We start from the raw sequence: 57,671 nt of genomic DNA, 5'->3' as shown, positions 1-57,671 counted from the left end.
CACTTGGACGTTCCCATGTAATCTGGTCTGATTTCTGAGCTGACATGGCCACTGCCTACGCAGAAATTTAAAGCACACAATGCAAGGATGCACTGATTGATGTGTTTGGGAGTTGCTGAATCCTTGGTGTTAAGGAATTGTCCCGAAATAATTTCCACATTTTGAACTTGATCTCCGTTCATCCTGAGCTTGTCGAAGGGTGATTGGCACAATACATGAGGCTGGAGTTCACGCCCTTCGACAGGCTCAGGACGAACGTAGTTTTGAAACCCAGAAATGTGGAAATTATTTCAGGACAGCTCCTAAGTGTTTGCTGGAGTGCTTTCAGCTCTTTAAAGAGTGTTCTGGAAATAGCTTCAAAATTCCATATGGCCAGCTACTTATAAATCTGGTCATCGGCTGACACCCAGTAATAGATGATGCGTACACCACCATTTTTGCCCCTTCCTTACAGCCTCCATCTCAGCTTTCTCAGGCCACCAGTGGATTGAATGATAGCGCCAGCAGCGGGCCGATTAACCAGTGATTCCTGCAGCAGCTTATACTCATCATCACTCGTTAATTCTTTGACTTTTCGAGTAAAGATTGTAGTTTCGATAAAGTAGTGGAAATTGACCATTCATAAGGCTAAGTAGTTGGCCAAATGGAATCGTATATTTCTGGCTAAGTGGGCAGTTACTATGCAAGGCGCAACGTAGGGAGCATAGCCGTAGCTATGTGACCGGAGTTGCAACGCCGCAGAGTGACTGCCCACTTAGTCAGAAATATATGATTTCATTTGGTTAACTACTTATAAGTCACCACCCTAACATTGGCCCTGTCTCTAAATGAGCGATTATACAAATGTCCAAAAAACCAACATTGACTGAACTGAAGAAACAGTTAAGGAAAAAGAGCCAGAATGAATTGGTCGAAGAAATTGCCCATCTCTATAAGAAATTTGCCAACGTAAAAGAGTTCTACCAAGCCTCATTCTTTAATGACGATTCTGCCGTGTTGGAAAAATACAAAAAGATCGTCAGGGATGAATACATCCCATCGGGGCGCAGGCAATTCCCCTCCATGAGAGCATCCGTTGCCAGGAAAGCGATCTCAGACTACAAAAAAATATCCTGCTCTAATGCTGGCCTTGCCGACATAATGCTTACCTTTGTCGAATCCGGTGTCTGGTGCACCCAAGAGTATGGCGACATTGATGAACCTTTTTATTGCAGTATGGAAAGCATGTATGAAAGCGCCATCAAATTCATTGTCAAAGAAGATCTCTTTTATGATTTTGATGACCGATTGCGTAGCATCTTAAGAGATACTCATGATATGGGCTGGGGCTTTCATGACACGCTATCAGAAACTTACGACACCTATGCTATCAGCGCTGATTGACGAGTCGCCCTCTTCAATATCAATGTTTTTTACTCGACCAATGTCGCCATTGAACACTTCCTTGTCATAGTTATTAACGGTTTGAATCACCTTATCCCCCGGTGCATAGGTCCAGCCATACCGAGTAACCCGTGGGAGCGTATTTGGGTTCAATGCTTCCTGTAACGCCACATTCAGGCTTCGGGCACCCAGCCCCCACGGTTCATCGGGGCCAGTACCTGAATATCATTGACCGGATCAAATCCAAACTTTTCAGGCAATCGTCGTGTGACCACAGACATCAACTTGGCAAACAGCTCTTCTGGCTCTTCGCCGGTTAAATAGTAGAAGTCCGTCTCTTCCCCTTTTTGCGTGATCCTGGGAGCATGTCCACGGTTAATGGCATGGGAACCGGTAATAATCTGCGAAGTGGCAGCCTGTCGGAAAATTTCCGTCAATCGAACCACCGGCACTTTGCCAGACTCGATCAAATCTTCAGAATGCTGTTAACCACCGTCGTTTTGCCCACACCGGGGCCACCGGTGATAATGCAAAACTTATTCTGAACCGCCAGTCCAATAGCCCCTTTCTGGGAGTCAGACAGTTGGATGTTATTTTTCTCTTCCACCCAAGGGATGGCTTTATCCATAGCAATGCCTGACCAAGCGGAACTTCCCTGAAGCAACCGATTCACATGATTAGCCACTCCCTGCTCGGCACGATAAAGTGGCGTCAGAAACAGACAGGGCACCTCATTAATGGTTTCCGGTGTCAGCCGTTCCTCATTGATCTCACACTGAATCGCTTCCTTGATGGTGTTTTCCGGTATTTCCAGCAGCTTAACGGCATCGCCCACCAGCGTCTGAAAAGGCTGGGCGCAGTGCCCTTCACCAGAACACTCCTGCAATACATGTCGCACGCCTGCCTGAGCACGAATTAACGACACCCGGTCAATCCCCAGCTGCATGGTCAGATTATCTGCCGTTTTAAAACCGATGCCATTGGTCGTTAAACCAGATGCCGGTAGCATCCACAAACTCACCGGGTGTCACTGACGGTGTATTGCCGGTCATGGTCACCAGGTCTCGCTGCCCCTTGCACTTAACCCGAATCACAAAGAATCCGCTGGCTTCACTGTGGAAAGTAACTCGCTCTACCGACCCTTGCAGATGAACCAGAGGCTGATGATCGGTGTAGCATTGATGATTTGAAGCAGTTTCCATTAAGGCGTCGTTTATCCGTCAGAGGAATGAAGGTAATCAACAGGATATTACCAAAGCAGATTTAATCAAACGACTACCGATATATTTACTCAGACAAAGTTCCGGCATTCCCGCAGCAGGAGCTTTATACGGCTATCAGTAAGCACATGCCTGAGTCGCTTCTATGTACCTGGCTCCTGATACTGTAAAAACGGGTAACGGGAAAAAATTCCCTTCCCCGTTCTGCTGAACGAAGGCAATTCAGCAATACGATCTCAGACTGTTTGAGGTTTGTGGTTTCGGAGCTATTTCGAGACTATGGTTACCAACAGGCAACCAAATAATGAAGTAAGGTTTATGAGCTGGAATCAATGGCCAGAATACTCTCGAAGACAGTCAGCCCAGAAGCTCACACAAGAACAGGCAGCTTCGATACTCAAGGCTCTGACCAACGCCATACAAAACTCCATGGTTTTAATGGAGCTGCACCATGCCATGCGGTTTGCCCGGGGGCGTTTTTATCTTGAAAGAACGACTTCTTATGGTGTGAGGATGGAAAAAGAGGTGGTCGCAAGGGTTACTCCATTAAGCGACCCACCTTGTGCATTATTGCTTGAGTCCGGAGACGGTCAGTGTTGGCACGCCATCAAACAAGGCAAGCCAGTGACGATCAGCAGAACCCTGACACAGCAGGGAGCTGAGATCTTTTACGGGTTGGGTGCGCTGGACGCCAAATTGCGGGAAGACCTGAAGTTAAATTTTAAAAACAATAGAGAGATGGATCAGGATAACAATGAATTTCGCTACCGTGAAACAGGCGAAATAGGTAGTGTTCAGGAGGCTCTTTATTACTACTTTGGTCTCCCTGTGGATGTCATTGCCGAGCCCTCCGACTGGTATGCGTATCGCCGCCATCCGGTCATTGTGGAAGTCAGCGATGACGCATTGGCCATACTGGTTCGGTTTTCTGCCACAAGCCTGAATGGTTCGTCATTTGGTGGCACTTGTCTTTATATATTCAGAGAAGAACAGTGGCATGTTTATAAAATCAGGCCTAACCAGAGTGCCACCTTAAGCTCTGCCTTACAGTGGCTTGAAAAAAGAAAATGGCAAGGTTGGTGAATCTGCCTCCATTAATCTGTGCACCATCTTGAGAAAGATGACCAGATTTACTGAAAATATCCTTACTGCAGAATGCCCGTTGAACCAAAAGATTGTAAACGCCAATAAAACCACCGTCATAGCCAGCCCAAACTTTATGACTTATCCTTTTGATGCTTTCACTGACCAGGGCAGAAGCTGCTCCAGTTTCTCAACCGTGTCGGCATAAGGCAGTTCTTTCAAAATGTGACTCAGGTATTCGAACGGTTCCAGCCCATTGGCCTTCGCGCTTTCGATCAGGCTGTAGTAGATTGCACTCGCTTTGGCACCTTTCGGGCTATCAGCAAAGAGCCAGTTACGGCTACCCTCAGTGAAGGGGCGGATAGCGTTCTCAGCCGCTGCATTGCTAATGTTGAGGTGTCCGTCTTCACAGTAAACCAACACTTTTGACCACTGGTTCAGGTCATCAAGCAGTCGCTTACTGTCTTCCTGTCGCCAGACTTTTTTCTCTGGTGCGGTGAGTCCTTTGATCTCTTCTTCAATGGCATACAGCTTGCGGATTTTGCCCAGGGAAGCGGCATCCACTGCACTTGAATATCTCCGATATCTTTCTATAATTTGTCATACAATGTATAACAATGTAAGACAAATTCAACTTATGGAGAGTGAAAAATGAGGCAGGAAATGCTCAGCGCCCGTATCGATCACGATACCAAGGCTGCCTTTACTAATATCTGCGAAGCCGTTGGTTTAAGTACTTCTCAGGCCATTAAGCTCTTTGCCAAAGCGGTCATCAATCACGGTGGCATCCCGTTTGAAGTGCGAGTTCAGCAGCCCAATAAAACCTCGGTGGCGGCAATGAAAGAACTGGATGAAGGCAAAGGCCACAGCGCCGAATCTGTCAGTGCCTTAATGAATGAGCTGACTGATGGCAAGGTAAGTGATGTATAGCCTGGAATATTCCAATCAGTTCAAGAAGGAGTTGTATGGCGTTGGGGCAGAAACCGAATGCGGAGTTTTTTGAAAATACACGCACTACACAATTTCCGAATCAGAAGCTCACCGAATCCGTTGTTTTCTAACAGGCCGCACAATTGCCCAGGCAGAAAACCCAGCCAGTACCGCCTTTAAATCAATGCCAGAGCTTTGGTGCTCCAATGTCGTATCAGACACATCACTTGAATGATTTTCAGGCACCTGAGTCACTCCCATTGGTTTACAGAAGCCTTCAGGGTCATCACCAATAACTTCACAAGCTGGCTCAACAGTTGGCTCACCTTCAACCGGCACCAATTCTTCTTCAGGCACCTGTTGCTCGTTGACGGGTACCTCTTCGACCAGAACTTCCTGCTGCTCCGCCTCAATCTCTGTAGCGGTTACTTCACTGGAAGCCAGAGTTCTTTGCTGGGAAGTCGGCGTCAATCGTGCGAAGGCTTCTTGAGCATCTTCCGTAAACAGTGGTGTTTCCAGAGCCCTGGCTCGTGCTACCTGCCCCAGTCCCGATTCCGCAAAGAACTGCTGGGCAAAATTACTGAACAGGTTAGTCTGCTGGCCCCTGATCAAATCAAGGCCATTCTGTGCCAGAGAAACAACAAATGTCGCCTGCTGCGCTTCGGTATTGGCATTAAAGGTGAAACGACCATATTCCCCGATCATGACGTCCTCACTGAAGTCACCATCAAAGAAGTCACCACCAAAATGCCCCTGCATACGATCCAGGCCAGAGCCACCAATCAAAGTATCAACACCACCAGTGAACAGGTCTACCGCTTCAATAACAATGGTTGATGGGCTGCGAGTCACCTGTGTGCCATCCCCCCCCATCAGATCATCACCAGCCTGTCCATCCAGGAGGTCATCACCAAAGCCACCCATCATGATGTCACGGTTCAGACCTCCTGCAATGCGATCATTACCACCAATGGTTGTGCTTCCGGTCCTAACTGTGAGGTAACGACCTTCTGAGTCATTAACAATACGGCCATCGTCGCCAACCATGATGGTTTCACCAGAGGTATTGTTCATCTGGTCATTACCAACACCGCCAATGGCCTGATCACTGCCATTGCCCAGGTTGATAATGTCATTCCCACCTGTGCTGTTACTGATATCGGTGCTGAAGACTTCGTTGCGAATACCGCCAACAAAATTAACCTGTCCGTTATCACCGATAACGGTATCGTTACCGTCCCCTGCCGTCAGTTCATCGTTACCAAAGCCACCCAGAATGCGATTGTCACCATCGCCTGCCTGGATAGTGTCACGACCACCCAGAGTTGTATCCGTACTGATAATTGTTATAGCAACGCCTGTCTCTGTATACGTCAATGACCCATTGTCGCCCAGCACATCATCGGCACCTGTGCCGGCGGTAATTTGATCGTCACCAAGACCGCCCAAAATCCGGTTCTCACCTTCACCAGCATCGACAATATCATCGCCTGTGCTGTGGCTGTCACCAGAAGCGGTACTCAGCACCTGCTGACCATTACGAAGATCTACTTCACCAAAGTCGGCCAGAATCCAATCATTCCCCTGATTGCCTTTAACATCATCACCACCTGCACCGGCAATAATAACATCATTGTCTTCATTCCCCTGGATGGTATCGCTATCACCCACGTTGGTGTCTGTACTGTATATTCGAACAGCTCGGTTACTAACGAGAGCAATGGCACCAAGATCACCAATGATGATGTCATTATCAGACTCATCGATCATCGCCAGACGATTGACTGAGCCATCACCAAAGAGTGAATCACTGCCGGCACCACCAAAGATAATGTCATCACCGGACTGCCCGGAAATGTGATCATCACCGCCCAGGTCCGCGTCGCTAGTCATAACACTGTCCAGTGTCGTCAGGTCAGTATCACCGTCGACATAATTTAATTGACCACTGTCACCCAGCAGAATGTCATTGCCTGTGCCGCCACGGATAGTGTCGTTACCAAACCCGGCAATCACGACATCATCACCGGCATTGCCATCAACATGGTCATCTCCGCCCTGATCACGTTGGGTACCGTGAATGCTGATTACCAGACCAGTGGTCAGAATCCGATTGCTATCCAGCTGTTGTACGATTTCACCCTTGTCACTCAGAATAATGTCATTGCCCTCACCACCATCAATGGTGTCACTACCCACCGTTAGCTGGTCTGCTGTATCCAGGTTGTCGTTGAGCAAATCGGCATCGTTTACCACGGTCAAAATTTGCGTGGAGAGATCCAGGCGAGTTGCAACGTCCAGATTGAAACCGGAATCACCATAGATATGGTCATCGCCATCAAGACCATAGACCCTGTCATTACCAGAGCCTCCGGCAATATGGTCACTGTATTGGCTGCCAGTCAGCGTATCATTGCCCTGTCCGCCGTAGATCACAACGGAAGCGCCAGCACCTGAAGCATTAATCACATCGTTGCCGGGGTTAGTATACTCTCTGGCCTTTTCGGTCTTCTGGTTCGATGTTGCATTGTAAGTAGAACCGTTCTGAACAGAATCACCCAGGAGGATGAGTGCTCCCTCACTGGCACTATCATTAACGGTCAAGGTGTCATTACCACCACCGCCATGTAGGACGGTGATCACATTGGAAGCGGTATTTTCAATGATGAAGCCATCATCACCACTCCCCAGCAGAACTTCGAGCACTTCTATATCGTGATATTCAATACCCTTACCTGACGTCATACCGAGTCCGGTAATCGTATCCTCAGTCAACATACCGGAGTCATTCTGGATGCTGCCATCGTTAAAGACATTCAGTGTATCGGTCTGCTCATCTTCATTCAGTTCAATGTTAACCAGTGGCAATGGCCCGTCAATCTCTGTTGGCAACATGACGGCCCGTGTCAGTTCACGCTTTTTACCGTCTGGCGTGCCACCTTCGATAATCAGCTTGCCGCGAATATCTGAGAGCGTATGAGGCTGCAATGGTGGGTTCTGAACCGGCTGAGAATCCGTTTCAGGCTGGAAGCCGGTGTTAGCAGCCAAAGTCAGTTCAATTGGTGAATTCCAGTCATCGATACCGAAAGTCACACTGTTGGTACTGGCATCAAATCGTGGATCAGCACTGCTGAACAGTACCTGTCCATCATTCAGCAGATTTACCGTCACTGGTGCAGCAGGTTGTTTACTGAGTGCCATCTGGTAAGCATCCTGTTGCGTCGCACTCACCAGTGTCGAACCATCGGTCTGAGTAATAAGGACCGAACCACTGTCGTTATCCACGACGTCAATATCCAGCGACACACTGTCAGCCGCGTAGTTACCAGATGCAGAGAGCGTGATACCGGCTCGATAGAGATTTTCAACAGATCCATCGTCTGTTGCAATCACCGTAAACTGGCCAGACCAGTTGGTGTGATCAAACGTCAGTGTATCAGTACTCAGAGTCAGCTGACTGCTCCAGTCAGAAGGAATAATCTCAGCCAGGGATACCGTGATAACCTGCCCAATTTCAGGGGTTGTTGCCAGGCGGACATCAAAGGTGATTTCACTGCCACCTTCAACCACCGTCAGGTTGCTGAAGGGGCTGACAATAATGCCACCCATATCATTGTCATTAACGACTACTTCAACATTATCGATATCCAGCTGATCGAAGTCCGGGTTATCACTGCGGACACTATGACTGATCACATACTCCCGATGACCTTCGGCAGCTTGATCATCCACCGCCTTGATGTAGATTCTGGTGGCGTCATCCCAGTTGGTCGCTGAGTCGTAGTCAATGACCAGAGACTCAGAGAACGTCTGACCATCCAGAGAAATCAGAACACTGTCTGCCAACCCATTGGTTTTCTGTTTATCACTGCCAGAGGCCCTGGCAGCAGAAACGGTGACATAAGCAATGGTCGCATCCGACGGTTTTGGTGCATTCAGCTGCAGCTCATAGAAGTCAGTAACACCGCCTTCGCTGACCACAACCTCACCATCATCACGGTCAACACCAATGGCACCGTTTTCTTTACTGGCTACGTTCAGGGAGATGCCTTCCACAAAAATTTCGTTGTAGGACAGGTCATCACTGAACACACTGTGGTTAACAAAGCTACTGCGGCCTTCTACTGAGTAGGAAACAATGGGTTTAGTCACATCACTGGCGATATTGAAGGTATCTGCACCCAAGCCACCAATAATGGTGGTTTCCACATCATCACTGGTGCTGAGCACATAGAAGGTATCATCGCCCTCCAGCCCATCCACTTCCGCCAGTTCCACTCCATCAAAACTGATATTCAGACCGGCACCGAAGATACCATTTTCGGTGATCATAAAGTTGTCATCACCTTCGGTACCCAGAACCACAACGGAGTCCGTGCCGTTACCACCGTCAATTTTCAGCGGTGAATTAATACTGTATTGAATATCGTCGGCACCATCACCGCCGAACAACTCCACATCACCACCACCCGCAGTTTGCAGTGTGTTCTTTTTCAGGAAAGCGCGCACCACAAAACTGTCGTCGCCGTCCTCACCATAAAGTTTGGTAATGCCTTTATTGGAGTAAACTTTGATTTCGTCTTTACCATCACCCCCATAAACAACCATGGGCAGACTATTACCTTTACTGAGGAAGCCCAGAGTCGTTTCGGTGGTTGCAATTTCATCACCTGCAGCAACGGTGCCTTCCGCGGTATTACGATCCAACCCAAACAGCTGGCCAATCTGGAAACGGTCATTGCCAGCGCCGCCATCCAGCGTTGTAATAGTGCTGTTATCATCACTGAAGAAACTGTCATTACCATCAAGGCCATTCAGCGTCAGGCGGGCATTGATATTCCGGTCATAGTTGATTCGTTCGACAGTCGAAGTGTATTCACCCTGACTATCAGTATGCATGGCTGCCACAAAGTTTGCTCGCAGCAGGAAGGTGTCAGCTTCAGAAGTACCATTGATGGTCAGAGTGTCTGCTCCATCGGCTTCAGAACCGGAATCACGGACATTAACAACATAGTCCGCGTTGTTACCAGTGCGATAGATCGTGTAAGTATCCGTGCCGCCTTCACCATCCAGCACAAAGGCATCTTCTGCCGAACGGCTGACCAATTGGTTAATGGTCAGTAGGTCATTACCGGCACCAGTATTGACATCAACATCGCCATCAATATCCTGCACATCAAACAGGACTGCATCATCACCCAATCCAGTGCTCACCTGAATAGTGGCAGCATTCAGGCTGCCGTAGAGATTGATATCACCAGATTCACTGTCCACACTGCCAAGGTCAGTATTAAGGATCAGCGTTTGAGCGGCGTTGAGCAGACCATCCAGATTCAGTACAAATTTATCACCAGCATTCAGAATGAGATTGCCCAACTCAGCATCGATTTCAACAGCATTCACCGTCAGATCATCACCTGTAGCCAGTGAATCCATTGCGGTCAACATGATATCGCCTGCACTGGCGATAACATCTTCATTAATGGTGAGCGGGCTTTGTGCAACCAGTTCGATGGAGCCCTGTACCAGCAGACCTTCCATTTCATCACTGATGCCGCCCACCATCAGGGCTCCGATATTATTAAGAATAAGACTGCCGACCAGTACTTCTGCTTCCAGATGATCAATCAGCGTTCTGAGAGCATCACCAGCAGCACCAATGCCCTGGCCAGCAACAATGCGTAAGCCACTGGCCGTAATCGTGTCACCAGATGCATTACCATTCAGAACACGACCCTCAACGGTAAGGTAGATATTGGCATCACCACCGCCACTGTTATCACTGTCTGCCACCAGGCTGGCGATAGACAAGTCGCCACGCACTTCTCTCAGGTACGAGCTCTTGCCGCTGAGGCTGGTCAGCTGTCCGCCGGTGGTATCAATTTCCACCTGATTACCCAGCTGGCCAATAGTGCCTCTGGCTGACTCAAGGAAAATAGAAGACGCTGTAATATCACTATCACCGGTCAGACTGATCAGATCATTATTATTGTCCTGATCGCCATCCAGAATGGATTGGGCTGACTTCAACATAACATTAGCATCGGAAGTAATCTGGCCAACGCTCAGAGAGCTTTCTATTGCATTCAGATATACGTCGCTGCGAGTATTGGCCGAAACATCACCGGTAAGTTTCAAGTCCAGATAGTTTTCAATCTGGTTCTGTCGGCTGCCAATACCGCCACCAGCAACCAGCATCAAATCCTGAGCACGGATATTGATGATCGCACTGTTGGCATCGTCATAAGCATCGAGAATATCGCCTGCAGCCTGCAGAGTCACCTTGCCTGCCGTTGTGCTGATTTTCTCAACAACAATATCTGCCTGCCCGGCACCGGAAGTGGTTGGAGTAAAGGAAGATAGTAATCCGGCGGTAAAGGTAAGATCACCGGTAGCGGCCACATCATCAAGATACAGATCGCCAATCGACGTATTCTTACCCCCAATGCTGACATTGCCTTCAATCTGCCAGATATCAACAGAACCCACCGTATCGACGCTCAGTTTTGCAGACTCCGCTACCTGAACACGGAACCCTCCATCACTCTGGGAAAGAATATTCCCCTTGGTGATCAGAACAAGGTCACCAGCACTGACCAGAGCAGCAGTGTTGTGCTCACCGCTGTCGATCAATGCCCCGGCAACGTTCAGTCGTACCCAGCTTGCCCCTACAATGCGATCAACGGACAGTGCTCCACTATGTTCGATGGCAATACCCTCTGTGGCTTGTGCCGTCAGGTTAACATTGCCTTGAAGGTTCAAGTCATCCCACAGCTGAATCGTGACTGAGTTCAGCTGCATCACCAGATCGCCAGAGTTCAGGTTAAACACACTGGCAGGCGCAACACTGGTCACACTGACGAGCTGCCATGGAGAGCCAGCGTCGTCAAAGTTTTCCCGGGTAAGTTCAATCGAGTCACTGGTGCCCGTGTATTGATAAAGTACGGGTACTCCATCCTGGTCTACCTGAACATAGTCACCATAAGTTACTGAGGTGAAACCATTAGCGGATGCATCCAGGCTGCTGATTTCTGTCCAGTTGCCATCGTTGTAATTGATATCTAGCTGGGAGATATCACCCGCCGTACCAGTGTATACATAGAAGACATAATCCGTGGCGACGACATCACTGCCTGTCGCCTGGGCGAGGACCTCTTTCTCACTCTCCTCCAGGGCAACAACACCACCGCTCATATCAATGGTGATACGGTCACCGGTCTGGCCTAAACCTCCATAAGCGTTAAGGATAATTGCACTACCACTGACCAGTGCCTGGATATTGGCGGCTTCTGCTGAACCAGTATTTCCTGCGCCACCAATAATCGGGGTATCCGGGTAGAGCTTCGCAACAATACCCGGAGAAAGAATACTTTCAAATACAGGACGATTGGTGTTTACCTTCTCCTGAATACGGCTTTCGAATTCGCTGATAGTGCCAGCTGCAGAACTGACATCCGTCGCTATCCAGACCGCCAGCTGATCAAAGGCCATATCGTATTCAGATGCATCGGTCAGGCTGTTATTCAGTGTCACAATACGACTCTGCACCTCTGCCAGCTCATCACCGGAAAGCTGTTCAAACAGATCATTGTATTTGTCGTAAGCAGTAACATCGGACAGATAGTCCACTGAGCCATTATCACGGAGGATATTCCAGTACTGGTGATACAGTTCGGTCACGGCATCCGCTTCATTGGTCACCTGTGATTCCGCATAAAACTGCTGGGCAGCAGAGGTATCGAGGCTGGAGGCACGCACTTCATCATCATTGCCATCCAGAATATCACCACTGTTGGTGGTCAGCTGTACACCATAAGGTGAACTGCCACCGCCAGCGACTTTTGCGGCAATAATCTGGTTCACATTCATATCACCTGCGTACTCAGTCAATGCAACATTGCCCTGAGCTTCAACAGTGATGTAACCCGCATCATTTCGGGTGGCTGAATCAATGGTCAGGTGACCAATATCACCACCAAGTGACAGAAGCTCAATGACATTGGCTGAAATAGCGACCGTTTCACCGCCACTGGCTTTGAAGATGCCGCCACCGGCATTGATTTCGACAGTGTGGCGAGCAGAGATTTCATCGATGTACAGCTTGTTGGAACTGGTCTTCCCTTCTCCGGGATTATCATCCAGCACAACACCGAGATAGACACTGCCAGTGTTAGACACTACGCGGTGACCTTTATCTGCAGTATTACCCTCCAGAATCACACGGGCAGTGCCTTTCGCTTCAATATCTGCCTGAGAAGTCTGAGCATAAACACCATCACTCATGGTAATAGCACCATGGGTAGACAGAATACTTAAGGTACCTTCGTCAGCCATTTTGATCTTACCGGCCAGGGTAATATCCCCTTTACTGGTGATATTCACATCGGGCTGGCTATTACCACTGAGGAAATCAATGGCAATGTCGTAGTCTGCTTTCAGGGAGTGGGTGTAATAATCTTTCAGCCCCTCAACCACAGTAATCTTGGTGTGTACCGTTTTTTTGCGGAGCCATCCGCCACCTGTCGTCCAGGATTCACGATCAAAGTCATAAACATTCGGATCACCCTCAGTCTGAATATAAGTCACCTTATAATCTGCAGACTCAGCCCCTTCAATTGGTAGCAGCACCGATTCGGATTCAAGCAGTGGTTTCTTATCAGTGAACTCAATGGTTTCCCACTTATAGCTCTTATCCTTAACCAGCCAGTCGCCAAACGAGTTATCACCAAACAGGTTAAAGCTCTTCTTCTCGTACTTGCGAACCGTTGTTTTGGTTTTGCTCTGGCCTTCTGTCCAGACATAGCGGGAGCCGGTGGCGACTTTATAAGCAAAAGAATCCGCAGCGCCATTGCTGGTGCTCTGTTGTTCATAATCGATTCGGGCAATGTCATTGCCGGTGGCTGCAGTTAATTTTCCGGTATATTTAGTATGTCTCGCTCCGGAACCGTTATATTGATATTCATCCTTGGTCAGCTGCTTGCTATCAATAATGGTGATCTTGCCCTCGCGATATTGACGGTTATCGATATCGTTCATCACCAGCTCATAACCGCTGTTATTGTTGATATCGACAGAAGCATAACCACTGGCCGCCACAATACGTCCATTACCTGTGCTGATAATCTGACCGGAAATCACGACTTCGCCACCGGCAGGCACAATGTCTTCAATAATGATTGCCTTTCGTACAGCATCCCAGTAACCATCCACGGGTACTTTGACATTACTGCTGTCATTCGGATTGGCAAAGCTGACACCCGCTATGGCCTGACCTTTCTTATTGGTCAGGTCGACATTTTTAGATCCACCACGGAAGTTCTCATCAATCTCCAGATAAACCGTATTCACCCCACTCTGAATCAGCCCATTGATATTCAGGTAACGGGCGGTCAGAGTGATTTTGCCCATGGAGACAATCTGGGAGTTATCGACATTGATATTGGTGGTCAGTACGTTGTAGTTAGCCTTAAACAGCGTGTAGATCAGCGAGGTATTACTTAAACCAGTCTGATAAGAGCTTGAGTTGCCTTCTTTGTTGTAAACAAAGTTACGCATCAACTGGTAATTAATATACTGGCGTGGATCTTTATTGGTATGGAACCAGGCATCCGAGTTCAGAGAGAAATCACCAGCGGCAAAGATATTGACGGTCTCAGCACGAATCTGGGTAGAGACTTCAATAGAACCTTCCCGGTTATTGATATAGGCACCACCGTTTTCATTCACCACATTACCCTGAATGTACATCCCTTGAGGGACTTCAGGCAGTGTGAAACTACCGTAAGTATCTTTAATAAACTGCGAGTCACTGTCCTGATAAATAATAATTTCATTGAGTGTGTCAGAATTGCGGCCCAGGTCGGTAGACTGAGTACCACCACGGATGGCAATGGAATTAACATCTTTATAATTAATTTGCACGGCGCCCGGCGTATAGGTTTTGAGGGAACCACCCACCACTTCAACCCGCTGGGAGTCTTGAACAATGGCGTCATTCACACGCAAGGCAAATGGTGTGCTATTAACGATCTGAATGGTTGCGCCTTCCCGGGCATGGAGGTTGTCCATATTGTCCAGAGCAGCCAGAGTTTCAGCGTTTTTGCCATCAATCTGCAGATAGACGGAACCGGGAGCTGCATAAACATCCGGCAGGTCTACCATCAGGATATCCAGTGCCTGATTGTAAACTTTACTGGTGGCACGGGCAGTATCGGTATAATCCCAGGCTCCCGACGTTGAGTTGGTTTTCTGCCACAACGTAGTGTCGGAATAGTCCGCTAACTCAAGAATGCTTTCCTGTTTGATTTTGCTCTGATAGTAATTGCCGTCCGGTGCCTTAACAATCTGGCCTGCATCCACAGTATGAACATAATCAGACAGCCCAAGCTCATCAATTTTTTTATTGATCTCTTCCAGTTGAACCTGATAACGGGCAATGGCTTCAGCGTTCGTACTGTGATCACGAATCCAACTCTCTACCTGAGCTTTTTGCTCAAACAGCAGCGTACTTAAATTGGTAAACGTCAGGGTAGGTGAATCCAGCTCTCTGGGTTTAACCACAAAGAACTCACCGGTCATGGCGCTGGCAAGAGCGTCGGTGATAGAGCTTTCGTAAATCGGGTAGCCCAGAGATTCAATCTGCGCCAATGTCAGATTCAACCTGGTCCAGCGATTTTTGTTACTGTAATTTTCCTGCTTCAGGTCTATTTCAGCGCTGTTCTGAGGAGCGTACTGGTAATAACTGCCGTTGTGCTCAATCACTGTATCCTGAGTGACCAGGAAGTTGATGGTGCTGAGCGCAAGCTCCTCCATCAAATACACCACATCCTCTGGCAGTTCTGGAATAACCACTTCACCTTGCGCATTATCTACACCAAACAACAGTTTTTTATCGTCGTCGGTCAGCGCATCGATATTAATGACACCATCAGCACTCACTTTGCTACTGTCGTTAAGAATGCTTTGTATCTCAGCCACCGGACGAATCTGCAGGAAGGATTTATTATTAACGCCGGCTGTCACCTTGGCAGAATCTGCAACCGAGAACTGGTTGTTGGAAGTGACAGAACCCTCACGGTCAATATCCACACCGTAAGGAACTCCGGATATAGACAGTGTCAGCCCCGATTCTTTCGCTCGTTCACTACCACCGATACCTTCACGGGCTTCAATGGTGATATCCGTCATGGACTTGATATCAGCGTTGTTACCCAAAGTGATGGTATTGGTTTCGGTGATGTCGGCATCTGGAACCGGCACTGCTACATTGGCAGAGGTGGAGACTGATGTCAGTTCCACATTGGCACTGCTCTCAAGAATATTCAGCACACCCTGGCTACTCTTACCAGCATAGAGATAGACGTCTCCAGCCTTCATAGTGGCGTTGGCAATGCTGACATTATTTCGAGCATTCGTTGTAGCAATCGCAACACCGGTAGCCGCACTGGACAGTCCGGAAACCGCAAGAATATCGGCACTGGCCCGATTCTCGGAATCCGTTTTCGCGGTCACAAATACTTTGCCCGTGACGTTTTCTATCACCGTACCATCGATATTCACCCTGGCATCAGAATTGGCTTCTACCTTGCTGGTCGCAGCATTGATGCCACCCACTGCACTGACGGTTTCCAGCGTAATACTATCGACAGTAGTGATGTCATTCCGGGCTTCAATACGAAGGGAAGCTTTATCGTCGTAGCTGCCTTCTGCAACCAGTTGCACATCATCGGTCAGGTTTATACGCGCATGATTGTTCAGGATGGTCTGGCTCACCATCACATTGACACCCACAATATTACCAGAACCGGTTCTCAGGGATTTACCGTTACTGAACCGTGATTTATCAAAGCGATTCAAGGCACTAATACTGATATCATGAGCGGTAATGGATGAAGGATTACCAGAACCCGGCAGGCCGGTGCTGGCACCAATATTCACATCCGCGTAACTATTAATAATGATATTCAGTCCGGCACCGGCACCAGAGGCTAACGCCACCGTGAAGGCATCTGCACTGGCATCGACGGTTTGATCGAGCGTACTGCTCAGGTCAAACTGATCCGCCTCAATCACAACACCCTTACCAATATTGGCAACGACAGCCTGGTAACTGGTGACATTGCTCTGTGCACCTGCACCAGCAACATAGCCACCGGAGGCCGCAATGGTTTCTGGCAGAAGGTCATCATTACCGGACGCTTTTACCGTAATACTGGCAGCACCCAGTTGTGAGCCATCACCAATTTCCACCAGCACATCGTCAGAACCATCGTTACCCTGCTCAATATCTGCAATCATGGCACCGGCAGCAACCGCGCCGGCAGCACCACCACTGGCATCGGCACGGGCATAATTGGTGGCATTGGCATTAATAACAATGTCATCAACGGCAGTCAGTTTGGCTGACTCTGTTACGGCTGACACCGTGTTGGTGATATCGACATCGGCACGGTTAGCGCTGGCAGCCGCAAGCGCCGCAGCAAAACCAAAGGCTTGTGTCTTATGGATGTTATTATCCGCCAGGGCATCAATATAAATATTCTGAGCTTCCAGCGAAGTATCTTTGACCTTGCTGGAAATCGAGCTGCGGACATCATTACGAACCAGAGCAATACCAAGAGCGCCACCTATGCTGGCACTGAGTGCCACATTGGTCACATTGATGCTTAAATCGGTCGCTTCACTGGCTTGAAGATTGATAACCCCCATTGAGCCAATCACAGCGCTGCTATTATCACTGCCACTGATGGTTGCATTCACCTGATTATTGACCAGGTTAGTGATATCCACACCACCACCGCTGGCACCGGCCAGACCGGCACTGAAGGTCACCGCTGTCGCATCAACATTTTTCATCAGGGCATTGGCATGGCTGGCAACCTCAATATCGTTGCCGGCAAATACCCGGTAATCCTGCTTAGCAATACTTTGGCTGTCGTCTACATTCAGCCAGGCACTCACGGCCATAGCCATGGTGTTATCGATATCCGTTGCGGAGATAGAAAAAGAGCCACCCAGTCCAATAGCTGCCGATATGGCAGCAGCAACGGCATCCGCTTTAACCACCTGACCATCAGCATCAGCAGTGATGGAAATATCATTACCAGCCACCATGGCGGAATTATTGACATAAGCAGAGGTGCTGCCACCGATGGTATTGTCAAGATCAATGCCAACGCCAGCACCAGCGATCGCAAACTTACCGGCGGCAACGGCAACACCCGCACCATAAACGGTGCTGTCAATAGTCGACAGTGACTGAGCATCAACAACAATGTCGTTGAGTGAAGTTATCTGGGAATCTTCAATGTAGGCGGAGGTAATATGATTGGATCCGATAGTATTTTCGGACAGCGTTACACCGATGGCTGCAGCACCACCACCCTTTCCGACTCCCACAGAGCCACTGGCAGCACCAACAACAGAGGTAATATCAGCATTATTAACCGCGATAACAGCAACATCCTGATCGCCATAATCTGCATTGGCATAAACCAACTCCCAGTCATCTGCAGGTGTTGTACGTTTAACTTCGTCGAGATCTAACAGTGACCAATCCGGTTTGAGTGCTGACACTCCCGCAGCATCCAGCCCCGCCTCTGCAGCGGCACTCTCTGCCAGTGACTGGGCATCATCTGCTGCCGATCTGGCTGATGTAGAGATGGCATTCCAGACATCGGCCTCTTCCTGAAGTTGGTCAGCGATTTCCTGAAGCTTCACTACGTTTTCAAGCTCGACCTGCCATGCAGCAACGGCTAGCTCTGCCGCTTCGGCTTTTGCTACCGCGTTCGATGTACTGGCATTTAATGATGCCTCTACCGCAGTATCAGCAAGGGCAGCCAGTCGATCTGCTTCTGTCTGGGCCGTATCTGCCAATGCCTGGGCAGCATCCGCATTACTCTGAGCTGTGCTGGCAAGACTTTCATATCTACCCGCTTCTGCTGCTAACGCTTCAGCACGCAGCGCAGCGGCTACAGCAATGGCTTTCTCCAGCGAAAGCTCTGTTGCGCCATTATTACGATAAGTACCATCAATAAAGTAGAACTGCTCACCACTCTCTACCGATGTTTCTGCCACGCCCACACGACTGCCATTTTCATCGTACTTGTAGCCGTCTGACTCGAAATCAGGAGAAAGATCAAGATCACTGCCAATATAGCGATAGACGCCATCGGCAAATTCAACCAGGTCACTTTTCAACAGCTCATCAGTCAGGCTTGAACCAGCATAATCAGAACGGGGAACCAGTGTAATTTTTGAATCACTGATCAATGCCTGACTACTGTTGTTTATGGTATTAGTACCTTTTACACCGGCACCGGCGAGTGAGACACCAACTTTACCACCAGCAATGGCAACAGAAGCCGCTTCGGCCTTTAAGTTAACGGTGGTACTTTCATGGGAACCAACGGTCACACCGCCATTTCTGGCTTGAATATCCAGATATTCGACATTTGCGTAAATTTGATTAGCAACAGTGTTAGTGGCTTCTACCGCACCAACGGTCAGCGTACCACCAAATGACTCACCAACCGCTGCCCCTAAAGAAACGCCGACGACCTGGGCATCAATAGTAGACGTATCGGTTGCATTAACAGCCAGGGACTCAGAGAGGAATTTGGGCCTGCCAGTATTTTGACCTGTAGCCTTGGCTCCTGCGATTGAATCAATAGTGTTCTCTGCAACTGAAGCCGCTACAGCAAGCGATACGCTGCCACCACTGGGTGCAAGACCAAAGGCAAGGCTCGCAGAAGCCGCTACGGATGTGATGGACGCTTTGTTAATGGCATTAACTGTTATTTTGCCTGCATTGATATCTCTGCTGTTAGCAATCCAGGCCAACGTCTCACCATAAATCTTATTGCTCGCACCAACTCCGGAGCCACTACCAGCGAGACCCGAGCCATTAGTGCTAACCACAACAGCCGCCGAACCCGCTCCCACTTCAGCATCGACGGTCATGTCATTCGTCGCATCAATATTCAGATCACCATCAATGGTCAGAGCACTATCCTCCAGAAGAGCTTTGACTCTGAGGCGATCATCACTCGTACCAATAGTGTTTTCGGTGATGGCTGCACCAATGGAAATACCGGCACTGCCACTGCCGGAGTCTGCCGCAACAGCCGCAGAAACGGCTACTGTCGTTGAATCTATATCCGACTTATTGGTCGCTTTAATGGAAACGTCGCCATTGCTGAACAGATCACTGCTTTCAACCAGGGCTTCGGTTGAGCCACCAATGGTATTGCCAGCATAGGCTCCACCGCCACTTAATGCTACAGAACCGCCCGATGCAGAGGAGTAGCTGGCTGACAGTGAGGCCGACACTGCAGTGGCGGTGATCTCAGCGTCAGATGACGCATTTAATGAAACAGAACCTGTTTTACGACTCGAAGAACCTATATCAACGTTATCGATAATCGCTTTGGTATTGGTATTCACCTCATTTTCTGCAAGAGAGACACCAATGCTCAATGTGCCAGTACTGGATGTTCCGGAATAGGCACCGGCAATGGTTGCCCCAACAACGGTACTGAGAATGTCTGAGTCATCTTTAGCGTCAATAGTGAGTTTATCGGCCAACAGTGTGTGTCCATCTGCGTTGGCCTTAACAGCCGATTCAATATCAACCTTCACCGTGTTTTTGGCATCAGCGCCTACGCCACTAAGCCCAGCCCCAATACCAGACTCCGATTTGGCAACAGCCACAGAAGCAGCAGTAATTACCGATGCAATATTCTGAGTACTTTCTGCATTCGTACTGACTTCGCCAGTGACGTCTATATCCGAGTTATTAATGACTGCTCGTAAACTGTTGGCTTTGTCGCCATTGTCCGAATCACCACCAATGGTGTTCTCAGCAAGGCTGACGCCAATACCTCCCACTACACCAGCACCGGTCGTGGCACTGGCATAAGCCAGGTTAGCAGCAACAACTACACCCGTAACCGAACCATCGACATCCGCAGACAGAAACACACCGATCGCTTCGTCTGAAGTGTCCTGATTGGAAGTAGCCTGTTTAATGATTGAACCATCAACCAGCGCTTCGGTGTCTCCATAGACTTTGTTGTTCGCCTCAGCACCGGAGCCGGTTAACGTGACGGTTGTATCTGCACCGGTTTGAGACCCAATAGCGGCACCAACCACAACAGCAGTAATATCGGTTTCATTATCAGCGACAATGTCCAGACGAGCGTGATCAAGGTGCCTGGCAGGCAGTGCAATCACACTGTCGCTCATAACGCGGGCACGTGTGTTCATGCGCACCATGTTATTGCTGATGGCCGCACCAACGGCAATCCCTACTTTGGTGTCAAAATCCGGTTTGGAGTCTTTTGCAAACGATGCACCCAGTGCGACAGACACCATATCTGCCTCACTTTTTGCCTGATGCTTAATCTTTCCGGTTTCAACGGTTAGGTCGGTACCGCTGATCAGGGCATCAATGTCGCTATTAATGTTATTTTCAGCAATCGTCGCACTGACAGCACCATTACCAGCATAGGCGACACCCAGGGCAACGGCATAAACCTCTGATTCATCTTTTGCCTCTATACTGACGGCAACACCATCGCCGTTTTTACCGGTGACTGTTAGATCATCGACATCAATAAGATAGGCATCGATATCCGCTGTCACATTGTTGACCGACACGTTTCCTGTCAGGGCTATACTGCTGGAGTTGCTTTCCACTGAAGACTCAGCAATACCGGCGATGGAAGCAGCCACTGAACTGGTAATTACAATACTGTCGTTTTTCGCCAGCACATCCAGCGTTGTCAGATTCACCGATCCAACATTGGCAATACCGGAGCTCACGGTAAATGTCGCATCGTTCATTAAGCCAATGCCAGCAGCAGCCAGGGCAACCTTGTTAGCGCTGGCGCTGGCATAGGTAATTGGGAAGGCAAACACACCGCTGCTTTCCATGGCTTTCAGGGAAAGATGCTGTGCATTGAAACTGGAGAGATTCAGAATACCGGCAGTAGTAGTGCTATTTATCGTGTTAAAAATGAACGCACCTGCAGCACTGAAACCATAAGGTGTGTTTTCTGTCTTAGGCGTTTCTCCACCTGATGGTGTCACTTTACCGGTTGCCCAGGAAGCACTGAGCGCTGTACCAATAATCAGGCCACCACTGTCCGCTGCAATACGCGCGTCACCATTAACGATCACTGAGCCCGCTTCGGTCATATTGTCTGCAGAACCTACCAAAGCCTTAGTTACTTTGGTGATATCACTGACCGCCGCTGACGCACCAACTCCCAGTTTACCTGCACTGCCCATCGCGCCTGCTGCAACAATCAGATCAACCCGGTTATCAGCAACAACCGACAGCCGTTCAACGCCGACATCCCCATCGTCTGCGCCAGCAACCAAAGTGACTCCAGACTGAATCAGGGCAATGGTTGTGCTATCAATGGTGTTCTGCATATAGAGGCCAGCAATACCCAGGCTGGCTGTACCTGAACCGCCGGCATACCCGAGATTCACGGCAAAAACATCGCTATCCGCCTTAACGGAGACCTTATCTGCATAAATGTCAGCACCCGTCTCTATCAGAGCCGTGCTGGTATTGGTGATATTATTCAGGAAGACACTGGCACCGACACCGTTACCACTCTCTGAAGCGCCAAGCAGTTTGTAGAGCTTATTGATTTTTTCAATAGACGACGTTGTAGCAGTTTTATTACCGACCCAATCCACTGATTGATTATTGGTATTTGAGGTAATAGAGAGATTACGTGAAGCAGAAGCATCGGGCGCATCACTGAATGAATCAAAAGCACTGGTAAAGTCAGCTTTCTGATTAATCTTCACCGTCCCTTTAACCAGGGCATTCGCTGTTTGTTTTGAATCCAGATATGAGAAATTCAGTGCAAGAGACGTTTTCGCTCCGGCGGCTTCCGATTTGATATCGTTATCCAGCAAATACAGGTCTGAATCACCGCCAAAGAATTGATAGGGAAGACTACTATATTGATTCCCTAACAATTCCCAGCGGGTTCCATCACTGAAATTCTCTGTAGCCAGAGTCAGAGAGCTGCCATCAAGACCCTTAAACTTGTAAACAGCACCAAAATAACCAATATCTGGTGGTGTACCTGTAGCTCCCCACTGATAATCCGAATTATCAAATCGAATCAGATCACCATTATCAATGCCATAGTTTCCACCGATTTCAGATTTATCAACCAACTTGGGTTTTACGTATTTTATAGTGGTATCCGGCGCAATCAGCCCGGTTAAGTTTTGAGCCGTTGCATTAATATTAATGGCACCCAGTGCATCAAGCTCAGTATTGCCCCTAACCTGTGCCTGGGCATTGTTATCTAATGACGCAATGGTAACCGAGACAGCAGCACCAAACGGAACCTGCTTAAACTCGCCACTGCTGGTATCAGTTCCTGCCGTACCTTCTACCTGACTTAATTGAGATGGTGTGCTGGACGTAGAAGATGTTGCAGTTAACAGACGACTCTCGGCGGTTGCCAGTAAGTCAAGGCTGCCGCCTACATTAATATCACTGTCAGCACTCTCCTGACCAAGATAAGCATGCACCTGGTTACTGTCTTCTGCATACACAAAAGCAATACCGACGGTGGCTTTTGTCGGCTTGAGACGATCGCTGGGCTTAACCTTTTTCTGCAACCACTTACCTAAAGGTACTTTTTTATTAAAGGCAACCTTCTGTTTGGCGGCATCTTCATACTTATCGAGAACACTGGGCACTCGATCAACAATGGCTTCAGAACTGGTCGGATTCAGCTCCGCCTGTTGCTGGGCCGCTTCTACAATCACATCCCCATTAACCAGAACATCACCGGCAAGCACAGCTTCGGTATGACCACTTTCAACCTGGACCGCGACACTGGCTGCGGCCTTGCCTGAATTACCCGCCTCACTGGCAGCAGACACCAGGCTGTAATCCACTGTTGCCGCCTTAACTGTCAAGTTTCCACCTGCGGTAATGCTACTGCCGCTGTTCACTATCACCTGGGAGTTTGAATTCAGCACACCCACAGCAACACTGCCGGCAAAGCCCTTCAGGCCAAACAATGGCTCAGCGTCAATATTCAGGTAATTATCTGTCTGACCGGTAATACTGATATTACCTTCCGCATCCAGTGTCCCCTGAATATCGATCACGGCGTCGGTATCCAGCACCCCAACAGCCACCGCAAGACCGATGGAAATGGGTGAAGCATTGACTCTGGCGATGGAGTTGGCATGGATGGTGATGTTATCACCCTTGAGGGTGGCACCACTGGAGATGGTAATTTTGCTGGTCACATCGGAGCGACTGACACCAGCAATCAGCTTGAAATCTTCCACTTCGTTTGCCAGATCATCGATGATGGGAATATTTTCACCAAAAACCCCATCATCGTTATTCATATCCCTATCAGGGTTCGACTCCGCGCGGGCAAGAATATTGATATCTTTACCCTGAATCTTCACATCACCAATGGTTACCGTGGCTGATTGCAGGTCGACGTTATAGTACACGGGCAGTGCCGCCAATATCGATGCAGCACCCTGTTCTAGGCTACCGTATATCAGGTTACGACCATCAATGGCTTCAATGGTGATATCACCGCTGCTTGCCGTGTTTTGGCCAACCGCTGTAACATTGTTGTTTATCTCAACAATGCGGGCAGCAAAGGTAATATTACCGGCACGATCTGTCGAACTACTGTTATCAGTTTGAATGCTGCCATTAACAGTAATCTTGCCATTCAATGCACGGAATTTAAGATCCCCTCCCGTCCAGATCAGATCACTATTAATGGTGAGATCACCGCTGCTCTCTTTAACCGCAACGTAGTTACCGCTGGTAATGGTTGCCCAGCCAAAATCACTGACTGTAAAGTCAGCACTACTGCCGTAAAAGACAACCTCATTCGAATTGGTATTATCAATAAGTTCAACGGTGACTTTGTCAGTGTTTACATCAGACCGGCCATCCACACTGAGGCGAATTTCATTATCACCCGAGCTGCCTTTTAAAGAGGCTGTTGAAGTGGCAGCATCCAGAACCAGATCCAGTGTGGCACTGCTGCCATCCAGCAACTCTGCTCCGTCTATAGCAAGCAGTTCAGCAGCTTCCAGATTACCTAGCGTAACGGAGGATGAAACATCAATGGTTTGAGTGGAATCGGTTGGGTCAACATCCTGACCTGACCAGGTCAGTTTATCGTCTTCTATCACCAGTGTTGTATATAAGCTGGTCGTTTCAGCAGACAGAATATCCCGACCATCCTTCCCATCCACTTCAAGGTCTTCGGAATCAATGATAAAGAAATCCGTCCCCTTAGAGCCGGTATATTTATCCTGACCTCCATTCCCCTTCTGACTGGTCAGTTGAAGAGATGCCAGCAGGCTTAAACTCACGCCTTTAATAACCGTACCAGAAGTGCCAGAAGCAAAGCCTAAAACCGTAAGGATACTGGTGTCAGTGCCAGCCACACCCAGGGTTGACAGCCCATTAAAAGTCAGTTCTGCAGAAGCCTGATCAAAACTGATTAAGGGATTATCACTACCTCTGTCGTCTGCTGCATTGATGAGATCAATGAGTTCTTGCAAGGTTGAAGAGGAGCTGACATCGACATCAAGAATTGTGCTGCCATCTTCCAGAGTCAGCCTCAGAGTATGTTCAGAAAGCGCATTCCATCCGGCAATACTGTCAAGGCTGGTACTGGCCGATACTCCATGAAAGCCATCTGCATCCAGCACATCATTTCCAGCACCACCAATCAGCGCCGACGATTCAAAGCCCTGATGCGAAAGAATCGTTGCCCCCAACATTAACTGACTATTGTCAAGATCAAGGATATAGCCACTGACCGCATCAGCCACATTACTCACATCAGCGACAATCGTGTCGTAACCTTCGCCACCATCAATGGAGTCGGCGCTGATTGAGGTAACAAAAATAGAGTCATTGCCTTTACCGGCATTGATGATGTTTATGCCCTGGGTGCCGGTAATGATATCGTTACCACCAAACGTGGTGATTTCCGACTTTCCTGCAAAAGCAGATAGATCGACATGGTCTACTAATTCACTGCCTGACAGTTTCAATGTGTCATTACTGTCAAAGCTATTCAGGGTATCAACCGATTTGTTACCGTTCGTTGTAATCGAAACGATATTGGCACTTTCACTGTCAGAGATTGACGAGGCTATTCCAGTTCCTGCATACAAACCGGTGAATTCAAGCTGCCACTTGCCATCAACGGTCTTACTGACAGCAATCTGGCCAAACGGTATGTTCAGTGCTTTTTCAATAGATCGAACAATATCCCAACCGTCTGCATCCCAGGCAATGGTGTCAGTGTTAAAAGTACCATCAGATGTTGAAATAGATAACGTAAAACCAGTACTGGTTTTGCCGGCAGGAATATCAAATACCCAAACCTCAGAAGCCCCCTGAGCCAGATCAAGCTCATAACTCCCGGATGCATCTGATATCGAAGCTCGTCCGGCAAAATCTTCCTCGAGGGTATCCTGACCAGAACCACCGGTGATGGTATCTGCACCACCAAGGCCGCTCAGAGTATCGCCATAGGAGGATGCATAAAGTTCATCATCCAGCTCGGTACCGACCAGGGTAATGTCGTACTCTCGATGTGCGGCTGCATCATAATCTGCATGAGTAGGATCCAAATCTGCTTCGTGCTTCGCATTCCCTGCATCCAGTCTATAACCTGAAACATCTCCCGCTTTGGCGATCGCTTTAAGGTAAACGGATTCAATACCCTCCAGAGTATCTAAACCGTCATTACCAATCGTCAGCGTGTTATTTTCCAGCGTGAAGTCAGCAGCCCGGACTTCAATCAGCTGATCGTAACCATCACCCCCTGTAATCTGATCAGCACCTGCTCCGCCGATCAACAGGTCATTTTTGCTGCCGCCAATCAGCGTATCATCACCACTGCCACCATCGAGATAGACATCAACCGTCGCTGCGGAAAAATCAAAGCGGTTATTACTGTCATCACCTCTCGCCGCCAGCAGATCTACATCCTTTGCTTCCAGCTTGCCACTGGATGTAAACGACCAGTCACTGCCATCATTCGCCCAGGTTCCTGTTTCGTATTCAAAAACGTTGACTGCATCTCCCGCATCCCCCTTTGTGGATGCATTAAGTTTCAGGTCACCATCGACCTGATCAAAGAGCACCGTATCAAAACCACCATTCCCCTCGACCTTATCGCCAGCCCCGACAATGAACAGGTTGTCGTTGCCATCGCCTGTCAACGTATCGCTGGCTTGGGAGCCAATAACGGTATTAAACCCGGTAATGCCATCAAAACCAGCAGCTGTTTCCAGATCCAGGTTAACATCCACACCGGTCTCTCTCTGACTGTAATCCAGATAATCTGAACCACTGCCACCCAGAATATCAAAACCGGAAAAGGTGATCTTGGTATTCGACGGTGTCTGTGTAATGCTGCCTTCAACACCTTCAAGGGTCGACAGAACACCTTTACCATCTTGGTCTTTATCAATCAGCCAGTGATAATCATCATTAATGGCAGCCAGTACGTGCCTGGATTCATCGGCCTGATTTGTCTGTAGCGCTTCGACATCCAGAAATTCGACAATGCCATTAGCGCCCATGGAGCCTTCATTTGCGCCGTTAATCTGCCAGGCACTGTCTGTGACATCATTACCTGCAGCGACAGTATCATGACCGCCCCGTCCATCAAACTGAACCACAAAAGACTGCTCACCCAGATCAAGGAACGATTGATCAATTGTTAAACTGTCCGCACCTTCTGACCCTGTCACAGTGATAGTGCTCCCCGCCGCAATATCACTGATTTTCTTCTGACCCAACACTGTGTTATTTTCGTCGACCAAACGAAGATATTGTTGCTGATCAGTTTCATTAATAACGACCTGAAGTGTAACCTTGGCATCCTGCTCTAATTGGAGTGCGTTATCCTGCAGTGCAGCAATGGGGTCGGCTGAAAGCAGCAGTCGGGGCTCCAACTGCTCTAGAGTGAAGAAGTCTTCCAGCCTTTTACGACGCTCCTGCAGCCGTTCCTGCCGGAACATTTTCTCAAACAACCGGTTTAATTTAGGAAATAAGCCCTTACGAGCCGATGCAGCAATATCTGACGGGTATGATTTGCTGTTATGGGTTTGCTTATCCATTAGCCGGTCCGCTTGTTATTGTTCTGAATCCAATGGTTTCCAGGCTCAGGTGGTCAGGTCAAAGACTGGAGACCTTTTTCGATTAAAGACATCAACAACACCCTTACAGCAAAACGCACGACATAAGCCGTGCTATTAATAGAGCCCTATCAACATCAACACTAAAGCCACATTAGCCTTAGTGAATACCTGCTGCTTCTGCACTTTCAGCATCGGCCATCTCAGAGGATGAGATAACCCGCTTTGGCAGTCGCTCAATCACTTTATTCAGGTTATTCAGTGACTGAAGGTGCAGGTAAATCAGCTCCAGACCATCATTGGCCATCAGGGCTGACAGTTCTTCAGCAGGAATACCTTTCAGCTTTTCACGATTAATGGTTTTAAACCCGGTCAGGGTCCGCTCTTCCTGGCCTGGCAGGGTGAATTTCGCCCCCATTTCTTCCAACAGACCCAGTTCGTTCAATTTTTTGCAAAACAACTGGGTACGTTGATACTGAGCCTGATAGTCCTGCAGAAAGCTCAAAACTTTCTCAAGGTACTGGGTTTGTTCACCTTCTGCATCAAACAGGCGCTCTCCTCGCCCGTCCTGATTACAACCGGCATAAGCTTCATCCAGACACAGCGTCAGCGTTTTTCCATCATCAGAGGTCGCAAAAACAAACGGATAGCGACGAATAAACGCAGGCACATAGGAGGCTTTCCATTGCCCCTCTTCGTCAACATAGGCGTTTTCACCTGCACGAACGCCCATCACAACCACTGGAACCACATCGTCGTCTTTGCCAGCAAAGACAATCGCGTATTCCTGAGACGCTTTTGGAAACTCTACCGCCATCAAAGGTACTGAGTTAACCTCTTTGGCAAAGTCATAATTGTTTTCAGCCTTGATAGACCAGTCAGAATGACGTTTTTTATTGACGGCTTCTACCTGTCCATAAATCAACAGTTGAACACTCATTTATTATTACCTCATTCCCTTACATTAGAATTCAGCCACCAAAGGCCAGCAACGCATTTGTGTCCGTTGATAAACTGACACCATTCAACAACCGGTTTATACCCACAATATCCGCTTCAGAGAGGCTACCCGCCGCACGTTTGAGGCGCAGATGATTCATCAGATAATCGTAACGGGCAGCAGAGAAGTCACTTCTGGCAATAAACAGCTCCCGTTCACCATCCAGCACACTGCCACTGGAGATCACGCCAGATTCAAATGCCGTGCGTTTACCCTCTGCCGCCTTCTCATAGGTTTCCACGGATTTTTGTAATGCATTGACCTTACTGATGGAACTGACAATCCCCGTATAGGCTGCCTGAGCTTCTCGGGCCACCTGACGAAGAGCCAACTCTAATTCATCCTGAGCTTGGTAATGACGATTAATGGACTCACGCACTTTTGATGAAACTGCACCACCAGAATAAATTGGCAAGGTCATTTGCAAGAGGACCTCCCGGGCATCCACTTCACTCCCGCCACCAAACAGTGAGCCGCCGGTTTCCTTGGTGCTCTGGGTGACCACAAGATCAAAAGTTGGATAATGACCGCCTTTCTGGCGGCGCACTTCCTGCCAGGCGACGTCGACAGCACTCTGTCTGGACAAAACCGCCGGGTTATTTGCCTGAGCATTATCCACCCAGCTTTTCATCGTAGCAGGGTCAGGGCGTTGCAAAGCCAGATTCTGGCCAAGAGCATTCAAGTTATCTGGCAACTTGCCAGAAATCTCCTTTAAGCCCTGGAGCGCATCATGGAGATTGTTCGCTATTTCAATCTGACGGGCCTGAGCCTGCATGTAACGTGCTTCGGCATCCAGTAAATCGGTGCTATTAGCAAGGCCATTGGCAAATTCTCGATCCACCAGCTGGAAATGTTTCTCAAGCGCCTTTACTTCAGCTTCAATTGCCTGATAACTGTCGCTTTCTCGCAATACCGTAAAATAAGCGGCTGCTACTCTCATCACCAGATCCTGGCGCACATTCTCCAGGTCAGCAGCAACCTTCCTCACTTCGGCCTTTGCCTGTTTGAAGTAGGCCCAATTGCTGTAGCTGTAGATAGATTGGGTCAGTGAAAGGTTTTGCTCATCGGTGGGAAACGAAGTACTGCCTTTTGCATAAACCGTATTGTCTGAACTGACAATATCCTGTTTTGATTTTGTTTTGCTGTACTCAAACTGGAGGCTTGGTAATAAAACCGCACGAGCCTGTGTGTATATTTCTTTGGAAGCTTCGTGCTCAAACATCCCTGCCCGATACACTGGATCATGATCAAGCGCCTGTTTATAAACATCAAGCAAATCAGCAGCCTGAGAATACAAAGGCACTATCGTTAACCATGACACTGTAAGGATAAACCTTTTCAGAGACGCAGCCTTGATACCGGGTGACATGTTCACGAACCCCTCCTTGAGCGGTGACATTTCGACGAACACCCTGAAAGGGTATATACGTACTTGCTTTTTATTGATATTTTATTCACCCATTGATTAAAAAATAAATGACAGGCACTTTCAAGAAGAAGTGTGCAAAGGTTAACAAAACAATACCCTTAGTTTCACCATGGGTTTCTAAAAAAAATCAGCCGTATAGAAGCGAATACCAATGGATGAACAAGCAGTTTCTGACTCCGAAAAAATACCACAAGACAATAGCCAGCTGAGTCACCAGACATCGGCTGACTATTATAAGGAATGGCTGCTTGGTCAGAACTATATGATTGACGGACTGCATTGCAGCCTGATCATGGTTCAAACTGATAACGTGCTCTTCAACGTGGCCTCCTGCCAAAAGAGCTCAACTTACTTCCCTAGGCTGGAAGCACTGGCCAGCCAACTCTCCCATTGGGATCAACCACAAATCAGTACACTGCATAGTGATGGGAGCAGTAGCGAAACATTTGCTCTCCTCTACCCGGTACAATCCAATGATCTATCTCTTCCTAACCAGCGCCCTATAGCCTTGGTCGCCATTGCACTGCAAGCCAACTCTCAGGAAGCATTGCAAAAAGCGATGGCGTCGCTTCAATGGAGTACTGCGGGGCTTGAGATTATTGATTATCAGCACCGCTTTGACGCGCTGAATTTTGAACAGAAATGCACTTCTGACCGGGTCAATATTCTCGCCAGAGTGCTATCGGAACCAAATTATTCTGCAGCAGCCATAGGGCTGGTCACAGAGCTGGCCACTCTTTTTAATTGTGATCGAGTCAGTCTGGGTGAATACCATAACCATCACACGACGTTGAAGTACCTGTCCCACAACACACAATTTGGCAAAAAAATGAACCTGGTTCGTGCCATTGAACAGGTCATGGATGAATCTATCGATCAGGATCGCCCTATTCGATTCCCCCAAACAGAAAACAATAAGTCAGCACTGACGCTGGCCCATAAAGCACTGTCCGGGCTACAGGGCGATGCCTGCATATTATCAATACCTGTATATTCCGACCATAAAGTGACTGGTGCCATTGTTCTTGAAACCAGCCCTGCCTGCCCTTTTACCGATGAACAGGTAGCACTTTGCCAGAGTATTATCAGTCTCATCAGCCCTTCACTGAACGACAAACGTCAGAATGATCTTTCACTGTGGCAAAAAGCGGTAGACTCCTGGAAAACCCAGTTTAAACGACTTACAGGGCCAAATTATCCGGGAAGAAAACTGGCCGCTCTGTTGTTAGTCGTCCTTTCTCTATTCTTTACCTTTGCAACCGGCACCTATCGCTTATCAACCCAGGCCAGAATTGAAAGCTCAGCTCAGCGAGCTATTGTGGCACCTTATGATGGCTATATAGAGAGCACCCATGCGCGCGCTGGTGATACAGTCAACTCCGGAGATACGCTCATCAGCCTTGATGATCGGGATCTGCGGCTGGAAAAACTGAAATGGCTATCAGAACAGGCAAAGCTTAATCGCCAGTATCAGGAAGCTCTGGCATTCAGGGACCGGGCAAAAATCAATATCATCACGGCACAGCTTCAACAGGCTGAAGCGCAACTGGAGCTGGTCAATAGCCAGTTAATGAGAGCCAACCTGACCGCCCCCTTTGATGGTCTGGTCATCAGCGGTGACCTTGATCAGCGACTTGGCAGCTCAGTCACCAAAGGAGAGGTTTTATTATCGGTATCTGAACTGGATGAATACCGCATAAAAATGTTGGTACCGGAAAATAGAATTGCTGATATTCAGCCTGGACAAGAAGGCACTGTTCATCTTTCAGCGCTGCCGGAAACACCTTTTAATTTTACCCTTAGCAAAATCACACCATTAACCGAAGCACTGGATGGTTCTACCTACTTTATCGTTGAGGGTGAGATTTTATCCGACACCAGTCTTATACAACCCGGAATGGAAGGCATTGGCAAAATCATTGTTGATGAGCGGAATCTTCTGGGCATCTGGCTAAGGGAAACCCGGGAGTGGCTTCAGCTTAAACTATGGGCCTGGTGGGGTTGAGGTAACGGATGTCAGGATCACTGTTCAGCAGCTCATGGTATAAGGTGGCAGACCTTAAAGTCCGGCTTAGAAAGCATGCCCATATCCACCGCCATGTGTATCGGGACAACCTCTGGTATGTACTTCAGGATCATGTGACAGGCCAGTTCCACCGGTTCAAGCCTGCGGCCTATCAGATAATCGCCCTGATGGATGGCACTCGTACTCTTCAACAGATTTGGGAAATAGCCTGTGAAGAGCTGGGGGACAATCTACCCACTCAGGATGAGGTTATCCAGCTGGTGGGCCAGCTCAACAAAGCTAACGTCATTCAAACGGACAAACTGCCCGATATTGATCAATTACAAAAACAACGGTCAGAAGTTATCCGTAACAAGTGGCTGCAACAGATTAAATCTCCCTTGAGCATACGAATACCATTGGTAGACCCGGAAGCATTTCTTTCTGCAACATCATCTATTGCCATAGCCATCTTCAGCCGTTTAGGCGCTATTGCCTTTTTATTCATTATTTTACTGGGTGGCGTACTGGCCATCACTCACTGGGAACCCCTGACAGAAAATCTCAGCGACCGCTTACTGGCTACAGAAAACCTGCTGATGATGGCTCTTGTCTACCCCTTTGTAAAACTCATTCATGAGTTAGGGCATGCCTACGCCGTTAAGCGTTGGGGCGGCGAAGTACACGAGATGGGGGTTATGCTACTGGTCATGTTTCCTGTGCCTTATGTTGATGCATCCGCAGCGTCTTCTTTTCATAACAAATATCAACGAATGTTCGTGGGTGCCGTTGGTATTCTTGGCGAACTGCTGATGTCAGCTATTGCCATGATAATCTGGGTCAGTGTTGAACCGGGTGTCGTGCGCGCACTGGCTTTCAATGTGATGTTGATTGGCGGTTTCTCTACCCTGCTCTTCAATGGCAACCCATTGCTGCGCTTTGATGCCTATTATGTTCTGGCTGATTACCTTGAAATACCCAACCTTGCCGCCAGAGGGAATGCTCAGGTGGGTTATCTGGTGAAGCAATACCTGTTGAAGGTTCAGGGCTTAAAATCCGTCACCCAAAGTCGTTCAGAATCCATCTGGCTGGTCGGTTATGCTGTTTTATCCTACATATACCGATTGTTCGTGATCGTGGCTATTTCGCTACTGGTTGCTTCCAAGTATTTTTTTATTGGTGTTTTACTGGCCTGCTGGTCTATCTGGAGCAGCTTGTTAGCGCCCATTATCAAGATGATTGCCAAACCAGTCTCTGACCCTCAGCTCTGGCATAAAAGAAAAACCATTTACCTATATTCCTGCATCTGCGTTGGCCTGGTTTTATCACTATTGCTGATGATCCCGATGCCCTATCAAACCTATAGCCAAGGTGTCGTTTATATCCCCCAGGAAGCCATCATTCGGGCTCCGGCTAACGGCTTTATTGAAAGGCAGTGGGCAGAAACGGGTTCTGAAGTATCTGTCGGCGATTCCATTTTCACTATGAACGCCCCTGAGCTTAAGGCCCAAGAGAAAGTGTTAACCGCCCAGGCCAGTGAAGCCAGGTTGAGATACCAGGCCGCGATTGATGACCGGACTCAGTCCGACATCCTCTCCCAGGAAGTGCAATTTATTAATAATGAACTCCTGGAAGCCAGAGAACGTATCCGCGCACTGACTATTTACGGAGTGACCGATGGTGAGTTAGTGGTTATTGATCGTTCAGGCATTGATGGCAAGTACTTTCAACGTGGTGATGTACTGGGTTACATTGTCAATTACGACCACTTACCTTTAACTACGGTGATTTCTGAGAGTGATATCGACCAGGTCAGGAATCACACCAAACAGGTTTCCCTGAAGTTTAGCTCTTCTCCAAATCAGGAATACCACGCCGAGATTATCAGGCAACATCCTTCATCAACCCACATTCTTCCAAGTCATACATTATCAACGGAAGGTGGTGGCCTCATCGCTCTTGCTCCAGATCGAGAATATGAACTGCAGAGTTATCAGGGTTACTTCCGGGTCGATATTGAAGCTGAAAATGCCCCTCGCCAGCGCTTTGATGAGCGCCTGCATGTGCTTTTTGAACATGACCCTGAGCCACTATTCTGGCGGTGGTATCGAGATATAAGAAGGCTATTCCTGAGGCAATTTGATGTTTAAGCTTCCACAACGACGACCGGCTTCAACACTAGACCGCCCTCAGAAAGCCATTCCCGGGCAGCAGATGTCAGCACGAATCTGGCGCTGGATAACGTCAATGGTTCTGCGCCCTGTTCAGGCTCAGGTTTGGATGTACTACCCTCTCCTCTGGAAAATAAAAAGCTATCACTCTGGTTTATCTGCGCTTTCTGATTCAGAACTGGACAACGAAATCCATAGTCTTAAATCAGCATTGCAGAAGAAAGGACTCACTCACACTTCAGTAACCAAAGCATTTGCAGTTATACGAGAAGTGTCTCGTCGTGAGTTGGGCATGTATCATTTTGATTCCCAGTTGCTGGGGGGGCTTGCCATTATCTATGGCAACATTGGCCAGATGCAGACAGGTGAAGGCAAAACACTGACCGCCACATTACCCGTTGCTGCAGCAGCTCTTGCAGGCATTCCATCCTGTCTTGTAACGGTTAACGATTACTTAACACAGCGTGATGCTGAACTGATGATGCCGGTGTATCAACGGCTGGGGCTTAGTGTTGGTGTTATTATTCAGGGGCTGCAAACCAGTGAACGACAGTCGCAATATGCCTGCAATATTGTTTATTGCACTAACAATGAACTGGCTTTTGATTATTTGAAAGACAGCATCATCCTGAAAGGCAAGAACAGCTCGCTTAATCTTCACGCGCAGAAACTGCTTAACCCTTCCAGTAAACATAAAACCACTGATATAGACGAACTGATGCTGCGCGGCCTCCACTTCGCCGTGGTGGATGAAGCGGACAGCGTTTTACTGGATGAAGCCCGCACACCACTGATTATCTCAGGAAAAGAAGCTCCCATCGCTGCCCAGCAGGAAGTCTATGCTCAAGCCATGATGATCGTTACTGAACTGTGTGAAGGTAAAGACTACAACATCTGGAAAGATCGACGCCATATCGAAATCACTCCTTCCGGTGAAGAGCAAATAGCCCATCTCACTAAAAACCTCGGGGCGCTCTGGAAAGGACGGGTACGCCGATTAGAACTTATCAGACAGGCCTTAACGGCCTGGCATCTCTTCGAACGCGATAAACAGTATTTGATTGACGACTCAATGGAACAACGAAAGGTCGTTATTATCGATGAGCACACAGGCAGGATGATGCCGGATCGCACCTGGGAGCAAGGGCTGCATCAGCTGATCGAAATAAAAGAAAACTGCCCTTTATCGGCACCCAGAGAAACCTTGGCGAGCATCAGCTTTCAAAACTTTTTCCGTCACTTTCATCACCTGTCGGGTATGACCGGAACCACCAGTCATGTACGCAGTGAACTATGGCGGGTTTATAATCTGCCAGTAGTCGATATTCCCACCCACAAAACCAGTCGGAGACAATTTCTCCACTATAGAATCTTTCAGAAAGAGCGCCAAAAATGGCAGGCGGTGCTGTCCCGGGTGAGAACCTTGAGTGCAAAAAATCGCCCCGTATTGATTGGCACCTTATCTCTGGCCGACTCTGAGCAGCTGAGTCAGTTCATGGACGAAGCGGACATTGATCATCAGGTTCTCAATGCCCGACAGGATAAATTTGAAGCGGATATCGTTGCCAAAGCCGGTGCGCCCGGCACGATCACTATTGCCACCAGCATGGCTGGGCGGGGCACTGATATTAAAATCGACGAAGTAACAGACGACAACGGAGGCCTTCATGTCATTATTACCGGCTTGCACGAATCATCCCGTATCGACCGGCAGCTGATTGGCCGTTGTGCACGCCAGGGTGACCGGGGAAGTTATGAACTCCTGTTATCCCTTGAAGACTCTCTTTTGAGTTCAAAATTGTCTGGGATACTGCAACAACTGTTCAATCTTCCACTCCCAATATTTCTGAAAAACTGGTGTGCATTAATAACTTTCCGTTATTGCCAGAGCCAGTTTGAACACAAGCATGAACGAGCTCGTAAGCACTTACTTCGCAGTGACGAGCACCAACGGGAACTTCTTTCATTTGCCAATTCGCGGGTATGAATTCCATGACCAGCACTAAACGTCAAATCTCCACCATTATTTTTGCACTGCTTTTATCCTCGTGCGCTCAGGTCATATTCGCACAGACCAGCACAACCGATTTCGGTCAGCTTAGCTGCCTTCTGGAGCCCAGTAAAAGTTCAGATTTGAGCAGCGAAGTGCCCGGTATCATTCGTGACCTGAAGGTGCAACGGGGCGACACCGTCAAAAAAGGTCAGGTGCTTATGGTTTTGAATTCAGATGTCGAACAGGCAACCCTGAAAACGGCGAGAGCTCGAATGGATTTTGCTGAGCGCAAACTGCAACGTAATGAAGCTCTCTACAAAGATAAGCTGATCTCTGACCACGAGCAGGATGAACTGTTGACCGAAAAAAGGCTTGCCATGCTGCAGGCCGAGGAAGCACTTGTCCGACTGCGCCAGCGGGAAGTCCGCAGTCCTTTTTCCGGCGTCATTACCGATGTTGTTAAAGAGCCGGGGGAATATATCGATGACTCTCATTTTCTACAGGTGGTAAGTCTCGACCCACTGCATGCCCAGGTCATTTTTCAGGCAGATCTTTACGGACACATCAAAAAAGATACCCCCATAACGTTGTTTACCAAAGGTTCTGAGCAAGGATTCACAGCGCGGATAAAAACTCTTGACCCTATTATTGATGCGGCCAGTGATACCTTTGGCATCACCGTTGAGGTCAACAATGATCAACAGCAACTCATTGCAGGTTCACGGTGTCGTATAGAAATTTCAGCAATACCGAGTGATATTCAATGATTCTTCGCTTTGATAGAAAATCGAAATGCATCGGTATCCTAATGATCAATACTATCATGGCCATGAGAACCACTTATGCTATCTGCTAATTCAACCCCAAAAAAATTCGATGATTTATTCCAGCGACTCGACACAAAGAAATTTTTTCATGGCTGTTGCAGTATCCAGTCTGTATTCCAGAAAGAACGATCTATTAAGCTGAAGCCCGGCCAAGTCATAGACCGCAGAATACTGATGGGTTTTGCAAAAGAGCAGAAAACCATTGAGGAGTGGTCTCTATTTTTAAAATTTCTCAATGTCCCGCAGGAGGTCATACGTCAAATCCTCAACAATATTCAAAATGCAGACACACTTTTATTTGGAATAGAGGAGATGGATGATAAAGCAACATTAAAAGTATACTTGGAATACTGGAACTTTCTTGTTTCCCTCATTCAACAAGGTAAACATGATCGTCAGCCTTTTGCCCTGAATCGTGGATATAAATGGGAAGCTGACAGTCCAGAACATTGGAAGGAAGATATTTACTGGTGTTACCCGCTTTTAACACTGACTGAAATACATAACCGCATAAAATCGCTCACAATTATTAATGATGCGATTTTCAAATACTTCCTGAGCCCTGTACTTTTTCAAAACCGATCTTTGACAGGGTCACAGCTCATTTATCTTGAAGTTATCGGGAAAGACAATGCAAGACAATCCTTTGATATCAATTGCTATAAGGGACAGTTATCAGTGGCAGATGCATTACCCTTCCTTCTGGAACTGGCTCAGCAATGGCATATTAGAAATGACTTGTTAAAGCTGCCCAAATACAGTACACGCTCTCTCGGGCATATTTCTGGAGGAGTGGGGCGAGATAATCAGCCTTTTCTCTCCATATATGTCGAAGATTGATTACTTTACTCCTCACATCTTGATATGTGCCAAAACCTTCCACATCAAATTTGAGTAGACTGTCGCCACTTTCAGGGGGCGCGGTTTATGAGCAGAGTTGATGGACGCAAACTAAGTCACACAGTTCGCGAATCTATTGCTACCGGATAAAATCGGGGTAACTGTTCAGCACCCCCTCACATAAATCTGGCATTTTCTGATTTTGTTACTGTTCAGCACCCCTCAAAATTTTCTGGAAATTCCTGAATTATCTGCCAGCCTGAGATGCAATAAATCTCAGGTTCATATCCAGCATGGGTTCTGAAACGTCGTCAACACCTTCAAGCTACCAACTCCTGGCAGAGGAAGTTGTACAACTACGCATGAAGGTTGCCTACCTTGAAGAACGGTGTCGTGAGCTTGAGGGGATGGTCAGTAAAAACAGTCAGAACAGCAGTAAACCTCCATCGTCCGATGGCTATCAGAAACCCAATGAAAGCGACAGTCCCCAAGATGATTCCACTAATGGAAAAAACTCCGATTCACAGCAGGAGTCTCCAACTCCCAAAAGCCTGAGGCAATCGTCTGATAATAAAGCCGGTGGTCAAAAGGGGCATAAAGGTAACTGCCTTAAGTCAGTTGATAATCCTGATTATGTTGTCTATCACACACTTCTGGAATGTCATGATTACCATACTTCCCTTCTTGATGTTGAGCCACTCAAGCATATTGAGCGTTAGGTGTTTGAATGGGGAAAGCCCGGTTGCCCCGAGGTAACCGCTCACAGGGCAGAGGTGAAGGTTTGTTCCTGTGGTCACCATAATCAGGCAGATTTTCCCGAGGGAGTGACCGCTGCCGTTCAATATGGGCCGTCAACAAGGGCCATGGCCGTCTACCTGAACCAGTATCACTTTATTCCTTACAAGAGAGTGTCAGAATATTTTCATACCGTTCATAACATGAGCCTCAGTGCAGGCAGTGTTGCCAACTTCGTTGCAGCAACTTACGAAAACCTCGCCTCTACTGAACAGGTCATCAAGGATGCTCTGAAGGAGACGCCTGTTGCTGGCTCCGATGAAACGGGTATGAGGGTGGACGGTGATCTCTGGTGGCTACATATCCTGCGGGATGATCAGTGGGCACTCTACCATCTTGCACAAAAGCGTGGCTGCGAAGGCATGGATGCCATGGGTATATTGCTCACGTTTACCGGCGTGCTGGTTCATGACCACTGGAAACCCTACTTTACCTATGCGGCAGTACACGTATTGTGCAACGCCCATCATCTGCGCGAGCTTCAGGGTGTGGTAGACAGGGATGCCAACCAGCTGGCTCTGCGCTTAATGAAACTGCTGCGGCTCAGCTGGCATTATTGTAAAGGGTTTAACACTATTGGAATGCTACAGATGCCGTCTGTTCTGCAAGAGCGCATAGAAGATATTTATGATCGTATACTCAAGCGCGCACTGGCGAAAGAAGCCGCTTATATGGAGATGCAGCGGCAAGAGCTGGGACGAAAGAAGGTAAAGAGAACCAAGGCTTATAACCTGTTCAAGAGGCTCATTGATTACAAGGAAGAGACACTGCGTTTCATGACGGACTTCACAATCCCTTTCGATAACAACGGCAGCGAAAGGGATGCCGGGATGGCAAAGCTGAAGCAGAAAATCTCAGGCTGCTTCAGGAATGATGACGGTGGTTCCATGTTTACACGGATCCGCAGCTACGTGTCGTCTGCGAAAAAGCAAGGAAAGAATATATTCCACTCCATTTATAGAGCTGTAGAGAATTACGGCAATCTTCCGCTTCTTGGGGCTGAATAGTTACGATGATTTTTTGAGATCCTCAGGCGCTAACCCGAGTACCGGGATGATATGAAATTTATCAGTAGTAATATAACGCTTTGGAAGTGACATTTATCTTTCCTATCAGTGTACGACTCCCAGTCAACAATGCTGGAGTATCTTGAGCCAGATAAGGAGAACAGATAAGTGTCCGAAGGGGTTCAATGAAGAAACTTGATACGCTGTGGGCTTTGTTTGATGAAGATACTAACACCAACCGCTGGCTACCCAATGCACGACTCTAAGGTTGTCAGAGTGCGGATTGTTTGTAAAGCCTATATTCAGCAAAGGTACTATTTTAGCCATCTTATAAAAGTCATCTGCAAAATCCACTAAATACAAGCCCTTCCATATTCTGTACGATATACCAAATAAACATTCTGACAGCGCTCTCCCTCCCTGGGTTAAACCATTTAGCACAAGCAGCCCTATTACTATGTACCTGATAAACAAACAGGCCAATGCCATCAGCCAGCTTACCCAACGAAGCTTTTCAGAACTGGGCTTCCGTGAACGGGATCATCTCCAGGAATGGATAGCAAAAGAACCATCAACACTTGGGGAAGACTTGCTGATCATCCAGAAAGAGTTCGATGGATTTGACGATACTCGGGAACGTCTTGACCTGCTCGCACTGGATAAAAGTGGTAACCTTGTTGTCATCGAAAACAAGCTGGATGATACAGGGCGTGATGTTATCTGGCAGGCACTGAAGTATGCTTCATACTGCTCAAATCTCTCCAAAACCCAGATCGTCAACATCTACCAAGCTTATCTTGACCGTTACCATGCCGGTGGCAATGCTCGGGAAAACCTGTCAGAGTTTTTTGAGCAGCAGGATTTTGAAGAGCTGGTCTTCAACCCTGGTAACCAGCAGCGGATTATTTTTATTGCTGCTAACTTCCGAAAAGAAGTCACATCCACAGCCTTATGGCTTCTCAGCCATAAAATTCGGATTCAGTGTTTCAAAGCGACTCCCTACTCCATGGGTGATCAGCTATTTCTAAGCATTGACCAGATTATCCCTGTTAAAGAAGCAGAAGATTATATGGTCGGCATTGCAGAGAAAGAGCAGGAAGAAAAAAGCACCCAGGTAGAACTGCAGAACCGACATCACATACGGCTAGCGTACTGGGAGCAGTTCCTTGATGCTATAAAAGGGAGCGACTGTAACCTCTACAACAACGTAAACCCTGTAAAAGACCACTGGTTATCATCAGGCTCTGGCTGTAGTGGTGTTCCTTACCAATGTATCTTCATGAAAAACGGAGCCAGAGTTCAGCTCTCTATCTCTCGGAGCAGTCAGGAAGAAAATAAATATATATTTGACCGACTGCTAAAGAAAAAAGATGACATTGAGGCAATATTTGGAGAAGAGCTCCGCTGGAGTCGGATGGATGATAAAAAAACCTCCTACATTACCCTGGAACGTGATTTTGATGGTTATAACAAAGCCGTATGGCCAGAGATGATCAACTGGATGGTTCAACATATCCACCAGCTTGAGAAAGCTATTAGCCAACCGCTCAAAGAGAGTAATCAGACATTAAAAACCTTCTCTGCACTACCCTCGTCCCCAGAGGCTTAACCAGATAACCTCATTAAAAGCCCTGCCCCAGAATTTCTGAGGGGGCTTTCACACAGTCCCACAACTCAATCTACCAATATTCCAGATAGAATCATGTCCATGAAACCTCGTATTTCTTATCACTTCGCAAATACACAACTATCGCCTTCAGCCTAACAGTCGTACAATAATGACCTTTCCACAAACCTGACTTTGAGCTACCTGGTCCCATGCTCCCCAATGTCGATAAAAGACGGCGGTAAAATCCACGTGCGGTAGCGTGAGTGCGACCAGCAAATCAAGCTAACCACTTGATTTATAAGGGTAATCTTGAGGTGCTGACACTATATGTGATTCAGTCATCTGTACATCCAGATGCTCCTACCCGGACATGCTGCGGAGTAATCCAAGGTGTGAAGCTCCGGGGACAAAGCCTCTAAGCTGGTAGTCTCAACCGGCGGCGGGCCAGGAGCGAACCGGACGGGTGAACGTAAGTGAAGAGTTATAAGCTTCGTCACCGCCAATCTGCCAAAGAGACTGACAGGCAGAGCCCAAAAGGGATGCAGGCAGGATCAGAGCTTCTGCGCGCTAAATCTGACGATGTCATTATGCCTGCCGGAGTAAAGGCTCCACCCTCCCCGGTTCATTTGACTCAAGCTTATCAACTGGGTAAGCCCTACTCACCCCTTCATATATAGAAGGTATCCTGACCGTAAGGAAAGGGGATGGTGGAGAGGGTAGAGGATGTCGGACAAAGCGAATGCTGTCTTGTAATGAGACAGATAGGGTTTCGAACTTTGACCCAATCCGAAAGGATGCCCACTTCCGACTGGTCTCAACGACAGACAAGTAGTGCCAAGTCGTTTGCTTCCGGGGAGGGTTAGACAGTGCTTTTGCACTGAACCGACCGGAAGACGTTCATCCAGCTACCAAATAACCTCACGGTTAAACGATAGCAGTGAATGATCGGCAGCGGCAAGACCGTATCTGACGTGTGATGAGTCTGACTGATCACGGAGGCTTGAGCCGTATGCGATGAAAGTCGCACGTACGGTTCTTAGGGGGCTGGGTGGCAGTAATGCCAACCCGGCTACCCGACCTTCCCCCCATATTGACAGTACGTTTCGATTGACGTAATACCAAAATAAAGGTTTGCCCGCCACCGATTTGGCCCCGTTTCTTCTATCTATTTCCCGGTGACTTTCTGATGACTACCAAGCTAACGCTCTCATCTCTGGAAACATTGCTCTTAAGCGCATGCGATACTTTGCGAGGGCATATGGATGTCAATGAGTTCAAGGAATATGTTCTCGCCATGCTGTTTCTAAAACGTACAAATGATTTATTTGATCAGCGACGAGATGAGCTATTACAGCAATACAAGGCTCTTGGCGTAAGTGATAGTGATATTGACTTGCATCTTGAAAACAGTGAAAACTACATAGGAAAATATTTGTATGTTCCCCATGAATCTCGCTGGGAAAGTATCAAGTGCTGTAAAAACGCTGTCGGTAGCAAACTAAATGAAGCGTTGATAAATTTAGAGACTCATAACCCTGACGCTCTGAGTAGTGTTTTTTCCGAAGTTGTCGATTTTAATCGGAAAGTTGGACACCAATGCATACCAAATAATACCCTGATTGATTTTGTTAAAAGCTTTGACCAAATTAGCTTGAAAGATAAAGAGTTCGAATTTCCAGATTTACTTGGAGAAGTCTATGGTACCTTCTTATGTATTTTGCCGACTCTTCTGGCTAAAAGTCTGGCGGATTTTATACGCCTCGCTCGGTTGTAAGATTGATGGGATTATTGCTTGATCCACAAGAAGGAGATAGCATTTACGACCCTGCCTGCGGTACTGGCGGCATGTTAATTGAGTGCCTTAATCATGTGAAACGCAATAGTGGGCACATTGAAACATTAAAATTATATGGTCAGGAAAAAAATCCTTCGTCCAGTATGATTGCCAGATTGAACATGATATTTCATGATATCAGTGACTTTAAGATAGTTTGTGCTGATACCTTGATGGCTCCAGCATATCAGGAAAATAAAACGCTAAAAGAATTTGATTGCGTCATTTCTAATCCTCCCTACAGTCTTAGAAATTGGGGTTCAGAGCTTTGGGAAAATGATATCTATGGCCGTAATGTAACCGGATTACCACCAAAAAACTGTGCAGATATGGCATGGGTGCAACATATGATCAAGTCCATGGGACATAACGGTCGAATGGCTATAATTGTACCACATGGCATTTTGTTCCGGGGTGGGAGTGAACAAAAAATAAGTGCTGTTTATTGATGCATCATCGAACTATGAGAAAAAGAAGACAAGAAATATAATAAGAAATGAAGATATAGATTCAATAATTGAGACTTACAGATCTTACCACTCAAAATCCCCTTACTGCAAAGTTGTCAACATCGAAGAAATAAAAGAAAACAACTTTAATATAAACATACGAAAATACGCAGACAATTCACCAGAAGCACACCAATTAAGAAAGCTAAAAGAACAGTTTAAAGATTATGAAATGGATTATTTATCGAATAGTGATATTGTATTAAATATCACCAGATTGACAAAGGATAGTCAGGATTGCATCTATGATAAGTAGTTGGCCAAATGGAATCGTATATTTCTGGCTAAGTGGGCAGTTACTATGCAAGGCGCAACGTAGGGAGCATAGCCGTAGCTATGTGACCGGAGTTGCAACGCCGCAGAGTGACTGCCCACTTAGTCAGAAATATATGATTTCATTTGGTTAACTACTTAATAGTGTTCTCATACCTGAAATCCCACATATGCCTGTGTATGCCAACCGGCTTGGAGATAGTGCAAAGAAGGAACGGCATTATAAAATAGAGCTTAACCCAAACAGGCTTTTTAGTGAGTTTGCTTGCCGGTTTTATTAATTCCGATGGAGGTATTCTGCTAATAGGTGTAAGTGATGACGGCACCATTAGTGGTCTGGATGATGAAATAAAAAAATTCCATAAAGATAGTGACGATAAATTATTATTGCATTTCAAAAACATCACGGCCTCACGAATTGGAGAGGCATTTTATCCCTGTTTCAACTCTAAGCTAATCAAAGTAAAGGACAAAAAAATTCTTGCAGTTCACTGTCTAAAATCTGACAAACCATGCTTTGTTGATAATGAACAATTCTTTGTAAGAACAAACCCTGCCACAGATAATCTCACTGGCAGAAAAATGTATGATTATATTGAAACACACTTCAAAAACTCCTGAGCTGAATTTCTAAGACATATACACCGGATTCCCCTTATGCCATTAACCCTCCCCCAGCTGGAACGCCATCTGTTCAAAGCCGCCGATATTTTACGCGGCAAGATGGATGCTTCCGAGTTCAAGGAATACATCTTTGGCATGTTGTTCCTCAAGCGCTGCTCCGATGTTTTCGATCAGCGCCGCGAAGAAGTCGTCGCAGAACAAAAAACCAAAGGCAAAAGTGAAAAAGAAGCCTGGCAAATTGCCGATGCACGACTTTGGTACAAAACCAGCTTTTATGTCCCGGACGAATCCCGCTGGGAATACCTGGTCAACGAAGCTCATAAGAATGTAGGCGATGCACTTAACAAGGCTCTGGGCGGATTGGAACAGGGGAATAGCACCTTACAGGATGTACTGGAGCATATCGATTTCACCCGCAAAATCGGCCAGAGCAAACTGCCCGATAAAAAGCTGCGTGAACTCATCATGCACTTTAACGAACACCGCCTGCGCAATGAAGACTTTGAATTCCCGGATCTGCTCGGTGCAGCCTACGAATACCTGATTGGTGACTTTGCCGATTCTGCCGGAAAAAAAGGCGGCGAATTCTACACACCAAGAACCGTAGTCCGTATGATGACCCGTCTGGTGAAGCCAGAAATCAGCCACAAAGTATACGACCCCTGCTGTGGTTCCGGCGGTATGCTGATTGCCGCCAAGGAATACATCGACGAACGCGGTGGCGAAGGTCGCAGGCTCGATGTCTATGGTCAGGAAGCCGCTGGCACCGTGTGGTCCATCGCCAAAATGAACATGCTGCTCCATGGTATCACTACTGCCAACCTGCAGAATGACGACACCCTGACCGACCCGAAACATGTTGAAGGTGGAGAACTGACCCGTTTCGATCGCATCCTCACCAATCCGCCCTTCTCCATTAACTACGGCCCAACCGACAAAGAAAGCCAGAAACATTTTGCCCCTAACCATCCAGAAAGATACCACTATGGCAGCGTTCCCATCGGCTCTAAAAAAGCTGACCTGATGTTTCTGCAGCATATGGTTCACGTACTGGCGGAGGGCGGCATTCTCGCAACGGTGTTACCCCACGGCGTGCTCTTCAGAGGCGGCGAAGAAAAAACCATCCGCGCTGGCATGATTGAGGACGACCTGCTTGAAGCGGTTATCGGTCTGCCCGCCAACCTGTTCTATGGCACCGGCATTCCCGCCTGCGTGCTGGTGATGCGTCAGCGTAAATCCACTCCGGGTGGCAGCGAATCCGGAAAGCCACCAGAGCGGCAGGGCAAAGTCCTGTTTATTAATGCCGACCGGGAATACTTCGAGGGCCGGGCGCAAAACCATCTGCTGCCAGAACATATTGAAAAGATGGTCAGCACCTACGATGACTATGCTGAAGTACCGGGCTTCTCCGCCATTATCAGCAACGAGACACTGGCAGAGAATGGTTACAACCTGAACATCCGTCGCTATGCCGATAATGCACCGCCCCCGGAACCCCATGATGTTCGGGCTCACCTTATTGGCGGTATTCCAAAAACAGAGCTTCAGGCCAAAACAACCCTGTTCAACGCCCACGGCTTTAATCCGCTGGATCTGTTCACCCCAAAAGCCAATGATGCCGACTACGTTGAATTCAAGGCCGACATCACCAGCAAAGTCGCAATAAAATCGCTGGTGGAGCAAAACCCCGGCATTATCGACAAAGAACAAACTCTGCGGGCAGCCTTCGAAAACTGGTGGCAACGGCACAAACTGAGCATCACTGCCCTGGCCAAAAACAAGGAATACGCTGCTCTGCGGGCCGAACTGATCAACAGCTTCGCAGAATCCATGGAAAAAACCGGTATGCTCGACCACTTTCAGGTGCGTGGCATCATCGCCGGATTCTGGTACCAGAACCGCTACGACTTTCTCTCCCTGATGGCCCGGGATTCCAAAGGCGTCGTGGATGGCTGGCGCACCAGCATAGTCACAGCCATGGAGGACAAAACCAGCAAAGACAACCCGCTGGAACACAAGCTGGTCAAAATGATCCTCAGTGGCTACGTGGATGAACTGGCGGCTCTGGAAAGCCGCAAAGCCGAGCTGGATAGCCAGATCAAGGCAGAAGAAGCCAAGGCATCAAAGGACGCTGACGACAATGACGATGCGGGTGAAAGTGCAATGGAAGCAAGCCCCGTCGATGAAGCAAAAATCAAAGCCTGGAAAAAGGAACGCACCGACCTGGTCAAACAGATCAAAACCAAAAAAGAGGGTTTTGAAACCCAGTTAAACCAGTCGGTGGATAGCCTGACCCCCGAAGCCGCCGCTGAACTGCTGCTGAACATTCTGCACCAGGATATGCGCACCATTGTTGAACGTTACATCAGTAGCCAGCGCCAGCTGATCGTGGCTGCAGTGGAAAACTGGTGGGACAAATACAAAGTTACCCTGACCGAAATTGAACACAAGCGGGACGCTGCTGCTCAAAAACTGCAAGGATTTCTCAGCGGGCTGGGTTATGTCTGAACTGTACGGTAAAAGATGCGATACCCCCCGAAATCCGATACAGTGGAAAGCTTTATACTCAGCTGTCGACAAGCTGTTCATCAGCCCGGAAATCTCAGGCTAACACCATGCAACTGGACCAAATCACATATCAGAATTTCCGCAGCTTTAAACAGGCAACGTTGAGGCTTCATAAACACCTCACCGTTATTGTGGGGGCGAATGGTGCCGGTAAAACCGCATCCATGGAAGGCATTGCCGTGGCGATGGGCACCTTTATCGGGTCTTTTGATGAAGCGAAAGGCTCCGGGTTCAAGACCTCCGACGCTCACCGCCTGAGGCTTAACCCGGACTCTCCGGACTGTGAGCCTCAGTACCCGATCACCATCAGTGCCATTGGTAGCTTACAACCTGAACATGAACAGCAGGAGTGGAGCCGCAGCCTGACCGGTAAAAAATCCAGCACGACCACCGGAGACGCCAAATACGCCACAGAAACCGCCAAGCAACTGCAAAACGGCGTGAGAAACAACAGCACTGACCCCCTGCCCGTGGTTGCACTCTACGGTGCGGGTAGACTCTGGGGTGCCAACCGTCTCACAAAAACCAAACGACAGACCCTCAGTGAAAGCCGAACCCTCGGCTACCACGAGAGCATGAACCCCGTTTCCGGTTATAAAGAGTTTGCCTACTGGTTTAAGCAGCTGTTTCAGGCGCATTTGCAACTGAAAATGGAAAAAATGCAGCAGGGCAGTTCCGACCTGAGCACACCCTACGATGCCACCATCCATGTGGTACAGGAAACCGTTGATAAACTGTTGAAGCATACCGGCTGGCACTCGGTGATGTACGATGCTGCCATGGATGAAATTGCCGCCGAACATCCGGATATTGGCCGCATGCCGGTATCGATGTTAAGCGACGGTGTTCGAAATGTGCTGGGCCTCGCGGCAGATATTGCCTTTCGCTGCTGTAAACTGAACCCTCAGTTTAAAGAAGCTGCAGCCAAAAAAACCCGTGGCCTGGTCATGATTGATGAAGTGGATATGTACCTTCATCCATCCTGGCAGCAGACATTGGTGGACTCGTTACGAGACGCGTTTCCGGCTATCCAGTTTATTCTGACCACTCACAGCCCCCATGTACTCTCCACCGTGGCGTCAGAATCCATTCGCATACTGGATAATGGCGTGTTTTACGATGCACCTCAGGGCACCAAGGGAGCAGAGGCTTCTCGCATTCTGGACCGGGTCTTCCATGTGAAATCCCGTCCGGAGCATGACCCTAACACCCTGCTGCTCAAAGAGTATCTTGATCTGGTTTATGCGGACCAATGGTCGTCTAAAGCAGCGTTGGATAAACGACAGAAGCTCGACGAGATATTCCAGGGTGAAGAACCCGCACTGCTCGAAGCTGACCTCTATATCGAAAACCGTCAATGGGAGTTAGACGGTGAAGAAGATCAGTAAAAGTGCCGAGCCAGATGTACTCACGGAATTTCGACTGAAACACCCCGACGCCCAATGGCAGATATTCAGAAATAACGGTCCTTATACCAGTATCAAACAAACGATATTTGATGACCAGGGTCATCTCTGCGCCTTTTGTGAAGTGTCATTACCTACAGAGCGTCCAAACCACCAGCGGGTAGAACACTTTCACCCTAAATCCGATCAGTCAAACCCGAAGCATAACTGGGCGCTGGACTGGAATAATATGATCGGTGTCTGCATGGGTGGCTCAAAACAGAACAGTTACCCGACACAGGACAACCTGAGCTGCGATGCCCATAAAGACTATCTGATCAACACCAGAAAGTTATCAGAAGCCTGCGAAGGCTATGTGCTCAACCCACTGCGGATTATCAATACGCCCTGTTTGTTCAAATTCGACAAACGCACCTGTGAACTCAGCCCGGACCCGGAAGCCTGTGCCCGGCTTGCGGATGTGGATAACCAGTATGGGTCGCTGGTGCAACTGGTGGAAGAAACCATTCGTATTCTGAACCTGAACTGCTCAAGGCTGGTAGATGACCGGCGAGTTATATTGCACGAATATAACAGAGCCTTTACCAGAGCCAGAAGAAACAATAACCGTCAGTTCAAAACGCAGCTGGCTGAGCAATGGTTTCGTAACCGCTGGCCTTCTTTTTTTACAACCCGTCGTATTTTGCTCGGGCAGGCTGCTGAAGAGTGGTTGGCTGAGCAGGAGTATCGGGGTTAATTGCAATATTCCACATATGTTTGAAATAAAACCTCTTAGAGTTCTTGTAGAAAAGCAAACAGGAGGAGGCACCCCTTCTAGACACGAATCAGTTTTCTGGAATGGTGATATACCTTGGGCCTCCGTTAAAGACTTCAATGATAATGAACTTAAAATTAGTTGCACTGAAGAGTCCATTACAGAGAAGGGATTACAATCAAGTGCGTCAAACCTAATACCATCCGGCGTTCCTTTAGTTTGCACTCGAATGGCAGTCGGCAGGACAGCAATCACTACATGTCCAATGGCAATCAACCAAGATGTAAAAGCACTTTTTCCTGCTGATGGCGTTCATGCTGGATACTTACTTAGACTGTTGAAGTTCATTCAAATAAAGGCTGATGAACAATCAATCGGGTCAACAGTTAAAGGCATCCGTATTCAGGATTATCTGGACATTCCTGTTCCTGTCGCTCCAGAAAATGAACAACCGATTATTGACCATTATCTGGAAATCCTCGACACCAACACCCGCCAAACCGAAGCCATTATCGCCAAGCTGCAACAGGTGAAAAAAGGGCTTTTGCATGATCTGCTAACCCGTGGTATTGACGACAGCGGCCAGCTTCGCCCCCCTCAGCACCTTGCGCCGGAGCTTTATAAAGACTCACCGTTGGGGTGGATTCCAAAGGAGTGGAAAATTTCAACATTAACTGAAATTTGCTCGGACATTGTAGATTGCCCTCACTCCACGCCTGTTTATCAAGATGAAGGAGTATTAGTTGCTCGAACTATGCATATTAAAGAAGGACAGTTCCTAGAAAATCTTGCATCCAAAGTAAGCGAGGCTAGCTATAAAAAAAGGATCTTAAGATTAGAACCTCAGGAGGGTGATGTTATTTTTACCCGGGAAGCACCTGTAGGTGAAGCATTTGTTATACCTGCCAACATGAAAGTATGTCTTGGTCAGAGAGTGATGATTTTACGGCCCAAGACCGATTCTCTATGTGGTGAGTTTCTTGTTGCACAAATATATTCAGGCCAAATTAAAGACCGGATTAAAATGCTCACCGCTGGTACAACCAACCCGCATTTAAATGTGGCTGAAGTCAGAAATTTTCTTATGCCTAGCCCTGCACTCGCAGAGCAAAAGAACATATCCTCCAGAATTAATGCATTAAACCTAAAAATCAGGCTTGAAATAGTCCGATTCAACAAACTCAAAAAACAAAAGTCCGGCCTAATGAACGACCTCCTGACCGGCAAAGTCCGGGTTACCTCACTTCTGTAAACCGCTTAACCCTTACCACCAGAGCATGACTGCCTGCCCCGCAGGCTATTACAGGACACCCGACGTATGGAATGGGAATACACAACCACGGAACAGCCATTTATTGAGCAACTTCAGCATCAGGGCTGGGAGTTTATCGAAGGCGATCTGGACGATCCGGCCATGACCGATCGTGACTGCTTTGCCGAGGTTATCCAGACCGGTGTGCTGCGCCAGCAACTGGCAACGATCAACCTGCGGGATGGTAAACCCTGGCTGGACGACGACCGAATCAGCACAGCGGTAGGAGCCATTACCCGCATCGCCGCCAGCAAATTGATGGAAGCCAACCAGAAAGGCACCGAACTGTTGCTGGAAGGGATTTCTGTAGACGGCGTCGAAGGCTGGGACGGTGGCCGTGGTCGTACAATCCATTTCATCGACTGGGATCATCCGGAAAACAACCGCTTTACCGTAATCAACCAGTACAAGGTGCAGTGCCCACCGGGCTACGATTCCAATAAAAAACACATTATTCCCGACCTGGTGTTACTGGTGAACGGCATTCCCCTGGTGGTAGTGGAATGCAAAAACCCGGCAGTGCCGGAACCGCTGGCTCAGGCCATTGACCAGTTGCGTCGGTACGCCAACCAACGCTTTGAAAGCCATGAAGTGGAGGAGAAAGAAGGCAACGAAAGCCTGTTCTATACCAACCAGTTGCTGATCGCCACCAGCTTTGACCAGTGCGTTGTCGGCACCATCGGTGCCCAGGCCGGACATTTCGCCCCCTGGAAAACCGTCGCCAGCAGTAAAAACCCTGACCGGACGGAAAAAGCCGTGATGGCAGAGCTGGGCATTGAGCGGCTGTCAGAACAACAGCGCACCATTGCCGGTATGCTCGACAAAACCAACCTGTTGGATATCATTCGCCACTTTACCCTCTATATGCAGGCGGGTGGGCAAACCATCAAGGTCGCCTGTCGCTATCAGCAGTACCGGGGCGTGGTCAAAGCCATCGAACGACTGCGGACGGGTAAAACCCGACAGGAAGACGGTGAGTACGACCGCCGTGGCGGGATTATCTGGCACACTCAGGGTTCCGGTAAAAGCCTGAGCATGGTGTTTCTGGTGCGCAAACTGCGCACCGACCCGAAGCTGCGCCGGTTCAAGGTGGTGGTGGTCACGGATCGGAAAGATTTACAGAAACAGCTGGCGGATACGGCTGAGCTTTCTGGTGACATTGTGGAAGTCGCCAAAAATACTCACTCCGTCCGCAGCACCCTGAAGCGCAAAGGGCCGGGGCTGGTGTTCGCCATGATCCAGAAGTATCGGGATAACGATACCGATGGAGAAGACTCGCCAGCCGACGAAGATGAGCTGCCGCTATTACAGGTAGCAGAACCACCAGCCCGCTACACCGTGAAACCCCCTCAGCATGCCTATGAGATTCTCAACGACGACCCGCACATTCTGGTCATGGTGGACGAAGCCCATCGAACCCAGGCCGGTGATCTTCACGCCAACCTGATGGCCGGGCTACCCAACTGTGCCCGTATTGGCTTTACCGGCACCCCGATCATCATGGGCGAGAAAAAACGCACCCATGAAATTTTCGGGGCGTTTATAGACAAGTACACCATTACCGAAGCCGAAAACGACGGGGCCACCGTGCCGGTGCTCTACGAAGGGCGAACGGCCAAGGGTGCAGTAAAAGACGGTGCCAGCCTGGATGAAGTGTTTGAAGACTTCTTCCATAATCATTCGAAAGAAGAGCTGGAAGCCATTAAGAAAAAGTACGCCACCAAAGGCAATGTGCTGGAAGCGCCACTGCTGATCGCCGAGAAAGCCAGAGATATGTTGCGTCATTACGTGACCAATATTCTCCCCAATGGCTACAAGGCTCAGGTGGTCTGTTGCAGCCGACTGGCCACACTGCGGTATTTTGAAGCGTTCAAACAAGCCCGGGATGAACTGGTGCAGCAGGCGGAAACCCTGTCGCCGCAAATGAAAGCGCTGGACGATGAACAACTCTGCCGCCGCAGCCCGAAAATTCAGGCCATTGTGCAGGCATGGCGTTACCTCGACACCCTGAAAGCCATCGAGTTTGCCCCGGTGTTTTCCGGCAGCAATAACGATGCGCCGGAATGGAAACCGTGGACGGAGCAACGTGCCCAGGAGCACCGGATTGAACGTTTCAAAAAACCACTCTTTCATGACAACAGCAAGAAGCGCGACCCACTTGCTTTTCTGATCGTTAAATCCATGTTGTTGACCGGATTTGATGCGCCCATCGAAGGTGTGATGTACCTGGATCGCGCGATTCGCGAAGCCGAGCTTTTGCAGGCCATTGCCAGGGTAAACCGGACCGGCCATGGGAAAAAGGCAGGCATTGTCGTTGATTATTACGGGGTGGCTCATCATCTGAAAGAGGCTCTGGCCGCATACAGCGATGATGATGTAGAAGGCGCGCTGCGCAGCCTGAAGGATGAGCTGCCCAAATTGAAAGATCGCTATCAGGCAGCGATGGCATTGTTGAGTAGTCAGGGTATTGATGGGCTGGATGATACCGAAGCCTGCGTACAGGCACTGGAGCCGGAAAAACTGCAGGCAGAGTTCAGTGTAAAGCTCAAGGCATTTCTGGAATCACTGGATTTGGTTCTCCCTCGTCCGGAAGGGCTGCCCTATACCGAAAATGCGAAAAAACTGGCCCATATTTATGCCCGCGCCCGAAACCGTTATAAAAACACACCGGTACTGGGCAAGGATGTGGGCGCCAAAGTTCGCAAACTGATTGATGACCATGTGATTTCCCTGGGCATTGATCCAAAGGTTGCGCCTATTGCCCTGACGGATATGGAATTTGAGGAGCACATCAGGCAACAACCCAGTGAGCGGGCAAAAGCCTCTGAAATGGAGCATGCCGTCCGCTCACACATCAGCAAACACCTGGATGAGGACCCGGTCTATTTCGGTAAGCTCAGCGAGCGACTGGAAGACATTCTCAGCAAAATGGGCAAGCAATGGGATCAGATTATTGCAGCCTTACAACAAATCATTGATGAAATCGCTTCAGGCAGTACGGTTCATGAAGAAGGATTACCCGACGTGGATGAACATTACCTGCCGTTTTATCGTATGCTGAAAATCGCCGCCTGTGGCAATGAAGAACCGGATCTGGTGACAACCGCTACACTGACAGACTTGGTTACTGAACTGGTAGATCACATCAGCAGCGAAGTGAAAACCTCCAGCTTCTGGCAACCCCACCGTAAAGCCATGCAGGAAGAGTTGCAGCAGCATATCTTCGAGAAGCTGATGGATACTGCGCTGGTGGACTTTGATCATGTGGAGCCACTGGTGGACAAACTGTTGGATCTGGCCAGGGCCAATAGCTATAAACTTGAAAACATTTAACGGAGCAGTGCCTCTGAAAATGCCTCTGAAAACGCCTCTGACTATTGATGATCTTTCATTCCGGGTAAACGTCAGCCCCAAGCGTAAAACCATGCAGATTACCGTTGAGCGGGATGGCAGCCTGGTATTAACACTGCCGCCCGAAGCCAATGACCAGCAGGCACGGGATTTCGTGCGGGAAAAGCGTCGTTGGATTTATAAAAAGCTGGCTGAAAAACAGCAGTTGAGGTCAAACGCTCAACAGAAGCAGTTTGTTAACGGTGAAGGGTTTCTGTACCTGGGCCGCAGCTATCGCCTGAAGCTCGTAGAACCTTCAGACAGGCAACCACCTTTGTCATTAACTCATGGCAGGTTTTGCCTGAACAAAGAGGTTGTTGACAGAGGAAACAGCAAAGAAACTTTTATTCGCTGGTATGCCACTCGAGGCAAAGGCTGGCTGGATAGAAAAGCGCAAGAATATTATCGCCGCATGGAGGTGGAACCAGCTGGTATTAAAATACAGGATCTCGGCTACCGCTGGGGCTCATGCACCCAGTCAGGCTGGCTCAACTTTCATTGGAAAACCATTTTGTTACCCGCAAAAATGGCAGAGTATGTACTGGTTCATGAATTGGCTCACCTGCACGAACCCAACCATACTTCGGAATTCTGGCATCGTGTCGAACGTGCTATGCCCGACTATATTGAGCGAAAACAATGGATTGCAGAACATGGGATGGAAGTGGAAGGGCTTTAGCGAGTTCTGCCTGCATTTCTGATTGAATAATTCCCTCCCCTGTACGACACTAAAAACGCAGTTGACAAAAGTTGACAACCCCTTATCATTGGCGCGCTATGGAAAAATCACTGAACATTTCCGCCCTTGAAGCCGCGATGACTAAAAAAGGCTTCAACCAGTCCTCACTGAGCCAAACTCTTGAGGTCTCCAGGGAAGCTGTATCCAAATGGTTTAAACAGACTTCCTTTCCTAAACCAGACAAGTTGTTAAAACTGGGTATGGTTCTGGGTCTTCCTTTCAATGAACTGGTTACTCAGGAAGACCCTAATGCACCTGTGGTGGCTTTTCGTAAAAGGAAGGGGACCAAAACTACAGAGCCCGATTTTCAGAGATTTGACAGTATGGGACGCTATCTTGAAGAGCTGGCTCCTTATTTGCCCTTTGATAATCTGGCCAAGCCGCCGGTGTTGAAAAACCCCAGAGTTGATTACGATTACCTTCAGGAAGTCTCTGTGATGGTGCGTAAGGAAATCAACCTTGCTCCAACCGACACCGTAGACTTTAAGCACTTGATTCGCTACTTCCGGAAGTTACAGGCGGTTCTGATACCGGTGATGTGGGGACAGAAAGCGAGACATGAAAACGCTACCCATGTTTATCTGCCTGAGTCCATGACCACCTGGATTTATTTGAATCTGGACGTCAATATTCATGACTTTCTTTTCTGGATGGCTCATGAGCTAGGGCACGCTCTCGCTCCAGACCTGCGTGGCGAAGAAGGAGAAGACTTTGCTGATGCCTTTGCCGGAGCATTACTGTTTCCAAATCAACGGGCAGAACAGTGCTATCGACAACTGAAAGGTAAACATCCTGGCATCCAGGTAAACACTATTAAAGAGATAGCTAAAAAGCTGGTTATTTCGCCCCTGGCTATTTTTCTTCAGGTTCAAGCCTATGCGAAGCATAATGGTTTGGAACCACTGGAGCTGAAAAACATTCACGGAGCCACCACCAATTTCAACAAAGAATTCCCGGACCTGATCAATCGCCTGATCGCTGATGCACCCATTCAACCGGAACGCTATGTAAAACTGGTAACAGAAGTATTTGAAAGTCCTTTTTTCCAGACGCTTTCCAGTTACCTTAAGGAAACCAAAAAAACCGAGGGGTTTATTCAGACTGCACTGGATATTGGTCTGGTGGATGCCAAAGCTTTACACCATGAGTTGACTTGATGCCCCAATCGAAAGTACTGGTCGACACCAACAGTTATTTGTGACTTGCCAGAAGTATCCACCCTCTCCTCTTCCAGACGTTTGGTAAAGATGAATACTGCCTCTATGTATTACCAGAACTGGATGAAGAGTTTGGCAAAAGCCAGCGATTGCAAAATAATTTCTCCTGGGCAAAGGAGGAAGAGTACCAGTTAAACCGACAACACTTCCCCGTTGTCAGCAAAAAGCAGATCAAGGAAGTTGATACTGCCTTTGGCTATATCTGGGACCATATTATTTCCGTAGAAAAAGGGCCTTCTCCCGTTGATGCTCGTTATCTTGCTTATGCCTACGTCCTTGGAATAACTGTCGTCACAAATGACATCAAAATGCTAGCTGTCGCTGAATCCTTTGGGATCAAGACGCTAAAGTCGCTAGATTTGATGAAATTAATGGTCGAGTGTGACCATATCGATATGCCTAAAGTAAGGGAGATCGTCAGCTAAGTAGTTGGCCAAATGGAATCGTATATTTCTGGCTAAGTGGGCAGTTACTATGCAAGGCGCAACGCAGGGAGCATAGCCGTAGCTATGTGACCGGAGTTGCAACACCGCAGAGTGACTGCCCACTTAGCCAGAAATATATGATTTCATTTGGTTAACTACTTATTGGCGCTATTGGGGGGATATGCCTGCGGGAGTAGAAGATTTTAAAGCTCACTACCGGCAACTTTTTGATGAAGACCCACCTTAAACCTCTACTTCATACTGCGCCAAATCTGGCGCAGTACCTTTTATCTCCCCACCCTGAATAAAAGCCTTTAAGCCTCCCGCCACTGACTCCCCTTTAACGGTAATCACTGAGCCATTCCTTAGCTCTGCTTGGCTGGTACCATTGCCATTGTTGGCGGTGATAGTGGCGACAACTCGCCCCCCTTCAGGTATCAGCGCCTTGAATTGCTGCCAGATGTTGGTGGTAGTCATGGTCTATAATCTCTTGTATTTGTGAGGGTTGCAGCGTGGAATTTACTGAAGAGTATGAAGATGTCCTTCAAAATCTTGAGTACCCGATTATGAATTACTATTACCAGAACCCTTCGCTGGAGGACTGGGATGTCAAGAGAGCACTTGAGGCCACCATCGAGCACTATCGGGCGGAGTTCGCTAATAGGCCACCGAAAACCAAGAACTTGTCATTCTTTGAGCAACACCTGAGCAAACGGCTGATTACAATATGTGAGTGGCGTCTTGGCCGAACCAGTCTGGATGATGTAACAGCAATGACCGAGGGATTTACCTATCAGTTTAACGAAGATGACCTTATAAAAACCTCTGAAGAACTTCAAAAATGTTTAAAACGGATTATTAAATCCGTCGAGCGATGGAACCGGGTAAACGGTAAACAGGGCTATTTAAATTTCACTGCCCAGTTTTTCCCCGATACTCAATAATGCCTCTCCAGATTAATATTCATACTCACCCTGGCGGGGCTGCAATGAATTTTCGTTTCAAGACATAATCCCTGCCAATCTCCCGTTATATCCTGTACTTCAACCAACATACCGGGCTCGATCAACCCCGGTGCAGTGTTGACATCAGTCAGAGGGGCTCCTCGTCCTTTAGTGTGGATTTCCTTATGAAATAT

General features: G+C 48.1%; 36 protein-coding genes (1 of these 36 running past the window's edge). 26 read left to right on the top strand and 10 right to left on the bottom strand.

The features are described from left to right. Together CX664_RS22000 and CX664_RS21990 are read left to right on the top strand one after the other, a co-directional pair. Window positions 1-31, top strand: the end of a protein-coding gene (locus CX664_RS22000; RefSeq protein WP_146000216.1) for an ankyrin repeat domain-containing protein. Its footprint begins 1,016 nt before the window's first position; only the last 31 of its 1,047 coding nucleotides appear in the window; its start codon lies beyond the left edge, outside the window; the stop codon is at window positions 29-31. Window positions 32-861: 830 nt separating this feature from the next. After that, window positions 862-1,383, top strand: a complete 522-nt coding sequence (locus CX664_RS21990; RefSeq protein WP_206679238.1) for a DUF6155 family protein — start codon at window positions 862-864, stop codon at window positions 1,381-1,383. Here CX664_RS21990 and CX664_RS28330 read toward each other — a convergent pair. Genes CX664_RS28330 through CX664_RS27160 form a run of 4 tightly spaced genes read right to left on the bottom strand, consistent with a single transcriptional unit; the run spans window position 1,345 to window position 2,585 of the window. Then, on the bottom strand, window positions 1,345-1,554 hold the full coding sequence (locus tag CX664_RS28330) for a hypothetical protein (protein WP_420810386.1): 210 nt from the start codon (window positions 1,552-1,554) through the stop codon (window positions 1,345-1,347). The genes CX664_RS21990 and CX664_RS28330 overlap by 39 nt on opposite strands. Window positions 1,555-1,556: 2 nt before the next feature. Then, window positions 1,557-1,853: a hypothetical protein gene (locus CX664_RS27170; RefSeq protein WP_219622260.1), complete on the bottom strand. Its 297-nt coding sequence runs from the start codon at window positions 1,851-1,853 to the stop codon at window positions 1,557-1,559. After that, window positions 1,850-2,392, bottom strand: coding sequence for a helix-hairpin-helix domain-containing protein (locus CX664_RS27165; protein ID WP_219622259.1), 543 nt, complete (start codon window positions 2,390-2,392; stop codon window positions 1,850-1,852). Before CX664_RS27165 ends, CX664_RS27170 begins: the two co-directional genes overlap by 4 nt. After that, entirely contained in the window at window positions 2,349-2,585 is a 237-nt protein-coding gene (locus CX664_RS27160) for a YrrC family ATP-dependent DNA helicase (RefSeq protein ID WP_206679235.1), read from the bottom strand. The genes CX664_RS27165 and CX664_RS27160 overlap by 44 nt, the downstream gene beginning before the upstream one ends. A 336-nt stretch (window positions 2,586-2,921) precedes the next feature. On the opposite strand from CX664_RS27160, the gene CX664_RS21980 reads away from it, so the two are divergent. Next, window positions 2,922-3,686: a hypothetical protein gene (locus CX664_RS21980; RefSeq protein ID WP_101748799.1), complete on the top strand. Its 765-nt coding sequence runs from the start codon at window positions 2,922-2,924 to the stop codon at window positions 3,684-3,686. A gap of 141 nt (window positions 3,687-3,827) precedes the next feature. Here the strand turns inward: CX664_RS21980 and CX664_RS21975 are convergent, their stop codons facing one another. Beyond that, on the bottom strand, window positions 3,828-4,250 hold the full coding sequence (locus CX664_RS21975) for an IS66 family transposase (protein ID WP_180966585.1): 423 nt from the start codon (window positions 4,248-4,250) through the stop codon (window positions 3,828-3,830). 87 nt (window positions 4,251-4,337) lie between these two features. Here CX664_RS21975 and CX664_RS21970 point away from each other — a divergent pair, with 87 nt between their 5' ends. Beyond that, window positions 4,338-4,616 carry a type II toxin-antitoxin system RelB/DinJ family antitoxin gene (locus CX664_RS21970; protein WP_101748797.1) on the top strand — a complete coding sequence of 93 codons (279 nt, stop codon included), beginning with the start codon at window positions 4,338-4,340 and terminating at the stop codon, window positions 4,614-4,616. 108 nt (window positions 4,617-4,724) lie between these two features. On the opposite strand, the gene CX664_RS21965 is transcribed toward CX664_RS21970, so the two are convergent. From CX664_RS21965 to CX664_RS21955, 3 genes are all read right to left on the bottom strand, one after another. Next, complete coding sequence (locus CX664_RS21965; RefSeq protein WP_101748796.1) at window positions 4,725-27,788, bottom strand: LEPR-XLL domain-containing protein; 23,064 nt, start codon at window positions 27,786-27,788, stop codon at window positions 4,725-4,727. 178 nt (window positions 27,789-27,966) lie between these two features. Further along, window positions 27,967-28,746: a SapC family protein gene (locus tag CX664_RS21960; RefSeq protein WP_101748795.1), complete on the bottom strand. Its 780-nt coding sequence runs from the start codon at window positions 28,744-28,746 to the stop codon at window positions 27,967-27,969. A 31-nt stretch (window positions 28,747-28,777) separates the two neighbouring features. Continuing rightward, the gene (locus tag CX664_RS21955; protein ID WP_244910713.1) at window positions 28,778-30,175 is read right to left on the bottom strand and encodes a TolC family outer membrane protein; all 1,398 of its coding nucleotides are present in this window, start codon (window positions 30,173-30,175) and stop codon (window positions 28,778-28,780) included. A 211-nt stretch (window positions 30,176-30,386) separates the two neighbouring features. On the opposite strand from CX664_RS21955, the gene CX664_RS21950 reads away from it, so the two are divergent. From CX664_RS21950 to CX664_RS21855, 21 genes are all read left to right on the top strand, one after another. Continuing rightward, window positions 30,387-32,240, top strand: a complete 1,854-nt coding sequence (locus CX664_RS21950) for a GAF domain-containing protein (RefSeq protein WP_101748793.1) — start codon at window positions 30,387-30,389, stop codon at window positions 32,238-32,240. Between the two features lie 8 nt (window positions 32,241-32,248). Further along, entirely contained in the window at window positions 32,249-34,390 is a 2,142-nt protein-coding gene (locus CX664_RS21945; RefSeq protein WP_101748792.1) for an efflux RND transporter periplasmic adaptor subunit, read from the top strand. Next, entirely contained in the window at window positions 34,383-36,398 is a 2,016-nt protein-coding gene (locus CX664_RS21940) for a preprotein translocase subunit SecA (protein ID WP_101748791.1), read from the top strand. The genes CX664_RS21945 and CX664_RS21940 overlap by 8 nt, the downstream gene beginning before the upstream one ends. A 5-nt stretch (window positions 36,399-36,403) precedes the next feature. Further along, window positions 36,404-37,171, top strand: a complete 768-nt coding sequence (locus tag CX664_RS21935) for an efflux RND transporter periplasmic adaptor subunit (RefSeq protein ID WP_244910711.1) — start codon at window positions 36,404-36,406, stop codon at window positions 37,169-37,171. A 75-nt stretch (window positions 37,172-37,246) separates the two neighbouring features. Continuing rightward, window positions 37,247-38,071, top strand: a complete 825-nt coding sequence (locus tag CX664_RS21930) for a hypothetical protein (RefSeq protein ID WP_101748789.1) — start codon at window positions 37,247-37,249, stop codon at window positions 38,069-38,071. Window positions 38,072-38,364: 293 nt separating this feature from the next. Further along, on the top strand, window positions 38,365-38,790 hold the full coding sequence (locus tag CX664_RS21925) for a DUF6444 domain-containing protein (RefSeq protein ID WP_146000215.1): 426 nt from the start codon (window positions 38,365-38,367) through the stop codon (window positions 38,788-38,790). Then, window positions 38,791-39,873: an IS66 family transposase gene (tnpC, locus tag CX664_RS21920; protein ID WP_101748787.1), complete on the top strand. Its 1,083-nt coding sequence runs from the start codon at window positions 38,791-38,793 to the stop codon at window positions 39,871-39,873. Window positions 39,874-40,330: 457 nt separating this feature from the next. After that, window positions 40,331-41,482, top strand: coding sequence for a DUF4268 domain-containing protein (locus CX664_RS21915; protein WP_101748786.1), 1,152 nt, complete (start codon window positions 40,331-40,333; stop codon window positions 41,480-41,482). A 473-nt stretch (window positions 41,483-41,955) separates the two neighbouring features. Further along, entirely contained in the window at window positions 41,956-42,159 is a 204-nt protein-coding gene (locus tag CX664_RS25905; RefSeq protein WP_146000214.1) for a hypothetical protein, read from the top strand. A gap of 509 nt (window positions 42,160-42,668) precedes the next feature. Further along, window positions 42,669-43,256 (top strand): type I restriction-modification system subunit M N-terminal domain-containing protein, encoded by a 588-nt coding sequence (locus CX664_RS21910; protein WP_101748785.1) that lies wholly within the window; start codon window positions 42,669-42,671, stop codon window positions 43,254-43,256. A 5-nt stretch (window positions 43,257-43,261) separates the two neighbouring features. Then, window positions 43,262-43,765 carry an HsdM family class I SAM-dependent methyltransferase gene (locus CX664_RS27895; RefSeq protein WP_101748784.1) on the top strand — a complete coding sequence of 168 codons (504 nt, stop codon included), beginning with the start codon at window positions 43,262-43,264 and terminating at the stop codon, window positions 43,763-43,765. Next, window positions 43,752-44,081 carry an N-6 DNA methylase gene (locus CX664_RS27890; RefSeq protein WP_101748783.1) on the top strand — a complete coding sequence of 110 codons (330 nt, stop codon included), beginning with the start codon at window positions 43,752-43,754 and terminating at the stop codon, window positions 44,079-44,081. The genes CX664_RS27895 and CX664_RS27890 overlap by 14 nt, the downstream gene beginning before the upstream one ends. A gap of 272 nt (window positions 44,082-44,353) precedes the next feature. Beyond that, window positions 44,354-44,719 (top strand): AlbA family DNA-binding domain-containing protein, encoded by a 366-nt coding sequence (locus CX664_RS21895; RefSeq protein WP_101748782.1) that lies wholly within the window; start codon window positions 44,354-44,356, stop codon window positions 44,717-44,719. A 36-nt stretch (window positions 44,720-44,755) separates the two neighbouring features. Further along, entirely contained in the window at window positions 44,756-47,230 is a 2,475-nt protein-coding gene (locus CX664_RS21890; protein ID WP_101748781.1) for a type I restriction-modification system subunit M, read from the top strand. A gap of 107 nt (window positions 47,231-47,337) precedes the next feature. Then, window positions 47,338-48,678, top strand: a complete 1,341-nt coding sequence (locus CX664_RS21885) for an AAA family ATPase (protein WP_101748780.1) — start codon at window positions 47,338-47,340, stop codon at window positions 48,676-48,678. After that, on the top strand, window positions 48,662-49,432 hold the full coding sequence (ptuB, locus tag CX664_RS21880; protein WP_101748779.1) for a retron Ec78 anti-phage system effector HNH endonuclease PtuB: 771 nt from the start codon (window positions 48,662-48,664) through the stop codon (window positions 49,430-49,432). Before CX664_RS21885 ends, ptuB begins: the two co-directional genes overlap by 17 nt. A 16-nt stretch (window positions 49,433-49,448) precedes the next feature. Then, window positions 49,449-50,702, top strand: a complete 1,254-nt coding sequence (locus CX664_RS21875; protein ID WP_180966584.1) for a restriction endonuclease subunit S — start codon at window positions 49,449-49,451, stop codon at window positions 50,700-50,702. A gap of 66 nt (window positions 50,703-50,768) precedes the next feature. Beyond that, on the top strand, window positions 50,769-54,095 hold the full coding sequence (locus CX664_RS21870) for a type I restriction endonuclease subunit R (protein WP_101748777.1): 3,327 nt from the start codon (window positions 50,769-50,771) through the stop codon (window positions 54,093-54,095). Window positions 54,096-54,114: 19 nt separating this feature from the next. Then, entirely contained in the window at window positions 54,115-54,831 is a 717-nt protein-coding gene (locus CX664_RS21865; protein WP_219622258.1) for a M48 family metallopeptidase, read from the top strand. A gap of 98 nt (window positions 54,832-54,929) precedes the next feature. After that, a complete protein-coding gene (locus CX664_RS21860) occupies window positions 54,930-56,048 on the top strand; it encodes a helix-turn-helix domain-containing protein (protein WP_101748776.1) in 1,119 nt (372 codons plus the stop codon). 149 nt (window positions 56,049-56,197) lie between these two features. After that, window positions 56,198-56,533, top strand: coding sequence for a PIN domain-containing protein (locus CX664_RS21855; protein WP_101748775.1), 336 nt, complete (start codon window positions 56,198-56,200; stop codon window positions 56,531-56,533). A 243-nt stretch (window positions 56,534-56,776) separates the two neighbouring features. Here CX664_RS21855 and CX664_RS21850 read toward each other — a convergent pair whose 3' ends face one another. Next, complete coding sequence (locus CX664_RS21850; protein WP_101748774.1) at window positions 56,777-57,010, bottom strand: hypothetical protein; 234 nt, start codon at window positions 57,008-57,010, stop codon at window positions 56,777-56,779. 35 nt (window positions 57,011-57,045) lie between these two features. On the opposite strand from CX664_RS21850, the gene CX664_RS21845 reads away from it, so the two are divergent. Beyond that, window positions 57,046-57,477 carry a hypothetical protein gene (locus CX664_RS21845; protein ID WP_101748773.1) on the top strand — a complete coding sequence of 144 codons (432 nt, stop codon included), beginning with the start codon at window positions 57,046-57,048 and terminating at the stop codon, window positions 57,475-57,477. Here CX664_RS21845 and CX664_RS27155 read toward each other — a convergent pair. Then, a partial coding sequence (locus CX664_RS27155; RefSeq protein WP_219622257.1) for a hypothetical protein occupies window positions 57,471-57,671 on the bottom strand: 201 nt, incomplete at its 5' end. The two genes, CX664_RS21845 and CX664_RS27155, sit on opposite strands and share 7 nt — an antisense overlap.

The sequence above is a fragment of the Endozoicomonas acroporae genome (assembly GCF_002864045.1).
Taxonomy (GTDB): Bacteria; Pseudomonadota; Gammaproteobacteria; order Pseudomonadales; family Endozoicomonadaceae; genus Endozoicomonas; species Endozoicomonas acroporae.
The sequence above is the reverse complement of the archived record's forward strand: the minus strand, read 5'-3'. Positions and strand labels throughout refer to the sequence as shown.

Coding starts and splice junctions, on each gene's coding strand:
- CX664_RS27165 (WP_219622259.1), bottom strand. CDS start 2,392: ATGCTACCGGCATCTGGTTTAACGACCAATGGCATCGGTTTTAAAACG.
- CX664_RS27160 (WP_206679235.1), bottom strand. CDS start 2,585: ATGGAAACTGCTTCAAATCATCAATGCTACACCGATCATCAGCCTCTG.
- CX664_RS21980 (WP_101748799.1), top strand. CDS start 2,922: ATGAGCTGGAATCAATGGCCAGAATACTCTCGAAGACAGTCAGCCCAG.
- CX664_RS21970 (WP_101748797.1), top strand. CDS start 4,338: ATGAGGCAGGAAATGCTCAGCGCCCGTATCGATCACGATACCAAGGCT.
- CX664_RS21965 (WP_101748796.1), bottom strand. CDS start 27,788: ATGGATAAGCAAACCCATAACAGCAAATCATACCCGTCAGATATTGCT.
- CX664_RS21960 (WP_101748795.1), bottom strand. CDS start 28,746: ATGAGTGTTCAACTGTTGATTTATGGACAGGTAGAAGCCGTCAATAAA.
- CX664_RS21955 (WP_244910713.1), bottom strand. CDS start 30,175: ATGTCACCCGGTATCAAGGCTGCGTCTCTGAAAAGGTTTATCCTTACA.
- CX664_RS21950 (WP_101748793.1), top strand. CDS start 30,387: ATGGATGAACAAGCAGTTTCTGACTCCGAAAAAATACCACAAGACAAT.
- CX664_RS21945 (WP_101748792.1), top strand. CDS start 32,249: ATGTCAGGATCACTGTTCAGCAGCTCATGGTATAAGGTGGCAGACCTT.
- CX664_RS21940 (WP_101748791.1), top strand. CDS start 34,383: ATGTTTAAGCTTCCACAACGACGACCGGCTTCAACACTAGACCGCCCT.
- CX664_RS21935 (WP_244910711.1), top strand. CDS start 36,404: ATGACCAGCACTAAACGTCAAATCTCCACCATTATTTTTGCACTGCTT.
- CX664_RS21930 (WP_101748789.1), top strand. CDS start 37,247: ATGCTATCTGCTAATTCAACCCCAAAAAAATTCGATGATTTATTCCAG.
- CX664_RS21925 (WP_146000215.1), top strand. CDS start 38,365: ATGGGTTCTGAAACGTCGTCAACACCTTCAAGCTACCAACTCCTGGCA.
- CX664_RS21915 (WP_101748786.1), top strand. CDS start 40,331: ATGTACCTGATAAACAAACAGGCCAATGCCATCAGCCAGCTTACCCAA.
- CX664_RS21910 (WP_101748785.1), top strand. CDS start 42,669: ATGACTACCAAGCTAACGCTCTCATCTCTGGAAACATTGCTCTTAAGC.
- CX664_RS27895 (WP_101748784.1), top strand. CDS start 43,262: ATGGGATTATTGCTTGATCCACAAGAAGGAGATAGCATTTACGACCCT.
- CX664_RS21890 (WP_101748781.1), top strand. CDS start 44,756: ATGCCATTAACCCTCCCCCAGCTGGAACGCCATCTGTTCAAAGCCGCC.
- CX664_RS21885 (WP_101748780.1), top strand. CDS start 47,338: ATGCAACTGGACCAAATCACATATCAGAATTTCCGCAGCTTTAAACAG.
- CX664_RS21875 (WP_180966584.1), top strand. CDS start 49,449: ATGTTTGAAATAAAACCTCTTAGAGTTCTTGTAGAAAAGCAAACAGGA.
- CX664_RS21870 (WP_101748777.1), top strand. CDS start 50,769: ATGGAATGGGAATACACAACCACGGAACAGCCATTTATTGAGCAACTT.
- CX664_RS21865 (WP_219622258.1), top strand. CDS start 54,115: ATGCCTCTGAAAACGCCTCTGACTATTGATGATCTTTCATTCCGGGTA.
- CX664_RS21860 (WP_101748776.1), top strand. CDS start 54,930: ATGGAAAAATCACTGAACATTTCCGCCCTTGAAGCCGCGATGACTAAA.
- CX664_RS21850 (WP_101748774.1), bottom strand. CDS start 57,010: ATGACTACCACCAACATCTGGCAGCAATTCAAGGCGCTGATACCTGAA.